Source organism: Ancylomarina subtilis, from assembly GCF_004217115.1.
Classification (GTDB): domain Bacteria; phylum Bacteroidota; class Bacteroidia; order Bacteroidales; family Marinifilaceae; genus Ancylomarina; species Ancylomarina subtilis.
On sequence record NZ_SHKN01000001.1, the window covers coordinates 1,999,238 to 2,056,908 of the forward strand.

General features: G+C 37.4%; 65 protein-coding genes (2 of these 65 running past the window's edge). 22 read left to right on the top strand and 43 right to left on the bottom strand.

Annotation, left to right across the window (positions count from 1 at the left end; all coding sequences use genetic code 11):
• From EV201_RS08060 to ettA, 6 genes are all read right to left on the bottom strand, one after another.
• Positions 1-1,835 carry the 5' portion of a TonB-dependent receptor gene (locus EV201_RS08060; protein ID WP_207224416.1) on the bottom strand. Its footprint begins 580 nt before the window's first position, so only the first 1,835 of its 2,415 coding nucleotides appear in the window; it begins with the start codon at positions 1,833-1,835; its stop codon lies beyond the left edge, outside the window.
• Positions 1,836-2,061: 226 nt separating this feature from the next.
• The gene (hutH, locus tag EV201_RS08065) at positions 2,062-3,567 is read right to left on the bottom strand and encodes a histidine ammonia-lyase (RefSeq protein WP_130307088.1); all 1,506 of its coding nucleotides are present in this window, start codon (positions 3,565-3,567) and stop codon (positions 2,062-2,064) included.
• A 264-nt stretch (positions 3,568-3,831) separates the two neighbouring features.
• On the bottom strand, positions 3,832-5,193 hold the full coding sequence (gene hisS, locus EV201_RS08070; RefSeq protein WP_130307089.1) for a histidine--tRNA ligase: 1,362 nt from the start codon (positions 5,191-5,193) through the stop codon (positions 3,832-3,834).
• Between the two features lie 248 nt (positions 5,194-5,441).
• Positions 5,442-5,777 carry a hypothetical protein gene (locus tag EV201_RS08075; protein ID WP_130307090.1) on the bottom strand — a complete coding sequence of 112 codons (336 nt, stop codon included), beginning with the start codon at positions 5,775-5,777 and terminating at the stop codon, positions 5,442-5,444.
• An 84-nt stretch (positions 5,778-5,861) separates the two neighbouring features.
• Positions 5,862-6,212, bottom strand: coding sequence for a DUF4870 domain-containing protein (locus EV201_RS08080; protein ID WP_130307091.1), 351 nt, complete (start codon positions 6,210-6,212; stop codon positions 5,862-5,864).
• Positions 6,213-6,307: 95 nt separating this feature from the next.
• Positions 6,308-7,996 carry an energy-dependent translational throttle protein EttA gene (gene ettA / locus EV201_RS08085; RefSeq protein WP_130307092.1) on the bottom strand — a complete coding sequence of 563 codons (1,689 nt, stop codon included), beginning with the start codon at positions 7,994-7,996 and terminating at the stop codon, positions 6,308-6,310.
• A gap of 300 nt (positions 7,997-8,296) precedes the next feature.
• On the opposite strand from ettA, the gene EV201_RS08090 reads away from it, so the two are divergent.
• Complete coding sequence (locus tag EV201_RS08090; RefSeq protein ID WP_130307093.1) at positions 8,297-8,755, top strand: response regulator; 459 nt, start codon at positions 8,297-8,299, stop codon at positions 8,753-8,755.
• 73 nt (positions 8,756-8,828) lie between these two features.
• Here the strand turns inward: EV201_RS08090 and eno are convergent, their stop codons facing one another.
• From eno to rpsL, 34 genes are all read right to left on the bottom strand, one after another.
• On the bottom strand, positions 8,829-10,112 hold the full coding sequence (eno, locus tag EV201_RS08095; protein ID WP_130307094.1) for a phosphopyruvate hydratase: 1,284 nt from the start codon (positions 10,110-10,112) through the stop codon (positions 8,829-8,831).
• 201 nt (positions 10,113-10,313) lie between these two features.
• Positions 10,314-10,799, bottom strand: coding sequence for a 50S ribosomal protein L17 (gene rplQ / locus EV201_RS08100; protein WP_130307095.1), 486 nt, complete (start codon positions 10,797-10,799; stop codon positions 10,314-10,316).
• A 6-nt stretch (positions 10,800-10,805) separates the two neighbouring features.
• A complete protein-coding gene (locus tag EV201_RS08105; protein ID WP_130307096.1) occupies positions 10,806-11,798 on the bottom strand; it encodes a DNA-directed RNA polymerase subunit alpha in 993 nt (330 codons plus the stop codon).
• Positions 11,799-11,818: 20 nt separating this feature from the next.
• Entirely contained in the window at positions 11,819-12,427 is a 609-nt protein-coding gene (gene rpsD, locus EV201_RS08110; RefSeq protein ID WP_129252929.1) for a 30S ribosomal protein S4, read from the bottom strand.
• Positions 12,428-12,550: 123 nt separating this feature from the next.
• Entirely contained in the window at positions 12,551-12,940 is a 390-nt protein-coding gene (rpsK, locus tag EV201_RS08115; protein ID WP_129252927.1) for a 30S ribosomal protein S11, read from the bottom strand.
• A 10-nt stretch (positions 12,941-12,950) separates the two neighbouring features.
• Positions 12,951-13,328: a 30S ribosomal protein S13 gene (gene rpsM / locus EV201_RS08120; RefSeq protein WP_129252925.1), complete on the bottom strand. Its 378-nt coding sequence runs from the start codon at positions 13,326-13,328 to the stop codon at positions 12,951-12,953.
• 33 nt (positions 13,329-13,361) lie between these two features.
• Positions 13,362-13,478 carry a type B 50S ribosomal protein L36 gene (gene ykgO / locus EV201_RS08125; RefSeq protein WP_054714088.1) on the bottom strand — a complete coding sequence of 39 codons (117 nt, stop codon included), beginning with the start codon at positions 13,476-13,478 and terminating at the stop codon, positions 13,362-13,364.
• A gap of 11 nt (positions 13,479-13,489) precedes the next feature.
• Entirely contained in the window at positions 13,490-13,711 is a 222-nt protein-coding gene (gene infA, locus EV201_RS08130; RefSeq protein WP_054714084.1) for a translation initiation factor IF-1, read from the bottom strand.
• A 26-nt stretch (positions 13,712-13,737) separates the two neighbouring features.
• On the bottom strand, positions 13,738-14,499 hold the full coding sequence (map, locus tag EV201_RS08135; RefSeq protein ID WP_130307097.1) for a type I methionyl aminopeptidase: 762 nt from the start codon (positions 14,497-14,499) through the stop codon (positions 13,738-13,740).
• A 23-nt stretch (positions 14,500-14,522) separates the two neighbouring features.
• The gene (gene secY, locus EV201_RS08140) at positions 14,523-15,866 is read right to left on the bottom strand and encodes a preprotein translocase subunit SecY (protein ID WP_130307098.1); all 1,344 of its coding nucleotides are present in this window, start codon (positions 15,864-15,866) and stop codon (positions 14,523-14,525) included.
• A 9-nt stretch (positions 15,867-15,875) separates the two neighbouring features.
• Positions 15,876-16,322, bottom strand: a complete 447-nt coding sequence (gene rplO, locus EV201_RS08145) for a 50S ribosomal protein L15 (RefSeq protein ID WP_130307099.1) — start codon at positions 16,320-16,322, stop codon at positions 15,876-15,878.
• 25 nt (positions 16,323-16,347) lie between these two features.
• Entirely contained in the window at positions 16,348-16,524 is a 177-nt protein-coding gene (gene rpmD / locus EV201_RS08150) for a 50S ribosomal protein L30 (RefSeq protein ID WP_130307100.1), read from the bottom strand.
• A 10-nt stretch (positions 16,525-16,534) separates the two neighbouring features.
• Positions 16,535-17,044 carry a 30S ribosomal protein S5 gene (gene rpsE / locus EV201_RS08155; protein ID WP_130307101.1) on the bottom strand — a complete coding sequence of 170 codons (510 nt, stop codon included), beginning with the start codon at positions 17,042-17,044 and terminating at the stop codon, positions 16,535-16,537.
• A gap of 5 nt (positions 17,045-17,049) precedes the next feature.
• On the bottom strand, positions 17,050-17,406 hold the full coding sequence (rplR, locus tag EV201_RS08160; RefSeq protein WP_130307102.1) for a 50S ribosomal protein L18: 357 nt from the start codon (positions 17,404-17,406) through the stop codon (positions 17,050-17,052).
• Positions 17,407-17,424: 18 nt separating this feature from the next.
• Positions 17,425-17,979 (bottom strand): 50S ribosomal protein L6, encoded by a 555-nt coding sequence (rplF, locus tag EV201_RS08165; protein ID WP_130307103.1) that lies wholly within the window; start codon positions 17,977-17,979, stop codon positions 17,425-17,427.
• A 17-nt stretch (positions 17,980-17,996) separates the two neighbouring features.
• Positions 17,997-18,392: a 30S ribosomal protein S8 gene (rpsH, locus tag EV201_RS08170; RefSeq protein ID WP_125030248.1), complete on the bottom strand. Its 396-nt coding sequence runs from the start codon at positions 18,390-18,392 to the stop codon at positions 17,997-17,999.
• A 74-nt stretch (positions 18,393-18,466) separates the two neighbouring features.
• Complete coding sequence (gene rpsN, locus EV201_RS08175) at positions 18,467-18,736, bottom strand: 30S ribosomal protein S14 (RefSeq protein WP_130307104.1); 270 nt, start codon at positions 18,734-18,736, stop codon at positions 18,467-18,469.
• A 4-nt stretch (positions 18,737-18,740) separates the two neighbouring features.
• Complete coding sequence (rplE, locus tag EV201_RS08180; protein ID WP_129252906.1) at positions 18,741-19,295, bottom strand: 50S ribosomal protein L5; 555 nt, start codon at positions 19,293-19,295, stop codon at positions 18,741-18,743.
• Positions 19,295-19,618 (bottom strand): 50S ribosomal protein L24, encoded by a 324-nt coding sequence (gene rplX / locus EV201_RS08185; RefSeq protein WP_129252904.1) that lies wholly within the window; start codon positions 19,616-19,618, stop codon positions 19,295-19,297. Before rplX ends, rplE begins: the two co-directional genes overlap by 1 nt.
• Positions 19,619-19,636: 18 nt before the next feature.
• Positions 19,637-20,002: a 50S ribosomal protein L14 gene (gene rplN, locus EV201_RS08190; RefSeq protein WP_130307105.1), complete on the bottom strand. Its 366-nt coding sequence runs from the start codon at positions 20,000-20,002 to the stop codon at positions 19,637-19,639.
• A 2-nt stretch (positions 20,003-20,004) separates the two neighbouring features.
• Positions 20,005-20,259: a 30S ribosomal protein S17 gene (gene rpsQ, locus EV201_RS08195; protein ID WP_129252900.1), complete on the bottom strand. Its 255-nt coding sequence runs from the start codon at positions 20,257-20,259 to the stop codon at positions 20,005-20,007.
• Positions 20,260-20,266: 7 nt separating this feature from the next.
• The gene (gene rpmC / locus EV201_RS08200; RefSeq protein WP_130307106.1) at positions 20,267-20,464 is read right to left on the bottom strand and encodes a 50S ribosomal protein L29; all 198 of its coding nucleotides are present in this window, start codon (positions 20,462-20,464) and stop codon (positions 20,267-20,269) included.
• 2 nt (positions 20,465-20,466) lie between these two features.
• Positions 20,467-20,898, bottom strand: coding sequence for a 50S ribosomal protein L16 (gene rplP / locus EV201_RS08205; protein WP_130307107.1), 432 nt, complete (start codon positions 20,896-20,898; stop codon positions 20,467-20,469).
• A 26-nt stretch (positions 20,899-20,924) separates the two neighbouring features.
• Positions 20,925-21,638 carry a 30S ribosomal protein S3 gene (rpsC, locus tag EV201_RS08210; RefSeq protein ID WP_130307108.1) on the bottom strand — a complete coding sequence of 238 codons (714 nt, stop codon included), beginning with the start codon at positions 21,636-21,638 and terminating at the stop codon, positions 20,925-20,927.
• Between the two features lie 5 nt (positions 21,639-21,643).
• Positions 21,644-22,060 (bottom strand): 50S ribosomal protein L22, encoded by a 417-nt coding sequence (gene rplV / locus EV201_RS08215; protein WP_130307109.1) that lies wholly within the window; start codon positions 22,058-22,060, stop codon positions 21,644-21,646.
• A gap of 40 nt (positions 22,061-22,100) precedes the next feature.
• Positions 22,101-22,370, bottom strand: a complete 270-nt coding sequence (gene rpsS, locus EV201_RS08220; protein WP_130307110.1) for a 30S ribosomal protein S19 — start codon at positions 22,368-22,370, stop codon at positions 22,101-22,103.
• A gap of 19 nt (positions 22,371-22,389) precedes the next feature.
• A complete protein-coding gene (rplB, locus tag EV201_RS08225; RefSeq protein WP_130307111.1) occupies positions 22,390-23,214 on the bottom strand; it encodes a 50S ribosomal protein L2 in 825 nt (274 codons plus the stop codon).
• 7 nt (positions 23,215-23,221) lie between these two features.
• Positions 23,222-23,512 carry a 50S ribosomal protein L23 gene (rplW, locus tag EV201_RS08230; RefSeq protein ID WP_130307112.1) on the bottom strand — a complete coding sequence of 97 codons (291 nt, stop codon included), beginning with the start codon at positions 23,510-23,512 and terminating at the stop codon, positions 23,222-23,224.
• A gap of 10 nt (positions 23,513-23,522) precedes the next feature.
• Positions 23,523-24,155, bottom strand: coding sequence for a 50S ribosomal protein L4 (gene rplD / locus EV201_RS08235; RefSeq protein ID WP_130307113.1), 633 nt, complete (start codon positions 24,153-24,155; stop codon positions 23,523-23,525).
• Complete coding sequence (gene rplC / locus EV201_RS08240; protein ID WP_130307114.1) at positions 24,155-24,772, bottom strand: 50S ribosomal protein L3; 618 nt, start codon at positions 24,770-24,772, stop codon at positions 24,155-24,157. The genes rplD and rplC overlap by 1 nt, the downstream gene beginning before the upstream one ends.
• Before the next feature lie 41 nt (positions 24,773-24,813).
• A complete protein-coding gene (rpsJ, locus tag EV201_RS08245; RefSeq protein ID WP_129252881.1) occupies positions 24,814-25,119 on the bottom strand; it encodes a 30S ribosomal protein S10 in 306 nt (101 codons plus the stop codon).
• A gap of 25 nt (positions 25,120-25,144) precedes the next feature.
• Positions 25,145-27,259, bottom strand: a complete 2,115-nt coding sequence (gene fusA / locus EV201_RS08250) for an elongation factor G (RefSeq protein WP_130307115.1) — start codon at positions 27,257-27,259, stop codon at positions 25,145-25,147.
• A 20-nt stretch (positions 27,260-27,279) separates the two neighbouring features.
• Positions 27,280-27,756, bottom strand: a complete 477-nt coding sequence (rpsG, locus tag EV201_RS08255; RefSeq protein WP_130307116.1) for a 30S ribosomal protein S7 — start codon at positions 27,754-27,756, stop codon at positions 27,280-27,282.
• 130 nt (positions 27,757-27,886) lie between these two features.
• Positions 27,887-28,267 carry a 30S ribosomal protein S12 gene (gene rpsL, locus EV201_RS08260; RefSeq protein WP_129252875.1) on the bottom strand — a complete coding sequence of 127 codons (381 nt, stop codon included), beginning with the start codon at positions 28,265-28,267 and terminating at the stop codon, positions 27,887-27,889.
• Between the two features lie 1,145 nt (positions 28,268-29,412).
• Between rpsL and EV201_RS08265 the strand changes: the two genes are divergently transcribed.
• The 12 genes from EV201_RS08265 to EV201_RS08320 all read left to right on the top strand — a co-directional run bounded on the left by EV201_RS08265 (position 29,413) and on the right by EV201_RS08320 (position 42,779).
• The gene (locus EV201_RS08265) at positions 29,413-29,619 is read left to right on the top strand and encodes an HTH domain-containing protein (protein WP_129252873.1); all 207 of its coding nucleotides are present in this window, start codon (positions 29,413-29,415) and stop codon (positions 29,617-29,619) included.
• Positions 29,620-30,007: 388 nt separating this feature from the next.
• A complete protein-coding gene (locus tag EV201_RS08270) occupies positions 30,008-30,976 on the top strand; it encodes a TOMM precursor leader peptide-binding protein (RefSeq protein WP_130307117.1) in 969 nt (322 codons plus the stop codon).
• Positions 30,977-30,983: 7 nt separating this feature from the next.
• Complete coding sequence (locus EV201_RS08275; protein WP_130307118.1) at positions 30,984-32,273, top strand: YcaO-like family protein; 1,290 nt, start codon at positions 30,984-30,986, stop codon at positions 32,271-32,273.
• 52 nt (positions 32,274-32,325) lie between these two features.
• The gene (locus tag EV201_RS08280; protein ID WP_130307119.1) at positions 32,326-33,183 is read left to right on the top strand and encodes a SagB family peptide dehydrogenase; all 858 of its coding nucleotides are present in this window, start codon (positions 32,326-32,328) and stop codon (positions 33,181-33,183) included.
• Between the two features lie 84 nt (positions 33,184-33,267).
• A complete protein-coding gene (locus EV201_RS08285) occupies positions 33,268-34,131 on the top strand; it encodes an ABC transporter ATP-binding protein (RefSeq protein ID WP_130307120.1) in 864 nt (287 codons plus the stop codon).
• Positions 34,124-34,837 (top strand): ABC transporter permease, encoded by a 714-nt coding sequence (locus EV201_RS08290; protein WP_130307121.1) that lies wholly within the window; start codon positions 34,124-34,126, stop codon positions 34,835-34,837. Before EV201_RS08285 ends, EV201_RS08290 begins: the two co-directional genes overlap by 8 nt.
• Positions 34,834-35,319, top strand: coding sequence for a hypothetical protein (locus EV201_RS08295; RefSeq protein WP_130307122.1), 486 nt, complete (start codon positions 34,834-34,836; stop codon positions 35,317-35,319). Before EV201_RS08290 ends, EV201_RS08295 begins: the two co-directional genes overlap by 4 nt.
• 19 nt (positions 35,320-35,338) lie before the next feature.
• Positions 35,339-36,139: a tetratricopeptide repeat protein gene (locus EV201_RS08300; RefSeq protein ID WP_130307123.1), complete on the top strand. Its 801-nt coding sequence runs from the start codon at positions 35,339-35,341 to the stop codon at positions 36,137-36,139.
• Positions 36,140-36,142: 3 nt separating this feature from the next.
• A complete protein-coding gene (locus EV201_RS08305) occupies positions 36,143-38,299 on the top strand; it encodes a TonB-dependent receptor (RefSeq protein ID WP_130307124.1) in 2,157 nt (718 codons plus the stop codon).
• A gap of 74 nt (positions 38,300-38,373) precedes the next feature.
• A complete protein-coding gene (locus EV201_RS08310) occupies positions 38,374-39,870 on the top strand; it encodes a S8 family peptidase (RefSeq protein ID WP_130307125.1) in 1,497 nt (498 codons plus the stop codon).
• A 159-nt stretch (positions 39,871-40,029) separates the two neighbouring features.
• Positions 40,030-40,395, top strand: coding sequence for a hypothetical protein (locus tag EV201_RS08315; protein ID WP_130307126.1), 366 nt, complete (start codon positions 40,030-40,032; stop codon positions 40,393-40,395).
• A 227-nt stretch (positions 40,396-40,622) separates the two neighbouring features.
• On the top strand, positions 40,623-42,779 hold the full coding sequence (locus tag EV201_RS08320; RefSeq protein WP_130307127.1) for an elongation factor G: 2,157 nt from the start codon (positions 40,623-40,625) through the stop codon (positions 42,777-42,779).
• A 76-nt stretch (positions 42,780-42,855) separates the two neighbouring features.
• On the opposite strand, the gene EV201_RS08325 is transcribed toward EV201_RS08320, so the two are convergent.
• Positions 42,856-44,205, bottom strand: coding sequence for a T9SS type B sorting domain-containing protein (locus tag EV201_RS08325; RefSeq protein WP_130307128.1), 1,350 nt, complete (start codon positions 44,203-44,205; stop codon positions 42,856-42,858).
• Between the two features lie 186 nt (positions 44,206-44,391).
• Here EV201_RS08325 and EV201_RS08330 point away from each other — a divergent pair, with 186 nt between their 5' ends.
• From EV201_RS08330 to EV201_RS08370, 9 genes are all read left to right on the top strand, one after another.
• Positions 44,392-46,707 (top strand): ATP-dependent helicase, encoded by a 2,316-nt coding sequence (locus EV201_RS08330; RefSeq protein WP_130307129.1) that lies wholly within the window; start codon positions 44,392-44,394, stop codon positions 46,705-46,707.
• A 362-nt stretch (positions 46,708-47,069) separates the two neighbouring features.
• A complete protein-coding gene (locus tag EV201_RS08335; RefSeq protein ID WP_130307130.1) occupies positions 47,070-47,687 on the top strand; it encodes a DUF4290 domain-containing protein in 618 nt (205 codons plus the stop codon).
• 238 nt (positions 47,688-47,925) lie between these two features.
• The gene (murA, locus tag EV201_RS08340) at positions 47,926-49,236 is read left to right on the top strand and encodes a UDP-N-acetylglucosamine 1-carboxyvinyltransferase (RefSeq protein WP_130307131.1); all 1,311 of its coding nucleotides are present in this window, start codon (positions 47,926-47,928) and stop codon (positions 49,234-49,236) included.
• 107 nt (positions 49,237-49,343) lie between these two features.
• A complete protein-coding gene (locus tag EV201_RS08345; RefSeq protein ID WP_130307132.1) occupies positions 49,344-49,880 on the top strand; it encodes a TlpA family protein disulfide reductase in 537 nt (178 codons plus the stop codon).
• 333 nt (positions 49,881-50,213) lie between these two features.
• Complete coding sequence (locus EV201_RS08350) at positions 50,214-50,798, top strand: nucleotide exchange factor GrpE (protein ID WP_130307133.1); 585 nt, start codon at positions 50,214-50,216, stop codon at positions 50,796-50,798.
• Positions 50,799-50,824: 26 nt separating this feature from the next.
• Entirely contained in the window at positions 50,825-51,973 is a 1,149-nt protein-coding gene (dnaJ, locus tag EV201_RS08355) for a molecular chaperone DnaJ (RefSeq protein ID WP_130307134.1), read from the top strand.
• Between the two features lie 205 nt (positions 51,974-52,178).
• Entirely contained in the window at positions 52,179-53,114 is a 936-nt protein-coding gene (locus EV201_RS08360; protein WP_130307135.1) for an ABC transporter ATP-binding protein, read from the top strand.
• A gap of 68 nt (positions 53,115-53,182) precedes the next feature.
• Positions 53,183-54,523 (top strand): ABC transporter permease, encoded by a 1,341-nt coding sequence (locus tag EV201_RS08365; RefSeq protein WP_130307136.1) that lies wholly within the window; start codon positions 53,183-53,185, stop codon positions 54,521-54,523.
• Between the two features lie 157 nt (positions 54,524-54,680).
• A complete protein-coding gene (locus EV201_RS08370; protein ID WP_130307137.1) occupies positions 54,681-55,559 on the top strand; it encodes a radical SAM protein in 879 nt (292 codons plus the stop codon).
• A 76-nt stretch (positions 55,560-55,635) separates the two neighbouring features.
• On the opposite strand, the gene EV201_RS08375 is transcribed toward EV201_RS08370, so the two are convergent.
• Positions 55,636-56,460: a phosphatidate cytidylyltransferase gene (locus tag EV201_RS08375; RefSeq protein WP_165389622.1), complete on the bottom strand. Its 825-nt coding sequence runs from the start codon at positions 56,458-56,460 to the stop codon at positions 55,636-55,638.
• Between the two features lie 112 nt (positions 56,461-56,572).
• Positions 56,573-57,671: the 3' portion of an ATP-dependent zinc metalloprotease FtsH gene (ftsH, locus tag EV201_RS08380; protein ID WP_130307139.1), read on the bottom strand. Its footprint extends 950 nt past the window's final position; the window shows 1,099 of its 2,049 coding nt (coding positions 951-2,049); the start codon falls outside the window, past its right edge; the stop codon is at positions 56,573-56,575.

A 57,671-nucleotide genomic window follows, 5' to 3' on the forward strand; every position in this document is an offset into this window, starting at 1 on the left:
AGCCCATAAGCTCTGCCCTGTGCATCGAGCAATTCGGTTTCGATAGTATTGTTCAGCAACAAATGAGCCCCATATTTGTATTCCACCAAATCGTAAAATTTCTTGTAATACGCTTCAATCGACGTTTCGAACATATTATTTCCAAGATTGTGGAAATAGCCCAATGCGATCTGATCAACCTTAGCAGGTTTGATATGCTTGCCTGTAGGCACCCAAATATCAAGCGGTGTCGGTGCGGTTGTATTTGAGATTCGGTGCAAATATTGGCAGGTTCTGTTATAACTTGCTTTTACCGAATTCACATCGCTAAGTGCATACTTAATTGCCAAACGAGGTTCGAAATTGAAGTAATTCTGAATGATCTCATTCTTACCATACATCTTCGCCCCCGTTACGCTAGCTTTCTCCTTTGGAACACCGCTTTTGTAAGTAAAAACCGTTTGGTCTCCAAGACTTGAAAAATTGGATAGCCTTAAACCATATTGCAGAGTCAGGCTGCTGCCTATATTTTGTTCCACCGCAGCATAGGCTGACGATTCGAGACCGTACCCTTTCTCAAGTTTATTGAACTCGATGATGGATCCCTTTACCGGGTTCAACTCTCCGGGATTAAAGATGTAATAGGTACTCCCAAAACCAAATTTATATTTCAGGTCAGGATTGGGGAAGTAAGAAAAATCAGCCTTTAAATTCATATTCTTAATGCTGGAAATCCACTCAAAGCCCAAACTTCCCTCGGGCACACTAATCGAATAATCAAAATTACTATAAATGGCCGTAAAATTTGAAAAGAGTTTTTTGTTGAAAAGATGATTCCAACGAATGGTCCCTGTTGTATTTCCCCAATGAGAATCGAATTCCTTACCAAACTTAAACACATCGTTTCCAAAATAACCTGAGATAAAAAGACGATTGTTATCGTTGAATTTATGATTGATCTTGGCATTCAGATCATAGAAATAAACCGTATTATCTTTCATATCAGGATTCATGCGAAGCAAAACATCGGCATAAGATCGTCTGCCCGCCAGCATAAAAGAGGTTTTATCTTTTTTAATGGGGCCTTCAAGCGTCAATCGACTGCTGACAATACCAATTCCTCCACTTCCTGAAAAACGTTTACTGTTGCCCTCTTTCTGGCGCACATCCAATACCGAAGACAAGCGGCCGCCATACTGTGCAGGGATACCACCCTTGTACAATTGAAAATCCTTTACGGCATCGCCATTAAATACTGAGAAAAAACCAAACAGGTGGGCCGAGTTAAAAACCGGTGCTTCATCCAAAAGAATCAGGTTCTGATCGGTACCTCCACCCCTTACGTTAAAACCGGTACTACCTTCACCAACCGATGTTACACCGGGTAACAGTTGCAAGGTCTTGATAATATCAACCTCACCCAGAAAATGAGGCAATTTTTTAACGATACTCACTGGTAGACGCTCAACACTCATCTGCACCGAAGACACATTTTGATCTTTTTTAGCAGCCGTAACCGTCACATCTTTCAGTTCTATGCCATCGGCATTCAGTTCAATATTTACAGTGGTATTCCGAGTCAAATCAATTTCCCTGAGAATAGGTGAATAACCAATAAAACTAAACAAAACCTTATATTTACCGGGAGCCAGTGATAAAGAGAAAAAACCATACTCGTTGGTTGCTGTCCCCACCATAAGATCCTGAATACTTATTGTAGCACCAATAAGAGCTTCTCCATTTGAGCCGTCTTTGATATAACCACTCAGGGTTTGTTTTTCCTGCGCCCGTATCTCACTACCAACAAATCCTGAAAAAAGGAAAAGGAGCAGCATTAAACCAATAGTCTTCTTCATAAAACCAATAATAGATAACATTTTAATATTCTAAATGTAATGACATCTGACAAATAACGAACACGTATTAGAAAAGAAGAAAAACTTACTGAGTTTTCACTTCTATTTTCAAAACTTTAAGTCTTGATCCTTTTGTCACCTGATAGTCAATAAAAAAGGCCATCCATAAGGACGGCCTTCAATTTTATATCGATTTAATGAGATTTTATTCTCACTCTTATCAAATCTAGTTTTCAGCACCTTCGAATTTTCCTGCTGCAAGAAATTCAATTGCTGCTTCGATATCCTTATACATCACTCTATCCTTGTCGTTGAAAGTAACGGCAGATCTGAATTCTTCAAGGAATGATTCCAAAAATGGAGATGATTTGCCCGGACGACGTAAATCAACTGCCTGAGCTGCGTTCATCAACTCGATAGCAAAAATACGCTCTACATTATCAGCCACCAATAAAGATTTAGTTGCTGCGTTACTACCCATACTCACGTGATCTTCCTGCTCGTTTGAAGAAGGAATTGAATCAACTGAACATGGTGTACACAATTGCTTATTCTGACTAACGATAGAAGCCGCTGCATACTGAGGAATCATAAATCCGGAATTCAATCCTGAATCAGAAATCAAGAACTCAGGAAGGTCTCTGTCACCAGAAATCAAACGGTAAGTTCTACGCTCCGAAATACTACCAAGCTCCGCCAAAGCAATACAAAGGAAGTCAAGAACCAAAGCCAATGGCTGTCCGTGGAAGTTACCACCAGACAAGATCATATCCTCTTCGATAAAGATTGTTGGGTTATCGGTTACTGAATTGATTTCAGTTTCTACAACGCTGGCAACATAGTTAATGGCATCTTTAGAAGCACCATGAACCTGAGGCATACAACGGAATGAATAAGGGTCCTGAACATTCTTCTTCTCCTTAGCGATAAACTCACTGCCTTCAAGAAGTGTGCGGATGTTACGAGCGGTTTCAATTTGTCCGTTGTGAGGACGCGCTTCGTGAATTGGAGCTAAGAAAGGATCGATTCGTCCATCGTAACCTTCCAATGAAATCGCACCAATAATATCAGAATACTTCACCAATTTGAAAGCCTTAAGCAAAGCGTAAACAGCATGCGAACTCATAAACTGAGTACCATTCAATAAAGCCAAACCTTCTTTAGCACCCAATTTGATAGGCTCCCATCCAAACATCTTAAGAATTTCAGCAGAAGGACGGATTTCATCTTCATAAATCACTTCACCTTCACCAAATAATGGCAAGAATAAGTTAGCCAAAGGAGCCAAATCACCTGATGCACCCAATGATCCTAAATGACGAACCACAGGAAGCACATCGCTATTGTACATATCGATGATACGCTGAACGGTTTCAAGCTGAACACCTGATTTACCCATAGAAAGTGCGTGAGCCTTTAATAAAAGCATCAAACGAATCACATCCTCAGGAATAACATTACCCAAGCTACAAGCGTGAGACATCACCAGGTTAGATTGAAGCTGACTTAAATCCTCTTCAGGAATAGAGATCTTACAAAGCGATCCAAAACCCGTTGTAATACCATAAATTGGCTTCTCAGCATTTGCAATGGTGTTATCAAGATAAGCTTTACAGTCAAGAATCAACTTCTTTGATTCTTCGGATAATTCAAGCTTGTATCCGTTTTCAAGAATTTCTTCAATTTTAGAGAACGTTAGTCTCTCCGGGCTAATAAAATGTGTGTTAGACATGTTGTGTATTTTTATTTAGTATTTTTTGTTTTAAATGTATTTCAAAAGCGATAAACGGATACAAGATATCCATCCATCAACATATCAATAATGAGAATATCTCATCATTAAAACTTAGACAGGCAAAACTCAGGGGCAACGAATGTCGCCTCCGATACTTTCAGCTGCTCTCTCTTGTAATACTTTAAATATCATTCAATTCTAAATATTTTATTCACACCTCAAAGGCATGTCTTTTTAATCAATCATCGTTAGACGCGCAAGCTAAGCCAATTTTTTAACTAAGTCGTCAACACTTAGCTTTATTTGCTCACCTGTTTCCATATCTTTCAAACTTAGCAGGCCTTCTTCCATCTCACTTTCGCCAACCATAATCACAAACGAAATATGCTTATCGTTGGCATAGTTCATTTGCTTTTTCATTTTTGCAGACTCAGGGAAAATTTCAGCTTTTACACCATTGGCTCTCAATTTTGCTAAGATAGGCAAGCAATATTTTTCTTCCTTCTCGCCAAAATTAACAAACATAGCTTTGGTTGTATTAACGGTTTCAGCCGGGAAACGATCCATTTGTTCCAACACATCGTAAATACGATCGGCACCAAACGAAATACCCACACCCGAAACATCCTTCAATCCAAAAATACCCGTTAAGTCGTCGTAACGACCACCTCCTGTAATACTTCCGAATTCCATATCTTTCGATTTTACTTCGAAAATGGCACCGGTATAATAATTCAAACCACGAGCAAGTGTCAAGTCCAACTCAACCTCAGTGGTCACATCCAAATCATTCAAATAATTGAAAACCGTTTCCAGTTCTTCAATACCTTTCATCCCCACTTCTGATGCCGATAGAATTTCCTTAAGCTTGTTCAACTTGTCGGCATTGCTTCCTGATAAAAGAATAATGGGTTGAAGCGTATCAATGGCTGCTTGAGGAATACCCTTTTCAAACATCTCCTTGTTCACATTGTCCAGTCCAATTTTATCCAGCTTGTCAATGGCAACCGTAATGTCAATAATTCTTTCAGCCTCGCCAATAATCTCGGCAATACCTGCCAAAACCTTGCGGTTGTTCAGTTTCACAAGCACATTAAGATTCAATTTCTTGTAAACCTGATCAACAATCTGAATTAACTCCACTTCATTCAAAAGAGAATTGCTACCCACCACATCAACGTCGCACTGATAGAATTCGCGATAACGTCCCTTTTGCGGACGATCGGCTCTCCAAACAGGCTGAATTTGGTAACGCTTAAAAGGGAAAGAAATATCGTTGCGATGCTGCACAACGTAACGCGCAAATGGCACGGTTAAATCGTAACGCAGCCCTTTATCGCTAATCTTAGTCGTTAATTTAGTTGAGTTTCGAGCTTCCAGAACTTCAGGTCTTACCTTTGATATATAATCACCTGAGTTTAGAACCTTAAACAACAACTTATCGCCTTCTTCGCCATATTTTCCCATAAGGGTCGATAAATTTTCCATCGATGGCGTTTCGATAGGCATAAAACCATACAGTTGAAACACCTCTTTAATGGTATCGAATATGTAGTTTCGTTTCACCATTTCAACAGGTGAGAAATCTCTCGTTCCCTTAGGAATTGACGGTTTTTGAGCCATTTCTTTACTTTTATTTGGTTAATGTTCTCTTTTAATATGAATTCAAACCTCAATCCTCCTCTTTAGCTTAAGCAAAAAAACGAAGACCTCCGCCTGATGCTTTAAATATGAGTCTTAATCAGGTATTCATATTGTGCTACAAAAATATCAATTATTTTCAGAGTTCCCAGCCTTTGTATAAAAGCTCTCTTACCAGACTTTAAAGCAAAAAAAAAGTATCAGCAAACTGATACTTGTATAAAGCTGAATTAAGATCGATTTACTCGCCGAAATATATTGGCAAAGAAATCGAGCAGCATTCCAAGTATTAAGGGATAATACCATACTTTCGATTCGAACCCCATAAGCAGAACAACCGAACCGATGAATAAAACATTAACCGTTGTTTTGGTATATTCAAACACTCCCCAGCTACTGAAACCTTGCTTTATTAATAAGAAAAGCTGTACAAAAGCATAGGTTAGTAAGCCTGCCGATATAATGATATTCCCATACGAAAGGTGATTGTATAAACGATAACCACCAATAAAGATTAAAGCCAATCCGATAAAATAGATCAGTTTTAAAGTTGAAAAAGAAGACATAAAAATGATGTGATGATGTGTTAATTTGATAATGTACTCGTTATGAGCCAAGTTTAAACATATTTGCTAAGTCGAATCGAAGCGCTATTGAATAAACTTAATCGTCATTGGGTATTCAAACTCTTCGTCGTTTAGGGTTTTAACAACAGCCATAATAACAAAAATCAGTTGCAATAAGCCCAATATTATTAAAGCAAAAATGCCAATTATAACAAAAATCAGAATACCTGCTGCAAACATGTAGAGTGTGAACGAAATCTGGAAATTCAAAGCCTTTTTACCTTCGCGGTCAACCAGGGCCGAACTGTCCTTGCGCATGCTCCATAAAATAAGAGGAACGATGATATGTCCCAGCGGGATGAAATAAGCCAAACCACCTAAATGGCAAAACATCGCCCAATTTCTCTCTTCGTGTGGCGTTCTAAAATAGTTCATGCTTTTCTGTTTTAAATTACTTATGTCAAAAATACAAAAACAAAGGGAAGAAAACCAATCTGGCTTCTTCCCTCAATCTTTAAAACAAGCTAAAATTAATCAGCCAGTAATTTTTTGTATCGAATACGCTTAGGCCCTTCATCGCCCAGTCGTTTCTTTTTATTAATCTCGTAATCGCTGTACCCCCCTTCGAAGAAATGCACATGCGAGTCGCCTTCAAAAGCCAGAATATGGGTTGCAATTCGATCGAGAAACCAACGGTCGTGAGAAATAACCACGGCACAACCTGCAAAGCTTTCCAAACCTTCTTCAAGAGCACGAAGCGTGTTTACATCAATATCATTGGTTGGCTCATCCAGTAGCAGCACGTTGGCTTCTTCTTTTAGCGTTAAAGCCAGGTGCAAGCGATTACGCTCACCACCGGAAAGCACACCACATTTCTTTTCCTGATCGGCTCCGGTAAAGTTAAAGCGGCCCACATAAGCACGGGCGTTGATGGTTCGTCCGCCAACATTAATTAAATCGCCACCACCTGAAATCACTTCGTAAACCGATTTCTCAGGATCGATCTCGGCATGTTGCTGATCAACGTAACCCACTTTCACGGTTTCACCCACCTCGAAAGTTCCCTTATCAGGTTGCTCAAGTCCCATAATCATTCTGAACAGAGTGGTTTTACCTGCCCCATTAGGACCAATCACACCCACAATACCTGCTGGTGGCAATTCGAACTCCAAATCTTCGTATAAAAGTTTTGAATCGAAACCTTTTGATACACCCTGCACCTGAATCACCTTGTTCCCCAAACGAGGACCATTAGGAATGAAGATCTCCAGCTTTTCTTCCTTTTGCTTTAAATCTTCGTTCATCATATTATCGTAGGCATTCAAACGCGCCTTGTTTTTTGCCTGGCGTGCTTTAGGTGCCATACGCACCCACTCCAACTCGCGTTCAAGTGTTTTACGGCGCTTACTAGCCGTTTTCTCTTCCATGGCCATACGTTGGGTCTTCTGATCCAACCACGAACTGTAATTCCCTTTCCATGGAATTCCTTCCCCACGGTCAAGTTCAAGAATCCATCCCGCAACATTATCCAGGAAGTAACGGTCGTGAGTGATACTGATAACGGTTCCTTTATACTGCGCCAGGTGTTGCTCCAGCCATTCTACGGATTCAGCATCCAGGTGGTTAGTGGGCTCATCAAGCAATAGGATATCCGGCTCCTGTAACAACAAACGACAAAGGGCAACACGTCGTCGCTCTCCTCCTGACAAATGCTTAACCAAAGCATCTCCTTCAGGGCAACGCAAAGCATCCATGGCGCGCTCCAGCTTGGTATCCAGATTCCAGGCATCGAAATGATCAATCTTCTCTTGTAGATCAGCTTGTTCATCCATGACAGCTTGCATCTTGTCCGGATCTTCCAATACATCAGGATCAGCAAACTTCAGATTAACCGCTTCATAAGCTGCCAGGCAATCAACAATTTCCTGAACCCCTTCTTCAACAATTTCTCTTACGGTTTTAGCATCGTCCAATTCGGGTTCCTGAGCCAGGTAACCAATGTTGTGATCTTTCGACCAAACCACATGCCCATCAAACGAAGGTTCGATACCCGCTATAATTTTTAGCAAAGTAGATTTACCTGAACCATTTAAACCGATGATACCAATCTTTGCTCCGTAAAAGAAAGAAAGGTTGATATTATTCAATACTTTTTTCTGAGATGAAAAGGTTTTGCTCACCCGATCCATCGAAAAGATAATCTTCTTATCGTCTGCCATTTATTTATTATTTATCACTATTTCAAGATTTAAATCAATTGATAATGAAAATCAAACCCTATCGTTGGCAATTCATTAATCAATCTCACACAAAAATAAAAAAACAAATGAAGCGATCAATTCCCAAAGGCTGATAGAAATCGTAAATTAGAAGAATATTTAGTCAAAGGGAACGAAAGCGTTTGAAATAATATTATGAAAATATTTTAGTGAATAAGATTTTAAATTATCATATAAATTCCTAATTTTAGTCTGTAATCAGTCTAAAACTAATTTCTAACTCGGCTATTTAAAATATATATGGAAAAAATCGAACGTGTTTGTTGGGAAGAAAATATCGATTCTTGTACTGTCGTTAAAACGGAGCTAGAAAAAAGAAATATTCCAATGAAGGAAGCTAAAATCTTGTTAGTAGAAGATAAGATTAGCAATAGAAAGACGATTGAAATTTATTTAAGATCGAGAGTCGGAAAAGTCGAAGTCGCAGAAAATGGCAAAGAAGCCGTTGAGATGTTTACCGAGAACAAATACGATATGATCCTAATGGATATACAAATGCCAATTATGGGAGGTATTGAAGCAGCTCAACACATTAGAGAAATAGAAGCTGACAGGGATTACCGTGTGCCTATCATTGCATTTAGTGCCAACTACTTTTCATCGGACAAGGAAACATCTATTGAAGTAGGTATGGATGCATATATTTCTAAGCCATTTCAATCGAAAACACTTTTTAATTTGATGGAAGAATATATCTAAGATATTTCTACACTATAACGCAAAAAAAAGGAGCCTTAAGGCTCCTTTTTTTATATATTCAGTGTGCTACAAATTAGCATCCGAAAATTGCATTCTCACCCAATTCTTCTTCGATACGAAGCAATTGGTTGTACTTAGCCATACGATCAGAACGACTCAAAGAACCCGTCTTAATCTGTCCAGCGTTAGTTGCAACAGAAATGTCAGCGATAGTCGCATCTTCAGTTTCACCTGAACGGTGAGAAGTTACTGAAGTGTAACCTGCACGGTGAGCCATTTCAATAGCGTTTAAGGTCTCAGTTAAAGTACCAATTTGGTTTACTTTAATCAAGATAGAATTAGCCGCTTTAAGCTCGATACCTTTAGCCAAATAATCTGTGTTAGTAACGAATAAATCGTCACCTACCAACTGACACTTGTCACCGATAAACGCATTAAGAGCAACCCAACCATCCCAGTCACCTTCGTCCATACCGTCTTCGATTGAATCGATAGGATACTTAGCGATCAATTCAGCTAGGTAAGCAGCTTGCTCTTCAGAGTTTCTTTTAACACCATTAGGTTCGAAAATGCTGTAATCATATACACCATCCTTGTAAAACTCAGAAGAAGCACAGTCCATAGCGATAGAAACATCACCACCATCTTCTTTACGACCTGGCTTGTAACCTGCATTTTTAATAGCAGTTAGAATACAGTCAATTGCCTCTTCAGTACCAGCTAACATTGGAGCGAAACCACCTTCGTCACCAACTGCAGTAGAAAGACCTTTACCTTTAAGAACTTTAGCAAGAGCGTGAAATACTTCAGCACCCATTCTTAAAGCCTCACGGAATGAAGGCGCACCAATAGGACGGATCATGAACTCCTGGAATGCGATAGTCGCATCAGAGTGAGATCCACCATTGATGATATTCATCATTGGAACTGGAAGTACATTAGCATTAGTACCACCAATGTAACGATACAATGGCATACCTGAATATAAAGCAGCAGCTTTAGCAGTAGCCAAAGAAACACCTAACATAGCATTTGCACCCAAGTTAGATTTAGTCTTTGTTCCGTCAAGTGCAATCATGGCTTTATCAATAGCAACCTGATCTGTTGCATCCATACCAATCAAAGCCTTTGCAATAACGTTATTTACGTTATCAACAGCTTTTAACACACCTTTACCTAAATAACGAGACTTATCGCCGTCACGAAGCTCTAAGGCTTCATTTTCACCAGTTGAAGCTCCTGAAGGAACACCGGCACGACCCATAAAACCACTAGCAAGAGTTACTTCAACTTCGATAGTAGGATTTCCACGTGAATCAAGAATTTCACGACCGTGAATGTTTACAATTTCTGACATAACTTACGGTATTAAAAATTATAATAGTAATGATAGTATCTTATTTATTATCAATCCTAAAGTTCACCAATTTAAACCACTTATGCATAAAATATTGATAAAAATTATCGTGGAATCTATGCAAACGTTAGCAAAATCTTTAGGGCACTAAAAAAGGGATAAAGCTTAACTTTATCCCTCTTGTTATATGAAAAGCTTAGATTACTCTTCGCCTTTTTCTTCTGTAGCTTCTGGAGCTTCAACTTCAGCAGGAGCATCAGCTTTCTTAGTGCTTTTTCTTCTACGAGTTGTTTTCTTAGCTTCAGCTTTTTTCTCAGATACATAAGTCTCGTTGTAATCTACTAGCTCAATAATACACATTTCTGCGTTATCGCCTAAACGATTACCAGTTTTAAGAATACGAGTATAACCTCCGTTACGAGTCGCAACCTTAACTGAAACTTCTCTGAATAACTCAGTAACGGCTTCTTTTTGCTTTAAGTAGCTAAAAACAACACGTCTTGAGTGAGTAGTATCTTCCTTACTCTTAGTAATCAATGGCTCTACATACATTTTTAAAGCCTTAGCTTTAGCAGTAGTTGTACTGATTCTTTTGTGTAAGATTAAAGAAGACGCCATATTTGAAAGCATAGCCTTTCTGTGGGCAGCTTTTCTTCCTAGGTGATTGAATCTTTTTCTATGTCTCATTTTACCTTATTCCTTATCTAATTTATACTTAGAAATATCCATACCGAAAGTAAGATTCAATGACTCTAATAGGTCATCTAACTCGGTTAAGGATTTCTTACCAAAGTTTCTAAATTTCAATAGGTCGTTTCTGTTGAATTGAACAAGTTCTCCTAATGTATCTACATCAGCAGCTTTCAAGCAATTCAATGCTCTAACAGAAAGATCCATATCTACCAATTTAGTTTTAAGAAGTTGGCGCATATGCAATACTTCTTCATCAAACTCTTCGTTTGCAAACTTCTCATCAGTGTCAAGAGTAATCTTTTCATCTGAGAATAGCATGAAGTGATAAATCAGAATTTTAGCCGCTTCTTTCAACGCTTCTTTTGGATGAATAGAACCATCAGTTGTAATTTCAAAAACTAATTTTTCGTAATCAGTTTTTTGCTCTACACGGTAATTCTCAACATCAAACTTAACGTTCTTAATTGGTGTGTGAATAGCATCAATTGGAATGACTCCAAACTCAGCATCTACGGGTTTATTCTCTACAGAAGGAATATAACCACGACCTTTATTGATAGTTAAATCCAATTGTAATTTGGCAGAGCTATCCATTCTGCAAATCACAAGTTCTGGATTCAACACTTCGAAACCGGTTAGGAACTTGTTAATATCGCCTGCTGTAAAAGTTTCTTGATCCGAAATGGTAACAGTTACCAACTCGCTGTCAACTTCTTCAACTTTTTGTTTAAACCGAACTTGTTTTAAGTTCAGGATCATTTCGGTTACATCCTCAATAATACCTGGTACTGTAGAGAACTCATGATCAACACCCTGAATTTTGATAGTAGTAATTGCATACCCCTCAAGAGAAGAAAGTAAAATTCTTCTTAAGGCGTTACCAATTGTAATACCATATCCAGGCTCTAATGGACGAAATTCGAATTTTCCGAATCTATCGTCTGCGTCGAGCATAATAACTTTGTCCGGTTTTTGGAAAGCTAATATTGCCATAAAATATTGATTAACTATTTTTATTTAGAATACAATTCAACGATTAACTGCTCCTTGATGTTCTCAGGAATTTCAGTTCTTTCTGGAATGTTTAAAAACTTACCGCTTAGTGAAGTTTGATCCCATTCCAACCAAGATGCTTGGTTGTATCTTGCAGTAGATAAAGAATCGGTAATAGCAATTAAAGACTTCGATTTTTCACGAACTCCTACGATATCCCCGGCTTTTACTGAAAATGAAGCGATATTACAAACCTGACCGTTCACAGTAATGTGTTTATGGCTAACCAACTGACGTGCAGCTGATCTTGTTGGAGCAACACCTAATCTGTAAACAACGTTGTCTAAACGACACTCTAGGAGTTGTAACAATACCTCACCAGTAATACCCTTACTTCTTGCGGCCTTTTTAAATAAGTTAGAGAATTGCTTTTCCAATACACCGTAAGTGTATTTTACTTTTTGCTTCTCTTTCAACTGAACCCCGTATTCAGACATCTTAGATCTTCTACGGCTATTACCGTGCTGTCCTGGAGGGTAGTTTTTATTTTCAAATGCCTTGTCAGGTCCAAAAATTGGCTCTCCAAATTTTCTAGCAATTTTACTCTTTGGTCCTATATATCTAGCCATCTCTTATTAAATTTAATTTTTACGTTAAGTGACTTAAAAAGTTATCGGTTTTAAAAAGTGCCGCTGTTCTTGAGAGGATATCAAAAGAAAAAAAAACCGAACAAAATTTAAGTTGAATTTTAATTATACTCTACGTCTTTTTGGAGGTCTACAACCATTATGTGGTAGTGGAGTAACATCGATGATTTCTGCGATATCAATTCCGCAAGCATTTACTGCACGGATAGCAGATTCACGTCCGTTACCTGGACCTTTAACGTATACTTTAACTTTTCTCAAACCTAGGTCATGAGCTACTTTAGCACAATCGGTTGCCGCTTGTTGAGCAGCATATGGAGTGTTCTTCTTAGAACCTCTAAATCCCATTTTACCGGCCGATGACCAAGAAATAACCTGACCACTGTTATTGGTCATTGAGATAATAATGTTGTTGAATGATGAGTGGATGTGCACTTGTCCTAGTGCTTCAACCTTCACAACTTTCTTTCTAACTGATACAGACTTCTTTGCCATAACTTAACAATTATTTAGTCGCTTTCTTTTTGTTTGCAACTGTTTTTCTCTTACCCTTTCTAGTACGGGAGTTGTTTTTAGTTCTCTGTCCACGTAAAGGTAAACCAACACGATGACGAATACCACGATAGCAACCAATGTCCATCAAACGCTTAATGTTCAATTGATTTAGAGAACGTAATTCACCCTCTACCTTGAAGTTAGCATTAATAGCTTGACGAATTCTTCCTGCTTCATCATCTGTCCAGTCCTTAACTTTAGTATCGTAGCTAACACCAGCTTCATCAAGGATTTGTTTAGCGGCGCTTCTACCAATTCCAAAGATGTAAGTTAAACTAATAACTCCTCTTTTGTTTTGAGGCAAATCGACTCCAACAATTCTAGCCATAAAATTTATTTATTTATTTACAAGTTAACTTAATTATCCTTGACGTTGTTTAAACTTAGGATTCTTTTTATTAATCACATACAAACGTCCTTTTCTTCTAACGATCTTACAATCTTCAGAACGTTTCTTTACAGATGCTCTTACCTTCATTTTATCGAAATTTAATTTTTGTATCTAAAAGTAATGCGCCCTTTAGTAAGATCGTATGGCGACATTTCCACTTTAACCTTATCCCCAGGCAAGATCTTAATATAGTGCATTCTCATTTTCCCGGAGATATGAGCTGTAATCACATGTCCGTTCTCAAGTTCTACACGAAACATTGCATTTGATAATGCTTCGGTAATGGTACCGTCTTGTTCTATTGAAGGCTGTTTAGCCATAAGTAATAATTGTATTATATGTTATTTTATTCCTCAATAAATTCAAAACTGGACAGGATTTGAGCTTGTCCATTTCGTACCACCACAGTATGTTCGAAATGTGCAGAGGGTTGCCCGTCTGCTGTTACAATTGCCCAACCATCTTCATCCTGGTAGACTTCTTTTTTACCGAGATTTACCATTGGTTCAATCGCTATTACTAAGCCATTTCTCAATTTCAATCCCCGGTGTTGTTTACCAAAATTTGGAACCTGTGGATCTTCGTGCAAATCCTTACCAATTCCGTGTCCTACCATTTCTCTTACGACAGAAAAACCATGTTTTTCTGCATGTTTCTGAATGGCATAGCCGATGTCTCCCAAATGGTTTCCTTCGACTGCATTAGTTATGCCTTTATAAAGAGCTTCCTTAGTTACTTTTAGTAACGATTTAATTTCAGGTTTTACCTCCCCTACGCTGAAAGTGTATGCTGAATCGCCATAAAAACCATTTAACAACACACCACAATCGCAAGATAAAATATCCCCTTCTTTCAACTCATAGAAAGACGGAATACCATGCACAACTTGCTTGCCAACTGACATGCAAAGAGTGTTTGGAAATCCATCGTAACCAAGAAATCCTGGCTGTCCGCCATTATCTCTTATATATTCTTCTGCAATTTGATCTAACTTTAGAGTCGATATGCCGGGGCATATTCTCTTTGAGATTTCCCCAAGAGTCTTGGCCACCAGCATGTTACTCTCTTTAAGTAACGCTATCTCCTCCTCAGTCTTGTAAAAAATCATTTTGCAAAGAAAGCAAAAATATTTTAATAAGCAGCAGCTCCCGCCGGAGATTTGCCTTTTATTCTTCCAGACTTCATCAAACCGTCATAGTGACGCATCAATAAATGACTCTCGATTTGTTGCAGAGTATCTAAAACAACACCTACTAAAATCAATAATGAAGTCCCTCCGAAGAATTGAGCAAAACCACTATTTATACCACCCAACATTGCAAAGGCAGGCATAATTGCAACCCAACCTAAGAATAGAGATCCCGGTAAAGTGATACGAGACATTACAGTATCTAAGAAATCAATGGTTTTCTTTCCTGGTTTAATACCTGGAATAAAACCACCATTCTTTTTCATATCCTCAGCCATTTGCGTTGGATTAACTGTAATTGCAGTATAAAAATAAGTAAACAACACAATCATTACAAAGAACAAAGCATTGTAATAAAATCCTGTATAGTTACTCAAAGCAGCAGCTACTCCTGATAATGAATCAGAACTCGCGTAGTTCACAAATGCCATTGGCAAGAACATAATAGCCTGAGCAAAGATGATTGGCATTACACCAGCTGCATTCACTTTTAAAGGAATGTACTGACGAACACCACCATACTGTTTGTTACCAACAATACGCTTAGCATATTGTACTGGAATCTTTCTTGTTCCTTGTACTAACAAAATTGTCAGTGCAAATACAACAAACAAAATCACAATTTCAAGTACAAGTAGAATTAATCCACCACCTTGTCCTTCTAATCTTGATCCAAGTTCAGCGAAAAAGTTAAAAGGCAAACGCGCAATAATACCAATCATGATGATGATAGAAATACCGTTACCAATTCCCTTATCAGTAATCTTTTCACCCAACCACATGATAAACATGGATCCGGCTGCAAGAATAGCTACTGAAGATGCTGTAAAGAACCAGCCTTTCAAAATGAAAGCCGTCTCAGGCAATTGCGAATGTAGGTTTAATAAATATCCTGGTGCTTGAAGAACAAGGATGACAACAGTTAAATAACGTGTAATCTGATTGACTTTACGTTGACCACTCTCACCTTCTTTTTGTAAACGTTGAAAGTAAGGAACAGCTATTCCCATCAACTGAATAACGATGGATGCAGAAATGTATGGCATGATACCAAGGGCAAAAATTGAGGCATTCGAGAATGCACCCCCTGAAAACATATCCAACAAACCTAAAACACCGTCTTTAGTTTGAGATTTTAACGCGCCTAAGTGAGCTGGGTCTATCCCCGGCAACACGATCATGGTTCCTAAACGGTAAACCAATAGAAGAGCTAAAGTTGTTAAGATTCTTGATCTTAAATCTTCAATCTTCCAGATGTTCTTCAATGTATCTATTAAACCTTTCATTATCTAATCTTACAATTTAACAACAGTTCCTTCTACTGCTTCAATCGCTGATTGAGCAGATTTCGAGAACGCATGAGCTTTAACTTCAAGCTTAGCAGATAAAACACCATTACCTAAAACTTTGATTTTGTCATTTTTGCCACACATTCCTGCGTTAACTAAAACTTCAACATCAATAGTAGTAAGGTTGTTTTTCTCAGCTAAAACTTGCAATACTTCAACATTAATAGCTTTGTACTCAACTCTATTAATGTTCTTAAATCCAAACTTAGGTACTCTTCGTTGTAAAGGCATTTGACCACCTTCGAAACCAACTTTTTTAGAGTATCCAGATCTTGACTTTGCACCTTTATGTCCTCTGGTTGAGGTACCACCTCTACCAGATCCTTGTCCGCGACCTATTCTTTTAGTTGTCTTAACAGAACCAGCTGCGGGTTTTAAGTTACTTAAGTCCATAATATATATATGCTATTAACAATTATTATTCTTCAACGGTAACTAGGTGACTTACCTTTGCAACCATTCCTTTAATTTGAGGTGTAGCCTCATGCTCAACAGTACCATTGATCTTTTTCAATCCCAATGCTTCTAAGGTTTTCTTTTGGCGAGCACTACTCCCAATTTTACTCTTAACTTGGGTAATTTTAATCTTAGCCATTTCCTTTAGTTTAACCGTTAAACACTTTATCTAATGAAACACCTCTATGATCAGCTACAGTATGTGCATCTCTCAATTCAGCAAGAGCTGCAATAGTAGCTTTCACAAGGTTGTGAGGGTTAGATGATCCTTTTGACTTTGCAAGTACATCAGTTACACCAACACTCTCAAGTACGGCACGCATTGCACCACCAGCTTTTACCCCGGTACCATGAGAAGCAGGCTTAATGAAAACCTCTGCTCCACCAAAACGTGCAAGTTGCTCGTGAGGAATAGTTCCTTTAAGGACTGGTACCTTAATAAGATTTTTCTTGGCAGCGTCAATACCTTTTGAAATTGCAGTAGTAACCTCGTTAGCTTTTCCAAGCCCCCAACCTACTAATCCATTCTCGTTTCCAACAACAACAATTGCTGAAAAGCTAAAAGTACGTCCACCTTTTGTTACTTTAGTAACACGGTTAATAGCAACCAGTTTATCCTTAAGTTCTGCGTCGCTAGTCTTAATATTCTTCTCTGCCATAATTCTTAAAATTTAAGGCCACCTTTACGAGCAGCGTCCGCTAAAGATTTAATTCTACCATGGTATAAGTAACCATTTCTATCAAATACTACTTCAGAAATACCTGCAGTTGCAGCTTTCTCAGCAATTGCTTGCCCTACGAATTCTGCTTGCTCTGTTTTAGAACCATTCTTCTCAGTAATTTCTTTTACTAGAGATGAAGTTGATACTAAAGTCTTTCCAGTAATATCATCTATAATCTGTACTGAAATCTGCTTATTTGAACGAAAAACTGACATTCTTGGTCTTTCGGCAGTTCCAGAAATTGACTTACGAACTCTTCTTTTAATTCTAAGTCTTCTTTCGCGCTTAGTTAAAGCCATAATTTACTGTTTTAGAAATTATTTACCCGCAGATTTACCAGCTTTTCTTCTTAGCTGCTCTCCAACAAATTTAACACCTTTTCCTTTATACGGCTCAGGTTTTCTGAAAGAACGAATCTTTGCAGCAACCTGTCCAATCAATTGCTTATCGCAACTCTCAAGAGTAATAATTGGATTTGCACGTTTGTCGGTAACAGCTTCCACTTTTACCTCTGGTGCAATTTCCATATGAATCAAGTGAGAGTAACCTAAAGCCAACTCCAAGATCTGTCCGTTAGAAGTCGCACGATAACCAACACCTACAAGCTCTTGCTTAGTTGTATATCCTTCAGAAACACCAACAACCATGTTGTTGATTAATGAACGATAAAGACCATGCATTGCTTTATGAGGTTTTTGATCAGTTGGACGCTCTAGAACGATAGAGTTATCTTCAACAGTTACTTTGATTTCAGGATTAACCTGTTGGGTTAATTCACCTTTAGGCCCTTTAACCACTACTGAATTATCTTTATTTACCTTTACTTCAACTCCGGCAGGCAAAACGATAGGTGATTTTCCAATTCTTGACATCTTTTTTCCTCCCTTTATTAGTAAACGAAACACAATACTTCACCACCAACATGCTTTTGGCGAGCTTCCTTGTCTGTCATTACTCCCTGAGAAGTAGAAAGGATAGCAATACCTAAGCCGTTAAGTACGCGAGGTAGTTCAGTAGCTCCACAATATTTTCTTAAACCTGGCTTTGACACACGCTTAAGATCCTTAATTGCTGGAATCTTAGACTCTGGATGATATTTCAAAGCAATTTTAATCTTGCCTTGCAAACCATCATCCTCAAATTTGTAATTAAGGATATATCCTTTATCCTTAAGAATTTTTGTCATTTCTTTTTTCACGTTTGATGCAGGAATTTCAACCACTTTGTGGTTAGCCATAATTGCATTTCTTAAACGTGTAAGAAAATCTGCTATTGGATCTGTCATTTTTATAAAAAATTAAATTGATCCCGATTGCTCGGGACAATATTTAACAATTGTTCTTTTACAAACGTTGTTGGTTACCAACTTGCCTTTCTAACACCTGGGATCAAACCAGCTGAAGCCATTTCACGGAAAGTGATACGACTTAAACCGAATTGTCTCATGTATCCCTTAGGACGACCAGTTAACTTACATCTGTTATGCAATCTAACAGGTGAAGAATTTTTAGGTAAACGACTAAGACCGATATAGTCACCTTCCTCTTTTAATTTAGCTCTTTTGGCAGCGTATTTTTCTACTAATTTCTGACGCTTAACTTCACGAGCTTTCATTGATTCTTTAGCCATCGTATTACTTTTTAATGTTTTTAAATGGTAATCCAAATTCTTTCAAAAGAGCATAGGCTTCTTCGTCGGTATTTGCTGAAGTAACAAAGGTAATATTCATACCCATAATCTTATTCACTTCATCAAGAATGATTTCAGGGAAAATGATTTGCTCTTCAATACCTAAAGTATAGTTTCCACGTCCATCAAGTTTACTATTAATACCTTTGAAGTCACGGATACGTGGTAAAGCAACACGAATTAATTTCTCAAGAAATTCGTACATACGCTCACGACGTAAGGTTACAGTAGTACCAATTGGCATACCTTTACGTAACTTAAAGTTAGAAATATCTTTAGACGATAGAGTTGATACTGCTTTCTGTCCAGTGATAGAAGTTAATTCGTTCAATGAGAACTCAAGAACTTTCTTGTCAGCAATTGCTTGTCCAACACCTTGATTAAGTACTATCTTCGTTAATCTAGGAACTTGCATTACAGATTTGTAGTTGAATTCCTTCATTAAAGCTGGAACAACTTCCTCTGTATACTGTTTTCTAAGAGATGGTGTATAACTCATTACTTAATCTCCTCCCCTGACTTTTTAGCGTATCTAACTAATTTGTTATTGTCATTCAATTTTCTACCAATACGGGAAGCTTTCCCGGTAGAAGGATCCTTCACATTCAAATTTGAAATGTGAATTGGAGCCTCTTGCTTAATAATACCGCCTTGAGGGTTAGCTGCGTTAGGCTTAGTGTGTTTAGAAATCATGTTAACACCTTCAACGATCGCGCGTTGTTTGTCAACAAGAACTTCTAATACTTTACCTTCCTGGCCTCTAGATTCCCCTGCGTTTACAATTACGGTATCACCCTTTTTAATATGTAACTTTTTTCGCATTGTTCTAAGTTTACAAGATTATAATACTTCTGGTGCTAGAGAAACGATCTTCATGTTAGTTTCACGTAGTTCTCTTGCAACAGGTCCAAAAATACGGGTTCCTCTCATTTCTTCAGCTGTATTCAACAACACACAAGCGTTATCGTCAAAGCGAATATAAGACCCATCATTTCTTCTAATCTCTTTTTTTACACGAACAACAACGGCTTTGGTTACTGTTCCTTTTTTCATGTCCGAACCTGGGATTGAGTTCTTAACGGTAACCACAATCTTATCGCCAATTGATGCATAGCGCTTTTTGGTTCCGCCTAACACACGGATACAAAGAACTTCTTTGGCTCCGCTGTTATCAGCTACTAATAGTCTACTTTCTGTTTGTATCATGATTACTTAGCTCTTTCAATAAGTTCAACTAATCTCCAAGTCTTATTTTTACTTAAAGGTCGGGTTTCCATGATTTTTACGGTATCACCTTCATTACAGGTGTTCTCTTCGTCGTGAGCAGTATACTTTTTAGTTTTGTTCACAAACTTACCGTAAATAGGGTGTTTTTCTTTAGTGTGAACAGCAACTGTGATGGTTTTATCCATTTTGTTGCTTACCACTACCCCGATACGTTCTTTTCTAAGGTTTCTTTCCATCACTTTTTTACTTTTCAGTTAATTGCCTCTGACGTAACTCCGTCATTAATTTTGCAATATTACGTCTGGTTTCCTTAATTTGTAAAGGATTTTCCAAAGGTGAAATAGCGTGATTTAGGTTGAATCGAGTTAATGCTGTTCTTTCAGCGTCCAACTTTTCTACTATTTCCTGTGTTGTTAACTCTTTAATTTCTGAATTCTTCATGATTAATCATTTGAATTTTCAACATAATCACGTCTTACGACAAACTTTGTAGTAACAGGTAATTTTTGAGCAGCAAGACGTAAAGCCTCTTTAGCTACTTCAAAAGGTACACCTTCACACTCAAATAACATTCTTCCTGGTGAAACAGGAGCAACGAATCCTTCTGGTGAACCCTTACCTTTACCCATACGTACCTCTGCAGGCTTCTTAGTGATAGGTTTATCTGGGAAAATTCTGATCCACAGTTGACCTTGTCTTTGCATATATCGGGTTACTGCAACACGAGCAGCTTCAATTTGGCGACCAGTAATCCACTTTGTCTCAAGTGATTTGATTCCAAAAGATCCAAATGCTAATTCAGTTCCGCGTTGAGCGTTACCTTTCATTCTTCCCTTTTGTTGTCTCCTAAATTTAGTCCTTTTTGGTTGTAACATCGTACTAATACATTAAAATTTAAAGACTACTTCTTTTTTCTTCTATTAAAACCTGATTTTCCACCTTTAGGAGCGCGAGCATCGCGTAATCCTGCGTTTGGAGTTAAATCTGGTTTTCCATAAATCTCACCTTTACAGATCCAAACTTTGATACCTAATAAACCGTAAGTTGTTAAAGCTTCAGCTAAATGGTAATCAATATTGGCTCTTAAAGTGTGAAGAGGAGTACGTCCTTCTTTATACATTTCAGAACGTGCCATCTCTGCTCCATTTAAACGGCCTGAGATTTGAATTTTAATTCCTTCAGCACCCATTCTCATTGTAGAAGCAATGGCCATCTTAGTTGCTCTTCTGTAGGCGATACGTCCTTCAATTTGACGAGCAATGTTATTAGCGACGATTACGGCATCCAACTCAGGACGCTTAATTTCAAAGATGTTAATTTGTACTTCTTTGTCAGTAATCTTCTTTAACTCCTCTTTTAGCTTATCTACTTCCTGTCCACCTTTACCGATAATAATACCCGGACGTGCAGTGTTGATAGTAATAGTGATAAGTTTTAGAGTTCTTTCAATTATGATTTTAGAAATACTTGCTTTTGCTAAACGAGCATTTAGATACTTACGAAGTTTTGTATCCTCAACAAGCTTCTCACCGTAGTTTTTTCCACCAAACCAGTTAGAATCCCATCCTCTGATGATTCCTAGTCGATTCCCTATTGGATTTACTTTTTGTCCCATTCTAACTATTCTTTTGTATCACTTTCGGCAGTTTTGCTACCAAGTAATATAGTTACATGATTTGATCTCTTTTTAATTCTATGTGCTCTCCCCTGAGGAGCAGGTCTTAAACGCTTAAGAATACGTGCTGAATCTACTGAAATTTCTTTCACGTAAAGTGCACTTTCCTCAAGTCTCTGCCCTTCATTTTTAGCTTGCCAGTTAGCAATAGCTGAAAGCAATAGTTTTTCTACGCGAGTTGATGCTTCTTTTGGACTGAAACGAAGTACATCTAAAGCTCGGTTCACCTCCATACCTCTTACCATATCGGCAACAAGGCGCATTTTGCGGGGCGAAGTAGGAACATTCCTTAAGCTCGCAAATGCTTTGCTTAAATTCTGCTCCTTTATTTGGTTTGCTTTTATTCTTTTTCTAGCTCCCATTTCTATGAATTCAAAATGTTAATTAAAACCAACGTCACGCTTAACGTTTTTTCTTATCAGCGTGACCTCTAAAGGTACGAGTTGGTGCAAATTCCCCTAATTTGTGTCCTACCATATTTTCGGTAACATACACTGGGATGAATTTATTTCCGTTGTGAACGGCAATCGTGTGGCCTACGAAATCTGGAGAGATCATAGAACGACGTGACCAGGTTTTAATCACAGATTTTTTACCTGACTCGTTTTGCTCTACTACTCTTTTATCCAATTTGAAATCGATAAAAGGGCCTTTTTTTAATGAACGACTCATAACAACTTAGTTAATCAAATTATTTTTTCCTTCTTTCAACGATATACTTATTAGAAGCATTCTTCTTAGCTCTGGTTTTGAAACCTTTTGCCAAGACACCTGTTCTAGAGCGTGGATGTCCACCTGAAGATTTACCTTCACCACCACCCATTGGGTGATCAACTGGATTCATCACTACACCACGAACACGAGGTCTTCTACCTAACCAGCGAGTACGACCAGCTTTACCACTTCTTTCTAGAGCGTGATCGCTATTAGAAACAGTACCGATTGTAGCTTTACAGGTAACAAGAATCATTCTAACTTCTCCCGAAGGCAATTTGATCATTGCATATTTGCCATCTCGTGAAACGAGTTGAGCATATGCACCAGCACTACGAGCCATCACAGCACCTTGAGAGGGTCTTAATTCAATATTATGAATTATTGTACCTAATGGGATATCTGATAATGGCATTGCATTTCCGATCTCTGGAGCAACGTTTCCACCAGAAACAAGAGTTTGTCCAACTTCCAATCCGTTAGGAGCAATAATGTAACGTTTCTCACCATCTGCATACACAAGCAAAGCAATGCGCGCAGTACGGTTTGGATCGTACTCTATTGAAACAACTTTGGCAGGGATAGTATCCTTGTCTCTTTTGAAATCGATTACTCGATATCTTCTTTTGTGACCACCACCTATATATCTCATTGTCATTTTACCGGTGTTATTTCTACCACCGGTTTTTTTCATTGGTCTTAACAATGATTTCTCAGGTTTGTCTGTAGTTACCTGTTCAAAGGTATTTAAGATCTTATTTCTTTGACCAGGAGTTACAGGTTTTAATTTACGTACAGCCATTTTCTAATTAAATATTGCTATAAAAATCTATGTTATCTCCTTCAACTAAAGTTATAATCGCTTTCTTAAAAGAAGCAGTTCTTCCTTCAATTGCACCAGCTTTAGTAAAACGGCTTTTTTTCTTACCCTGATAATTCATGGTATTCACTGCCGCAACTTTCACGTTGTACATTTTCTCAACTGCTTTTTTAATATCGATCTTTGTTGCTCTACGATCAACAACAAAACCTACGCGATTTAGCTTTTCGCTTAGGTCAGTCATTTTCTCAGTAACGAGGGGCTTTAATAAAATTTCCATTTTTTTAAACTTAGTTTAGTTTAAACATTTCATCGAGCCCTTTAATCGAACTCTCAACGAATAACAAAGTTGAAGCTTTCATAATGTCATAAGTTGCTAAGTCAGAAACACGCACAACTTCAACATTCTTCAAATTACGAGACGACAAATATATGTTTTTATTCTCTTCGTTTAAAACCAAAAGTACTTTTTTATCAGCCACTTTCAGATTATTTTGAAGATCAACAAACAATTTTGTCTTTACTGCTTCAAAATTGAAATCTTCTACAACCACTAAAGCATTGTTTTGCGCCTTAACTGCTAGTGCAGATTTACGTGCCAATTGCTTAAGTTTTTTGTTCAATTTAAAGCTGTAGTTTCTTGGACGTGGTCCGAAACAACGTCCTCCACCACGAAACAAAGGAGACTTAATACTACCCGCACGAGCTGTACCAGTACCTTTTTGCTTTTTAATTTTAGCTGTACTACCAGAAATCTCAGCTCTCTCTTTCGATTTGTGAGTTCCCTGACGTTGGTTAGCCAAAAATTGTTTTACATCTAAGTAAATAGCGTGCTCATTTGGTTCGATGCCGAAAACTGAATCTTGCAACTCAATTTTTCTTCCTGTATCTTCTCCAGCTGTGTTTAAAATAGTTAATTCCATTACTTTTCAATAATTACGTATGAACCTTTAGACCCTGGAAGAGATCCTTTAACTAATAATAAGTTGTTCTCAGGAATTACCTTAAGAACCTGAAGGTTTTGAACCTTCACAGTGTCCCCACCAGTACGTCCGGCCATTCTCATGCCCTTAAATACTCTTGCTGGGTAAGATGCAGCACCAATAGAACCTGGCGCACGTAAACGGTTATGTTGACCGTGTGTCGCGCCACCTACTCCGCCAAAACCATGACGTTTTACAACACCTTGGAAACCTTTACCCTTTGATACCCCTGCAACATCCACAAATGGAGTTTCTGCAAAAATATCAACAGTAATAGCATCACCTAACTTATATTCATTCTCAAAATCTGAAAATTCAACAAGTTTTTTCTTTGGTGTAGTGTTTGCCTTTTTAAAGTGCCCATCTAGCGCCTTAGTTGTTCGCTTTTCTTTCTTTTCATCAAAAGCCAACTGAAGTGCTTCGTAACCGTCAGACTCAATAGTCTTAACTTGTGTTACAACACATGGACCTGCCTCAATGACAGTGCATGGAATACATTTTCCCTCGGCACTGTAAACGGAAGTCATTCCGATTTTTTTTCCAATTAATCCTGGCATTTCTCTTTTTGTTTTAATATAAAACTAACAATTACTGTCTATCAAACTTTGATCTCAACTTCAACTCCACTAGGCAACTCAAGTTTCATCAAAGCATCAATTGTACTTGCAGAAGAACTGTAAATATCAATTAAACGCTTAAATGAAGAAAGCTGAAATTGTTCTCTTGATTTCTTGTTCACGAAAGTTGAACGAAGAACAGTAAATATTCTTTTGTGAGTAGGAAGTGGAACTGGTCCACTTACAACTGCACCTGTAGCCTTAACTGTTTTTACAATCTTATCAGCTGACTTGTCAACTAAATTGTGATCGTAAGATTTCAGTTTAATTCTAATTTTCTGGCTCATATTATTAAATCTATTACGATATTAATTACAATAATTCTACTTTACCCTTAGCGGCTTCTACAACCTCTTTAGCAATTCCTTTAGGCACATCTTCGAAATGTGAGAATTCCATAGAAGAGTTTGCACGACCAGAAGAAAGAGTTCTCAATACAGTTACATAACCGAATTGTTCTGCCAAAGGTACTTTAGCGTTCACAACTCGCGCACCATGTTTAGACTCCATACCTTCAATCTGACCACGACGCTTATTCAAGTCACCGATGATATCACCCATATATTCTTCTGGAGTAACAACTTCAACTTTCATAATAGGCTCAAGAAGGATTGGTCCTGCCTTAGCACATGCTTCTTTGAAACCTTGCTTAGCAGCCAATTCAAATGATAATTGATCCGAGTCAACTGGGTGGAAAGATCCATCAAACAATACAACTTTTAATGTATCAACAGTATAACCTGCTAACACACCATTAGCCATTGCATCCTGGAAACCTTTCTGTACAGATGGAACAAATTCCTTAGGAATGTTACCACCCTTGATTTGGTCAACAAACTGTAATCCTTCTCCTTCGAAATCTGCATCAACTGGAGATAAACGGAATTGGATATCAGCAAATTTACCACGTCCACCAGACTGCTTCTTGAATACCTGACGGTGCTCAACTTCGCGAGTAATAGCTTCCTTATATGCAACCTGAGGTGCACCTTGATTACACTCAACCTTGAATTCACGCTTCAAACGGTCGATAATAATATCAAGATGAAGTTCACCCATACCAGAGATTACTGTCTGTCCTGAATCATCATCTGTTTTAACCTGGAAGGTTGGATCCTCTTCAGCTAGTTTAGCTAAAGCCATACCCATTTTATCCACATCTTTCTGAGTCAAAGGCTCAACAGCAATACCAATTACTGGATCTGGGAAATCCATAGATTCTAATTCGATTGGTGTTTCTTTTTGACAAAGGGTATCACCAGTACGAATATCTTTAAAACCTACACAAGCACAAATATCACCAGCCTCAACACGGTCGATAGCATTTTGCTTGTTTGAATGCATTTGGTATAAACGAGAAATACGCTCTTTGTTACCTGTTCTTACGTTATAAACATATGAACCGGCATCAATAGAACCTGAATATACACGAGTAAATGCCAAACGACCTACGAATGGGTCAGTAGCAATTTTAAATGCAAGAGCTGCTAAAGGCTCATCAACAGATGGTTGTCTTGACTCAACCTCATCTGTTCCTGGTATAGTACCTTCAATAGCATCAATATCTAATGGATGTGGCAAGTAAGCAATCATAGCATCCAATAGTCTTTGAACACCTTTATTCTTAAATGCAGAACCACATAACATTGGAACAATCTCCATGCTAATAGTAGCCTTACGGATAACCGCATACATCTCATCTTCAGTAATAGAATCTGGATCTTCGAAGAAACGCTCCATCAACTCTTCATCCTGCTCAGCTACTGCCTCTACAAGATTAGCTCTCCACTCGTTAGCCTCTTCTACTAGATCAGCTGGAATTTCTTCCATTCTATAGTTTGTTCCATTCTCATCCTCGAACCAGATACAAGCTTGCATTGTAATCAAATCAACTACACCACAAAACTTTTCTTCTGTTCCGATTGGAATCTGAATAGGTACAGGATTAGCACCAAGCTTTTCCTTAACCTCACGTACAGCTTTGAAAAAGTCAGCACCAGAACGGTCCATCTTGTTCACAAAACCCATACGAGGAACTTTATATTTATTAGCTTGTCTCCAAACTGTCTCAGACTGAGCCTCAACACCACCTACAGCACAAAAACATGCTACAGCACCATCAAGAACACGTAATGAACGCTCTACCTCTACGGTAAAGTCAACGTGACCCGGGGTATCAATAATGTTGATCTGGAATTTCTCATTATTGTAGTTCCAATAACAAGTTGTAGCCGCAGAAGTAATGGTAATACCACGCTCTTGCTCTTGCTCCATCCAGTCCATGGTAGCAGCTCCATCATGCACCTCACCAATTTTGTGAGAAACACCAGTATAATACAAAATACGTTCTGTAGTTGTAGTTTTACCAGCATCGATGTGAGCCATGATACCAACATTTCTGGTATATTTTAAATCTCTTTTTGCCATGATCTTATAACTTGCGATGATTAAAATCTAAAATGCGCAAAAGCACGGTTAGCTTCAGCCATTCTATGCGTATCTTCCTTCTTCTTATAAGCTCCACCCTCTTCGTTGAATCCAGCAATAATTTCAGCTGCCAACTTATCGGCCATAGACTTACCTGATCTCTTACGAGCAAAAAGAATCATGTTCTTAATAGAGATAGCAACTTTTCTTTCTGGACGAATTTCCATAGGTACTTGGAAAGTAGCACCACCAACACGACGAGACTTAACCTCTACTGCAGGTGTAATATTCTCCAAAGATTTTTTCCAAACCTCAATTGGAGACTTTCCAGTTTTTTCAGTTTTTTCCTTAACGATTTCTAACGCCGCATAAAAAATCTTAAATGATAGATTTTTCTTCCCGTCAACCATTAAGTCATTTACAAATCGTGTTACCAACACATCATTAAATTTTGGATCTGGTAACAAGATTCTCTTTTTTGGTCTTGATTTTCTCATTCTTTTCTTAGTTTACGAGTTATCCGTTGTAGCTGCCTTTTTCAGTCTTCAAAAATCTCACGATCATTTACTCAACTTAATAGAGAACAACACATAAACATTAACCCACAGTTTTGAAAACTAGAATTAATTACTTTTTAGCTTTTGGTCTCTTAGTACCATACTTAGAACGACGCTGCATACGACCTTCTACTCCTGAAGCATCTAGTGCACCACGAACAAGGTGATATCTTACCCCTGGAAGGTCTTTTACACGACCACCACGAATCAATACGATCGAGTGCTCTTGCAAATTATGTCCTTCTCCTGGAATGTAAGCATTCACTTCTTTTCCGTTTGTCAATCTAACACGAGCTACCTTACGCATAGCTGAGTTAGGCTTCTTAGGTGTAGTAGTGTAAACACGAACACAAACTCCTCTTCTCTGAGGACAAGAATCCAAGGCTGGAGCCTTACTTTTCTCTACAAGTTTGGTGCGTCCTTTTCTAACTAACTGTTGAATTGTAGGCATATTAACAATTACTTTGTGATTAAATATATTTTAACAAATTGGTTGCAAAGGTATTAATTATTTTCAAATAACAATAGGCGACCCTAGTTATTTTCACAAAAAACCCTTTAAATCAGCGTACAAAGTTAGCTAATTGTTTTTATAGATTTTTCATCTTTATCAACTGAAATGAAACTTAGGTCAATTCTTAACAAAACGCCCCTTTTTCCCAATTTTAACAAAATTTTAAAATAGAAACCCAACTTAGGGCTCTCCATAAATCTGTCAACCACTCGATAAATTCAATCAACCCAATCATATATACAAATTTTAATTCCTAATACCCCATAATAAAAAACATTTACACCTCTTTAAAAATAACATTCAGCATATAAAAGTGAATACGATCCTTTGAAGAACACATTCTTAAATTAAGTGCCCACAAAATATCTCTCTCGTAATATCACCAGTGTCAACTCTCAGACAACATCAATTGCATCAGATATTTCCGAAGTCAATATTTTTGAATCATTCAAAGAGTCAACATGCTCCTATATATCACGACCAGAAGCCCCTCATAAAAAACTGACATATCGACTCAAGATAAAACACTAACAATCAACATTTTAATTTTCAACAAGAAAAAAAAATCAATAAACCCGGGTTACTTTTTAACAAAAAAGAGAATTAAGGGTTAAGCGAGTACGACGTGTTTCTTTTTAAGAAACAGAACGAATCAATACAGGAAACAACTACCCCATAAGTGTTTCCACAATTGAAAACAAAAGAAAACGCTCAGAATCGGCAACAAACTAAATTGTTTTTATTTGATAACACCTTATTAAAACAAGACAGCTTTCCATTTCTTCTGAGACAATCTAGCCATTAAGTAAATCAGCTGAATCATCAATCGTGATTGCATGTACTCGCGTACATCTATGTTATGCATTGATGTCAGAAACTTTCATACAATCACTTATAACTTAAAATTATTTAGTTACCTGATTCGGGCATAAAGAATCTACGCACAAAAATGATTCTCCCACAGAAAGTCTACAATAAAAAAATCCTAACCTGCCAGTCAAGCATCAATACAATAAGGCATAAAAGAAACTAAAACACAACATGTTTTAATAATCAAACTCAACAATAAAATTTTAATTTATATGGACTATGTTACCTATTCAGAGAAGCTTCAATACATCAAGAGTCTTGCAAAGAGAGGAGCCACAGGATCCTGTAAAGAATTAGCTGAAAAACTGAATGTTTCAGAAAGTACTGTTAAAAGAATGATTCGATGTCTTAGAATACTAGGTGTTAATATTAAGTTTTGTAATTACAGACGATCGTATAAAATTATCTCTGAAGATTGATTTTGACGAAAGGTCATTTTTTGACCTTGTACTAACATATATTTGCCACGGAGATGCTTTACTTGCAAGTTAATCTATTCTCAAAATCAATTATTATTAACTTCAAAACCTTTTGTTATGAAAATTACAAAACTATCAAAGAAATCAATGGGTACGAATATGCTTGCTGCTGCAGGATGCTGCTGTAGTTGTTGTTGTAGCTGTTGCGTTAGTGTTACTACATCATAGTAATACTCACCAATTTTATTTCTCAGGAACAAAATTGTTCCTGAGAAATTCCACTCTACCAATTAACCCATTTCTTTAAAAAGACCTAAGGCTTTTGTATAAGTGATTTTTACCATCACAACTATTTATAACAAACCAGCCTTGACCCAATATAAAATTCATGATAGATAAGTTTGATGTTTTTAAAGATGAAGCAAACAATTGCTTTCAGTTAAGAACAAAATCCAATGCTTATGCCTTGGAATTTGATGATATAGAGAAAGAGGCAATCTTCTTAAAAATAGTTAAGTCTATTCAGGGAAACCCCTCTATCAGCTTAAAACAAATAAGGGGATTATTTGAAAAAAATACAGATCCCAAAGTTACAGAAGTTCTAAACACCTTAAATGATTATGGTTTTTTACCTATACCAACTTCAATGGAACTGGTTGGAAAAAACAATAATGAACAAACGACCAATAGCAGCTATAATGCCCTTGAAAAAATTGATATTGGAATAATCGGCGAGGGACCATTGTTTGAAATACTGTCAAAGCGCGCCAACTCAATTCACTTTAGCAAAATAGAAAAGAAAAATTACAGCGAATTAAAAAATACTGAAGATATTGAGAAGCTGATTCACAGTGTTGATTTTATAATTGTTGACGCCAATCAATGGAGTCCCTTTCATTTAGAACTGATAAATAAAATCGCTCTTAAAAATGAGAAGCCCTGGTTATACGTCGGTGGATTAGAAGAAATATCTTTAAAAATAGGTCCTCTTTTTTATGGGAAAGAGACAGGTTGTTACAATTGTCTCATTAGTCGTTTGAAAAGCAATCACGAATATCCTGAAATGCTAACAGCCTATGAAGGTTACCTACATGAACGCAAAATTGCATCTAAGCCAGATTTGTTTCCAAGTCTCGAAATTATATATGGTCTGATTAGTAATCTCGTTTTTCTGGAAGTTGCAAAATTTTATGAATCGTGGAGCTTACCCCTGACTTGGCGTACCGTGTTATCATTTGATATTATGAATTATCAGATGACTCAACACAGCCTTTTAAAAAAACCTTTCTGTGAAATTTGTAAGCCTGAACTGGAATACAATCCTTCTCCATGGCTTGAAGCCATCACTTTAAAATAGAAACCTTATGTCTGAAAGTACTTTAGTGAATGGTTTGAAAACCATATCAAACGAACTGGGCCTCTTATACCATATCGTTAAAATGCCCCGACTAAATGGTGACCCAAAAATGATAAGCTATGGTATTTGGCCTGCTGACACCAAATATCTTGGAGGAGAAAAATTTGGAGGAAGAAGCAGTGGCTGTGGCTATGTTTGGGACGATGCCATATTAGGAACCATAGGTGAAACAGTGGAACGATATGCCCCTGCCTTTCATAATATTGAAGAAGGCATAAAATCAACTTACCGTAATTTGGATAAAAAAGCAATTCATCCGGATGAATTTGCTCTATTCCATGAAAAACAATACGAAGACCCAAGATTAAACGTACAGCCATTTACCGAGGACATCCCACTAACCTGGTTTCCCATGAAAGATTTAACCAATGGAGAAACATGTTACGTTCCCGGGCAATTTATTTATATGCCATTCACCCGTGACGAAAATTGGGTATCTATAAATACGTCTACCGGTCTGGCAGCACATTCCAACTATTATAAAGCCATACTAAATGGTCTGTACGAGGTCATCGAACGCGATAGTTTTGTGATTACCTGGATGCAGAAACTAATCCCAAAAAAAATTAAAATCACACGTGAAATTCAGAATTACCTGGATGCATATTATCCTCCGCATTTCGAATGGCATTTTTTTGATGTAACCTACGATATAAAAGTGCCAACCATACTGGGTTTTTGTATTGGAGAAACTGAGTATGGCAAATTTATAGCATTTGGCTCTTCAACTCGTATCAGCTACGGCGCATCTCTAAAAAAGGTCATTCAGGAAATCGGACAAACCATACCTTATTTCAGATTCCTTTTGGGTGAAAGAAAAGATTGGAACCCGGATGATGACTATTCAAAACTCATGGATTTCGAAGAGCATTCAATTTTCTATGTAAAACGACAGGATTTGTGGCATATTTTTGACAAATGGAAAGACACAGAACCAAGTAAAGTAATTGATCTTCATGAACCACAAGTGCTATCTGATCAGGAAACAATCAGACATATTGTTGGTCTGCTCAAAGAAAAAAATTACAACGTTCTGTTTAAAGATCTCACAACTCCGGATATCAGACAAATCGGTTTTTACAGCATCAAGGTATTTGTACCTCAACTGATTCCATTATCGGGAGCATACCCGTTGTATTACAATGGAGGGAAACGACTGTATTCTGTCCCTGAAAAAATGGGCTTTACAGCACATGACTACGATAATTTAAATAAATATCCTCACCCTTTCCCTTAATAGAATAGAACCTAAGAATAAAATTCATACCCCATAAATAAAGAAACCAAGCGTGAAATTAACCAACATAAAAGATAAGTATGACGATAAGGATGGCACCCTCTATGGTAAAAAAAACATAGACGAATCCTTAGCCTTACTCTTCCATGAGAATTCAAAATTTACTACACATTCCATGCGAAAGCAAGGTGAACGTATAAGTGCTTTCAGTAACCCCTACGTGGCAGAACGAAGCAGTCAACCCTTTAAAACATATCCAGGCACCGAACAAATCGATCTGTCAGTTTATGAACAAATACCACACAAAGGCGACCTTTTTGAAACAATCAAAAAACGCAGAAGCATAAGGGATTATAAGGCAGATTCAACAATTTCCTTAAATGAACTCTATGTCTTACTTCAATATTCATATGGGGTAAACCTCCGACAGAAGATGGAAGGCTTTGGAGTCGATGGGCATATTGGTCTTCGTAATGTTCCTTCAGGAGGAGGCTTGTTTCCTCTGGAGCTTTATATCGTCATATTCAAAGCCCATATCCCCTCAGGTTTGTATCATTTTAGATCCGACTCCATGTGTCTCGAAAAAATAAAAGAAGGGGAATTCATGGATGAATTAATCAAGATCATCCAGGCTGAGCCATACGTAAATATGAGAAGTTCTTCGGCCTTATTTATCACGACGGGCATCCTCGAAAGACAAATGATTAAATATGGCGATCGCGCTTATCGTTTCATGCTACAGGAATCTGGTTTTGTAAGCATGATGATGAGTCTTTTAGCCGAATCTCTCAACCTGGGCAGTTGTATGCTAGGGGGGTACAACGACGATAAGGTAAATGAATTTCTGGGAATTGATGGTGTTTTTGAAAGCGTAAACAACCTCCTTGTTGTTGGTAGTAAGAAAGACTAAATACAATGGCTATCATACTGACTACTCTACAATTATTTTTAATCGTCTATAAAAAAGCTAATCCCAATATAAACTTACAATTCTATGAACAAAATCCTTATAACGAACATTTCCTATTCCGTAAAGGGTAAACAAATTCTCAACGATTTAAGTTTTGAAGTAAAACAGAATGAGGTATTTGCTCTAATAGGCAAAAATGGAAGTGGAAAATCAAGCTTGATAGATATCATCCTTCAGGATTTAAAACCTGACAGTGGAGAAGTAAAACTGTTTGGGAAAGAAAAATGTAACTACAAAAACGTGGGCATTTTATACGATCACTTACCTCTAATTACTTTGCTCCGGGTTGAAGAAATTATCAAATATTACTGTACCGTTCACAAACTAAAGTATGCTACAATAGCTCAACACTTTTTTGAAGATTTTGAGATCAAACCCATAGAAAAATCATTCATCAGAACCCTCTCTTTAGGTGAGAAGAAAAGAGTCTCAATATTATTGGCAGTCATGCACAATCCAGACTTACTTATTCTGGACGAGCCCTTTGCCAATGTGGATCCGACTATAACAAACCGAATATGGAACGTTTTAAAGAGAGACGGCCGAACCATTTTTTTCACAACTCATAATTGGGCTGATGCCGAAAAGCGTGCAGACAAGGTGGCATTTCTTGGAAATGGAAAACTCATTGCAAAACCTCTCAAACCGGCAGAAGCTATCAAAAATTTACCCGCACAAAAAAAGTTAATCTTTACCTCAACACAGGAAGTCGAGCGCCTTTTAACTAAAGAGACATACTATAAACACGATGGAAATATCGTTTGTTTTTCACAACCTGGCTCTTCACTATTCCGCGTTATCGCCCAGTACACAAGCAATTTCTCCATTCAGGATGTAGATTTAACCGACGTTTATTTGTTTCATTTAAAAGCAGAATCACATGTTTAAAATTTTATGTCATTCAATCTATTTTCACTTGATTAATTATCTACGCATTAAGCAAGCCGTATTCTTCTCACTGGCCTTCCCCATCTTCCTTTTTATCGTATTTGGAAATATCTGGGGACTCAATCAGCATGACTATGTCGTCTCACTTTTCACCGGTGTTTTAGGAATGACAATAGCCAGCGATGGTTTGTTCGCTATAGGGCCTGTCGTTAGAGAATATTATGCCTCGGGATTAATAAAATATCTGAGAAAATTACCCATGAATATTTTAACCTATTTCATCGGATTAATAATAAGCCGAATTATTTCCTTACTCGTAGTCTTGGGATTACTCACACTTGTTTCAAAACTGATGTTTAATTTCACCCCATCACCCGAGCAAATTATAAACCTCATAGCTGGTATTGTTATTGGCTTATTCCTATTTGCTTTTTTAGGGCTGACCATATCCTTCTCTGGAATTAAATACGGATCTGAGAAAGGACTCATCAACTTTGTTTTTTTTGGTATTTTATTCACCAGTAATTCCTTCTACCCGGTTGGTCAATTCAACAGTATCGTCGGAGCAATTGGTGATGCGCTTCCACTTAACCCAATTCTACACGTCCTTAGAGATGAATCAAGTGGGTTCATTATCCTATTATGGCTAATTATCCCCATTGTTTTGTTCTCAGTATTATTTCGTCGAATCAAATTCGTTAGATGATGATTATACTACACAGTCTACTCTTTTTTCTATTATTCATGTTGATTCATGAAGGAGGACATATTATTGCAGCCAAAACAATGGCTATACCGATACAAAAAATAGGAGCCAGTTTAAAACCCTACCCTCACTTTTATGTATCAGTCACTTGGCCTCGTTCCATAGTGCAAAAATACTCCTATCTATTCGCAGGCATGGCGCTCACCTGGCTCATTTTTTCAATTGTACAAATCAATGATTACTGGGGTATCAAAAGTCTCTATTATGGTTTGATCATTCAACTAATTGTAGAAATGAATCCATTCCATTCAGATATTATTATCGCCATTGTAACCAACCGAAAAAGCTTCAAAAAAGCAGGTTTTAACGACTTTGAATCCATATATAAAACAGAATTAGATGCCTATCATTTCAGTGCGCTTTGGTATCTGCACTTTAGTCTGTGGATGGTTGTTATTGTTTTACTCCTTAAAATGTCCTAAACAATTAAATAACAAAACTATGAAACACCTTATATTTATTTTATTTCTCGCGTGCTTCAACCTATCTACCCCCTGTAAAGCACTTATTAACACAAACAGTCGACTGATTACTGTACAAAAAAATAAACCTGATTCGACGAACTTTCTGAATGGGATTCAAGGCAAAATCGATCAAACCTTTCTGCTTGCTTTAAAAACAAAACAAGCAGAGCACTTACTCCTTTTAGAACAAAAACTGAATAAACTTGATGCCAAAAATTCAAACCCAATCATCACGTATTGGCAATCCTATGCAAGTTATTATTTATCGATTTGTTACCTGCAGCTAAAGAATAAAAAAGCCTCGGAAAAATCCATCAATAAGGCTATTGAGCTCATTGAAAATCTGGAAAATAAGAATTCTGAAGACTACTCCCTTTTAGCCTATGAACAAAGCTTCTCCTGCCAATTTAAACCAGGCATTATTATTCCCTTTATATCAAAAAAACTAAAAAGAAATTGCGAAACTGCAATACAAATCGATTCGCTGAATATGAGAGCCTACTTTGTTTTAGGCAGCAACGACTTTTATACCCCGGAGATGTTTGGTGGTGGAAAATCTGTCGAAAAAATGCTGCTCAAAGCCATAGATATGCCCGAACAAAAAATAACAAATCCCTTTCTGCCGTCATGGGGAAAAATGGATGCCTATGAATTGTTAATACGCTGGTATATACGAAAGGAAAAATGGAATCTTGCACACAAATACTATCAGGAAGGGCTAAAAAAATACCCAACCAGTTTTCTTATTCAAGAGCTAGCTTCAAAAATAAAAGAATAGATAATGAGACTAACCTGGCTTCTTATTTTCTTATTTACAAGCGCAAGTCTTTGGGGACAAAAACAGCTTACGGGAATAGTGATAGATCAAAACCAAAAACCTGTCTTCGCAGCCAATGTCTATTGGAAACAGCACCCTCAACTGGGTGTTGTTACCGATTTTGACGGTAAATTTAGCATCCTCTTGCCCACACAACAAAATCCCAAACAACTTCTAGTCTCTTTTATTGGTTTTAAAACCCAGGTTATTACCTGGAATGAAATCAAACAACAGGAAAAAATCGTCATTCAATTAAAAGAAGAAAATCGTCAACTCAAAACCATTAATGTTACTGCAAAAGATCCTATTTCTCAAAAATTCTCTGTAATAAGGATGGAAAAAATAGATGTGTATCTTAGTCCTGTAGCCAGTGGAGACCCGCTAAAGGCCATCACATTTTTGCCCTCATCAACAAACACTGATGAAATGGCTAACCCTGCCTTAAGAGGAAGCAGTTCGGATAAGAGTCGAGTAATCTTAAATGGTGTACCCATCTTAAAACCTGTACGCAACAGTCAGATCAATGGGATGGGTAATTTTAGTTTGTTTAACACTGAAATTATACACAAACAATACGTATATGCCAGTAACCCGCCACTAAACTATGGCAATACCAGTGCCGGATTGGTTGAGATAGAAACGGTACAAAAACTTGATCAAAATTCATCTCAAATATCCACATCACTTGCAAGTCTGGGATTTTTCATATCAAAAAAACTGAAAAAAGAATCTCTTATTCAACTGTATGGTAATTGGCAATTCGACGATGCTTTTCTGAATGTTAACAAGCACAGTTTAGATTTATTGAAAGATTTTAAAAGTAAGGATGCAGGTCTGAATTTGAGACTGAAACTACATGACAATTTATGTCTGAATTCATTCAATTACCTTATTGATGAGCAATTTAATGTTTTGGATTATATGTATGGTTATCAGGGTAAATCTATCGCTGATAATCTTAGATTAATCTCCATAACGAATTTACATTACACAACAAACAATGGCTTATTAAGCCTCAATTTAGGATTGGATGCAGCAAAAAACAAATATCATTTTGCTAATCTATTTTCAAGGGGACTAAACAAAACAATTTATATTTCTGCCAATTATAAATGGTCAACAAAAAACAGACATAAATTTCAGTTTGGTCTTAGTGAAGAATACAAATACGATAGATTTCATGACAGTATCCCACTTAACTATTATAATGTAAAAACCGAAGCACCCAACTATTATCAAAAAACAAACCTGAACAATCACAACACTGAAGGCTATATCTATTGGAATTACGAACTAGCATCGAATTTCAGTTTAAGTACAGCTGCACGAATCAACCTTCCCACCAGCAAACAAAATTTCTATTGGAGCGGACAAATTTCCATGCGATACAATTTGAATAAAGATCAATCTTTTTTACTGAGTGGCGGACAATACCACAATTACAATACACCAAATTACTATCAGCGAGATTATGCCCTAAACCGAAGCTATCAAGTGGCTATCGATTACGACTATAAGCTTGAACGCAGCAATTACCATTTGGCTCTTTACTGTAAAAAAGAACATGGGGATTGGAAAGATGAAAACTACCACAATTTTAAAGATGTCAGGATAGCTGGTCTGGAATTTAGCACGAATCACTTCTTTGGGCCTTACCTGAATTTCTCATTATCAAACACGCTGCTAAAACAAGATATTCAGAATGCAAACCAATGGTATCCTGGCAGTCAGAGTCTTGATTATTTCACAAAAATATCTCTGAGTTTTAACCACCCCGGATTATTAAATCTAAGTGCCACCTGGATTGCCAGACCCGGCCTGCGCTACACTCCATTAAAGGAAGTCTTGCATAATCCAGCAACTGATACATGGCAACCTGTACTCAGCGAAGATATTAATAACAAACGTTACGCAAGCTACAATAATCTGAGTGTCAATACGAGCCGCATTTTACAACTGGGGAAAGTATCACTCATAGCCTTTGCGTCAATCACAAATTTACTCAACAAGAAGAACCAGAATACCAAACAATACAATACGGATTATTCATCTTCAGAATTTAATTACTACGAAAAACGGATCTATTATTTTGGCCTAATATGGCAATTAAAAGGCAGATAAGACAGAAACCAATTCCCCCTTGATACAACCATTTGCAATTATAAATACCCATTATTTTATCAAAAAAAACAATTATGAAAAAACTAAATTTCTTATTACTCTTAGGCTTTGCCATATTGATATGCTCGTGCACAAAAGAGGAAATAAACGATATTAAAACAGATCAAAAGAAACAAACGCCTTTAAGTAAATCTAAAATTGATAATGAGATCAGTCGTATCCTTAAAGAAAAAGGAAGTTTTAATTGGTCAGAAGTAAGTGATCTGATGTTGTGGAGTGCGGTACTAAACAGCGATAGCATTGTTAGCATCGGTTATGGCAATAAAGCTTTTGATATCAGTCCTGAAGACAAGACGCATCTATCCAAAGCAGATATCATTACACAGATATCAAACTCGGCAGAATACACCCGAAGATTAAAAAAAGGGCAAAAGACCCTTATCCTCGAAAATAAAACCCTCAATGTAATAGATGTAAAAACATCAAGTTTGGAGATGATAAGCAGCTTAAGAAATAAACCTGATGTGAGGTATATTGAACCAGCAGGTTATAGTTACTTTCCTGAGAATAAAATGAAAAGTTCTAGTGGTTGCGGACAAACCGGAGAAACCATTAACCCCGATGACTACCAACTTATCGCGCCCAACTGTTATGTATCATGGGCTTATAGTATTAATAATATTCCAGCGGCTTGGGAAACCAGTACCGGCAAAGGAGTAACAGTTGCAGTCATTGACACAGGCGTTTCAGAGAATCAACCCTTATTGGGCAACAGTTTCAATAACGGTTATTCTTCGGGCAGAACCATTGAGAAATTCGGGACCTATATTGATTCCTGGAATATCTGGTCTAACAATTACGATGGTGTAAACGATAAATGCAGCCATGGCACATCCATGTCAGCCAATATTGCCAGCCCCAGAAATGATCAGGGTATGCCAGTGGGTGTCGCCTATAATTGCAACCTGATTGTCTACCGAGCAACCTCTGATGTTTTCCTCGATGATTACCACGAACAAGCTGGCGTCGCCGAAGCACTCATAGCACTAGCCAACCGACCCGATGTTAAAATCATTTCAATGTCTATTGGGCACTATTTTACAATTGGAAAAATTGAGGATGCAATTAAATATGCTTATTCAAAAGATAAATTGATTTTTGCAGCAGCAGGCACCTCTTTGGAATATACAACCTGGGCAGGAGTTATTTTCCCTGCAAACATGAATGAAACGGTTGCTATTACTGGTGTGACCGATGCATCGAACTATCAACATGGTGCTTTCAACCATTATGGGGCAGAAGTCGATTTTACTGTCATCATGGAACGATATGATGACAAAACAAGAACATCACCAACAACAGGTTTCAACAAAGGCGAGATTCAATATATTGGAGGTTCGTCAATTGCAACATCTATGACAGCTGGTATTGCAGCTTTGGTATGGGAGAAATACCCCAACTATACAAGAGCACAAATCCTGGAAAAACTTAAGCAGGCTGCCGAGCTTTATCCCAATAGAGATGCAAACTATGGCTACGGTAATATCGATGCTTACAAAGCTGTCAATTAAATAAATTTTAATTACAATTAAAACCATCGGATCTAAAAAGGGGTGAAAATCAATAAATTTGATTTTTGCCCTTTTTAATTTGAAACAAGAAGCCACATGATATTTTCAGAATCATTAAAATAAATCTACTTTTAAGATTTACAAAATTCAGATCAATATATGATACAAAACAAAGATTACATTCTTCAACTGATCGAAGCAGCAGGAAAAGCGGTTGCTAAAATGATCGGTTTTAAAGAAGACGGTGAATATTCACAGGCTTTGGAGACATTGAATGAATGTTACACAGAACACTTTGACTCAATACATATTGAAAGTGAAACCAATGCCATAAAACTTGATCTGTATGGCAATCTACTGAAAGAAGAAGCTGAAATAAATCTAGAACTAGGCTATACTGATGTTGCACGAAACTTATTTCAAAAAGCATTAGAAACTCTAAATCGAGCAGAAATCGAAAGTAAAACCTTCGACCTAAAAAGAAACGATCTAATCGAGGAAATACGATCCGCTCTGAAAAAATAACTTAGAATAAAAACAAATTACAAATCCTATTTTGATTGGAATCATTCGTGACAAGACGAAGCTTAGATCTCTTCGAGCAACAATCAAAAGACAAACTAAACATCTCATCATCAGCTATTGGAATTAAAAGAAATGTTCGCTAAATTGGTAGACCCATAAGTTCAGAAAGGCAAATTAACCCTAGTTTGCTGATCGAAATATTTTTTAACCCAATAAAAATTTCGAGTATGAAAGTTTATCAATCTAATGAAATTAAAAACATCGCTCTCATTGGCAATGCCGGCTCGGGCAAGACAACCCTTGCCGAAGCAATGTTATTCGAAGGCGGTGTTATTAGTAGACGCGGAAACGTGGATGACAATAACACCGTTTCTGATTATAATCCCGTAGAGCATGAACATGGAAGTTCTGTTTTTTCTACCATCTTATACACAGAATGGTTAGGAAAGAAAATCAATTTCATCGACACGCCGGGTGCCGACGATTTTTCAGGAGGTGTTATATCTGCCTTAAATGTTGTTGATACGGGTTTGATGCTTATCAATGCGCAACATGGTGTTGAAGTTGGAACTGAAATCCTTGGTCGTAGAGCTACAAAGCGAAATACACCTTTAATTTTTGTCGTAAACCATCTTGATCACGAGAAAGCTAATTTTGATCAATGTATTGAATCGGCAAAAGTTAGCTTTGGAAACAAAGTCGCTATTGTTCAGTACCCCGTAAATGCAGGTCTTGGTTTCGATGCAGTGGTTGATGTATTGAAAATGAAAATGTATCAATGGGGCCCTGATGGTGGGAAACCTGAAATTTTGGACATTCCTGATTCGGAGATTGATAAAGCCAACGAACTACATAACGAATTGGTTGAAGCAGCTGCTGAAAACGACGAGGCATTAATGGAGCTTTATTTCGAAAAAGGGAGTTTGACTGAGGACGAGATGAGAGAAGGAATGAAAAAAGGAATGATTGCCTGCGATCTTTATCCTGTTTTCTGTGTTTCTGCTAAAAAGGATATGGGCGTTAGACGTCTAATGGAATTCATCGGCAATATTGTGCCATATGTGACTGAGATGCCTGCTATACCAACCGTAAGCGGACGTGAAGCAAAATGCGATTCCAATGCTCCAACGTCTTTATTTGTGTTTAAAACATCCATTGAACCTCATATTGGCGAGGTCAACTATTTTAAAGTTATTTCCGGAAAGATTAAAGAGGGCGATGACCTAACAAATATTAACAACGGCACTAAAGAACGCCTTTCACAACTATATGTTGTAGCTGGTCGAAATCGCGAAAAAGTAAATGAATTGGTTGCTGGTGATATTGGTGCTACAGTAAAGTTAAAGAATACCAAAAACAACCATACCTTAAATTGTAAGGATTGCGACTTTGTATATAAGGATATTGAATTTCCTGAACCCAAATACAGAACAGCTGTCAACGCATTGGATGAATCTGACGATGAGCGTTTGGGTGAATTGCTTCATCGCATGCACGAAGAAGATCCAACCATATTGATTGAATACTCGAAAGAACTAAAACAAATCATACTTCATGGTCAGGGCGAATTCCATTTAAATACATTAAAATGGAGATTGAAACATAACGATAAAATGGAAATCGAATTTAAATCGCCTAAAATCCCCTATCGCGAAACCATAACCAAACAAGCTGCCGCAGATTATCGTCATAAGAAACAATCTGGAGGCTCCGGTCAGTTTGGAGAGGTTCATATGATTATAGAACCCTACTACGAAGGCATTCCTGACCCAACTTCGTTTAAAGTTGATGGAAAAGAATTTAAAGTCAATTTAAGAGGTACAGAAATCGTAGACCTTCCATGGGGAGGTAAGTTGGTTTTCTGTAACTGTATCGTTGGTGGTGTCATCGACACGCGTTTCCTTCCTGCTATCATGAAAGGAATTATGGAAAAGATGGATGAAGGCCCATTGACAGGTTCCTATGCCCGTGATATTCGGGTATCTGTTTACGATGGTAAAATGCATGCGGTGGATTCGAATGAAATTTCGTTCCGACTTGCAGGGCGCCATGCCTTTAGTCAAGCCTTTAAAAATGCAGCGCCAAAAATTCTTGAACCCATTTATAATATCGAGATTTTGGTTCCAGAGGATAGAATGGGTGATGTCATGAGTGACCTACAAACTCGCCGAGCTATGATTATGGGAATGGAAGCTGAAAAAGGATTCCAGAAAATTATAGCTAAGGTTCCACTTAAAGAAATGGACCGTTATTCAACATCCTTAAGTTCTCTTACTGGTGGACGAGCTCAATTCTCAATGAAATTTGCTGAGTACGAAAAAGTACCTAATGATGTTCAACAAGAACTATTAGCTGCTTACGAAGAAGAGGTCGCCGAAGCCTAATCAAATAACTAAGAAAGCCGATAGATTCAAATGAGTCTATCGGCTTTAATTATGCCTTCAAACGTTAATCGGTTTGCTATTTATCGTGTAATAGGGTCAAAGCTCCTCTTTTGGTATAATGCTTGCCGTTCTCTTCACGACCTTCTGCTTCTATCACATAAAAGTAAGTCCCTGGTGTAGCCAACTTCCCATTAATCTTCCCATTCCATCCTTTACTACTTAATCTATTCGTTAAACCAGGTGAAACATCTGATTCTTGAAATTCATAAACAAGTCGCCCCCATCTGTTAAATATCTTGGCTGAATAAGATTTCACGGAATACAACCTCAAACGAAATACTTCATTGGCCCCATCACCATTAGGAGTAAAAACATTAGGAACCTCGAAAATAGACCCCTCAACAACAATATTGCTTGACGTAAACACATCCACACAATTCATTGAATCATCATTATTCCTTGCAATCAATTTCACAAAATATTCTCCCGGATGAAGATAGGTGTAAGTTTCACTTATTCCCGTTTTGATATCTGTCAACAAACTATCCTGAGTAGGTACTGGACCATCGATTCGGGTTGTATCCTGATAGTAGTACCATTCATATTCTGCCCTATCATTTAAATTTTTGATCTCGAAATTCACATTTAATGGTGCTTCACCCAAAGCTGGTGTAAATGTAAAATTAGCATCAACCGCATAGGTTTTTGACTTAATTGCCGATGAAGTATACTCAAAACCACATTCATCAATCACGGTCATTGTAAAATCGTCTTCACCCTCAAAAGCACTATCATCAATAAAACTTTTAGTCGTTCCATCGTAAATTGCAAAAGTAGGACGTTGAATCTCGATTCCATTTCGTTGAAACGAAAAAACCAATTTCGTTGAAAGATCAAGTGGATTCGAAGATGGAAAATCTGAATATTGATATTTTGTTGCTGAATAGGATGATGAAAAATGAACGCCAACACAATCCATATCCGTTTTTGTGAAATTGGGTTGATTGGTGCCTTTCAAATGATTAATGACCCAAGCCTGATATTCTCTCACAACAGCATCTTTTTCAATCGTCACATGATACAAACCATCTTCCAAATCATTCACCTGCGATTCAGAAACACCATTTTCAATATGAAATGGAGCCTCGAAAGATGTACTTGCACTATTCCATTTAGTCCAGGTAAAATCCCAACCAGAAATTCCATCTGGCGAAACAGCCTTCAACTCACCCACACTTGAAGCAAATTCATCACTAAACACAAAAATATCATCTTGTGTACCACTGGTATATTCGGTTGTTGAACTATAACTCGCACTTGGTGACGAAATCTGAGCCAATAAATCGGTAGAACATAAAATCAATCCGCATAATAGTCCAAATAACAATCGGTATTTCAATGAATTCGAGAAACCTTTAGTTTGCATATCTTTTTATTTATTTTTGATAAAGCTTGATTTACAATATTAAAAAAATAATGTCGCATTTATAATACTTATAAGCGGATTTATAAATTGAAAAGAGATATTTGCTCAAATATTTGTGTGACTCAATTTGCAATTTGTACTTTTGGGCTAGTATTTTTAGAATCGAAAATTAGAGTAAAAGAGCATATGGATTATTTAAATGACCTAAACCCGGTACAACGTGAAGCGGTTGAAAAAACGGAAGGCCCATCGCTGGTTATTGCGGGTGCTGGTTCAGGAAAAACTCGTGTATTAACCTACCGAATTGCTCACCTTTTGAATAAGGGCGTGCGCCCGTATACCATATTGGCTCTGACCTTTACCAACAAAGCCGCTCGGGAAATGAAAGAGCGTATTGGACATATTGTTGGATCTGAACAAGCACAAAGTCTTTGGATGGGGACATTCCACTCCACCTTTGCGAAAATACTTCGTTACGAAGCTGAGTATTTGGGGTTCGATTCGAACTTCACTATTTACGATACACAAGACTCCAAAAACCTACTTCGTAGTATCATTAAAGAAATGAAACTGGATGATAAGGTTTACAAGGCCAATGATGTTTTAAACCGAATTTCGTCGGCAAAAAACAATCTGGTTACAGCAATGGCCTATGCACAAAATTCTGCCGCACAGGAAATCGATGCCGCAAATCGCAGACCATTAACGGCTGAAATATATAAGCGATACAGTCACCGTTGCCGTCAGGCCAATGCCATGGATTTTGATGACTTGCTTTTGCAAACCAACATCCTATTTAAAAATTCACCAGATGTGTTGGCAAAATATCAGGCAAAATTTAAATACATCTTAGTTGATGAGTATCAGGATACCAACTATTCACAATATCTAATTGTAAAAAGATTGGCTGAACAACATAAAAACGTCAGTGTGGTTGGAGATGATGCCCAAAGTATTTATTCTTTTCGGGGTGCTAAAATCGAGAATATCCTTAATTTCAGAAACGATTATCCCAGTTATCAGCTCTTCAAGCTTGAACAAAACTATCGTTCAACAAAGGTTATTGTAAATGCGGCCAATTCTGTCATCAAAAAAAATAAGGGACAAATCCAGAAAGAATCCTTTTCTGAAAAAGAGGGCGGTGAAAATATAAAAGTTATCAAGGCGATGACTGACCACGAGGAAGGTTATATGATTGCCAATGATATTTTTGAAACAAAGATGCGAAATCGCCTGAAGTTTGAAGATTTTGCCATTCTGTACAGAACCAATGCCCAATCCAGAATTTTTGAGGAGTCGCTGAGAAAGATGAATATGCCTTACAAAATTTATGGTGGCCTGTCTTTTTATCAACGCAAAGAAATTAAAGACTTACTCTCGTATTTCAGGATGGCGGTGAATCCGAATGACGAAGAGGCGATTAAACGTGTGATTAATTATCCTAAAAGAGGTATTGGAGCAACAACCATTGGAAAACTTCAGGAAGCCGCGGCCAGCACTGGACAAAGTATGTGGAATATCATTTGTGGTTTAAATGAACGCCCTTATGGTTTAAATGCCGGAACAATCAGTAAGCTGATGAAATTCGCGAACTTGATTAATGGCTTTGCTATGAAGATTGAACACGAGACAGCTTTTGAATTGGCAAGCCGGGTTTCTTCCGAAACCGGAATTATTAAAGAACTCTATAACGACAGATCACCTGAAGGCGTTTCCCGTCATGAAAATATTCAGGAACTACTCAATGCAATTCAGGATTTCACACAAATTGCTTTGGAAGAAGATCGCGAAAATAAACTGGCTAATTATTTAGAAGATGTAGCCTTACTGACCGATCATGACAATGAAAAAGATGAAGATCGAAATAAAGTAACTATGATGACCATTCACTCATCAAAGGGTCTTGAGTTTCCTTATCTGTACGTGGTAGGAATGGAAGAAGAATTATTCCCTTCAAAATTATCAACAACCTCACCTCATGAATTGGAAGAAGAAAGACGTTTGTTTTATGTGGCTCTAACCCGAGCTCAAGACAGGGTATCTTTGTCTTTTGCCAAAGCTCGCTACAAATGGGGAGATATGAGTTACCCTCGTCCAAGTCGTTTTATAAAAGAGATTGATCCGCAGTATGTCGATTTTGCTTACGAACAAGAACCTGAATTTTCAGGATTCGGTACAAGAATATCCGAAAGCGATAGCAGTCACGAGCGGATGGAGAACAGAACGCGCTTTCAACAAAAGAAAAAGCCCGAAATGCGACCTAAACTATCACAAACGGCACCAAGAATCAGAACAGCCAACCATACTGAATCCAATGGTAAGTTTGAAGCATCAGATGCCAGTACAATTCAAGCTGGTATGCAAATAGAGCATCAACGCTTTGGCAAGGGGAAAGTACTCCATTTAGAAGGTGAATCTCCCAATATTAAGGCAACCGTATTCTTCCAAAATGTGGGGCAGAAACAATTGCTATTAAAGTTTGCCAAATTAAAAATCGTTTAATTTAAGTCCGGAAATACCTAAATAGATGTTCTAACGCACGTTCCATTTGCTTTGAAAGAAGAAATGCTGTACATTTGCATTGAGTTCTAAGTAATTCCGTGAATAAACTCACCATAGCGGTTACCATTTCATTATCGACAATAACTTCAACTTAAGATAATAATGACTCAGAACTCAAATATTAACTGATCTTTTCGTTTTTTTTAGTAATATTGTGTACTTCAAAACACGTCTGGAAATCGATAATATTTCAAGGTGATTATTAAAGTTTAGACTTGTTGAAAAAACATCAACAAGTTTTCCCACAAAATAAGTGATAACTGAATACAACACATCACAGTTAAAACACAACAAGAGATTAAATGGATTATAATTCGAATAGGGAAAAATTATTACTCCCTGAATATGGCAGAAACGTTCAGATGATGGTGGACTTTGCCATGAAAATTGAGGATAGAGACGAAAGAAATAAGGCTGCAAAAACGATCATTTCTATCATGGGTAACATGTACCCTCACCTTAGAGATGTTAGTGATTTCAGACACAAACTTTGGGATCATCTCGCAATCATGACTGATTTCAAATTCGACATCGATTCGCCCTACGAATTACCTACAAAAGAAAAATTGGCCGAAAAGCCTGAAGTCCTTCCATACAATAATCATAGAATCAGATTCCGCCACTATGGTAAGATCATTGAATCTATGGTGAAAAAAGCGATCGAAATTGAAGATGAGAAAGAGCAAAATGCTTTAATTATGATGATTGCCAATCATATGAAAAAATCATATGCAAATTGGAATAAGGAAGGTGTCAATGATGAGAAAATCTTTAAAGACATCGTTGATTTGTCAAAAGGAAAACTTACAATTCCTGAAAATCTTAAATTGAGAGAAACTCACGATAAAGATTTCCAAACCAAGAATAAAAAGAAAAGTTATCACAAAAATGATAATCGAAAATTCACTAAGAAGAAATAATTCTTAATGATATAGACTGCATATTAAAAACCGGATGATTTCCGGTTTTTTTGTGTCAAAATTTGAAACGCATCTTTTCTGAATTTACAGTTTTTTAACTTCACTATTAAAGGTCCTTTTCATTATCTTTAAGCGAGTATTTAGAATACAATAGATCTGTTAATGAATTGTTCTATATCAAATTTACAATCTGAATACTGACCCAATCATTCCGTTATAAAACCTAATGATCAATTAAATGAGCACATTCGAAATAACTGGTGGCACAACACTAAAGGGGGAATTACACCCACAAGGAGCAAAAAATGAGGCTTTACAAATTCTATGCGCCACTCTCCTAACATCTGAAAAAATCAGAATTCATAATATCCCAAACATACTTGATGTTAACCGACTCATTGAGCTGTTGGCTTCACTGGGAGTCAGTGTAACTCAGGAGACAAAAAACACCTATTGTTTCGAAGCTAAGAATATCGATCTTGAATATTTGAATTCAGATGAGTTTGCAAAAAAGGGCTCTTCTCTTCGAGGTTCAATCATGATAATTGGCCCGCTACTGGCTCGTTTCGGCAAAGCCTATATTCCTAAGCCTGGAGGAGATAAAATCGGGCGTCGTCGATTAGATACACACTTTATCGGCTTTCAAAAACTAGGAGCCGATTTTAAATACAAACAAGGCGATAAATTCTATCGTCTTGAAGCGCCCAAATTAAAAGGGACATACATGCTGCTTGATGAAGCATCAGTAACTGGTACAGCCAACATCATCATGGCTGCTGTGCTTGCCGAAGGAACAACAACAATTTATAATGCTGCCTGTGAACCTTACATTCAGCAACTATGTAAGATGCTGAATTCTATGGGAGCAAAAATCACAGGTATCGGCTCCAACCTGCTTTATGTCGAAGGCGTTAAATCCCTTTCGGGTTGTGAGCATCGTATCCTTCCTGATATGATTGAGATTGGTAGTTTCATCGGCCTGGCTGCGATGACAAAATCAGAAATTACCATCAAAAATGTGGCCTATAAAGAACTGGGTGTTATCCCCGATACATTTAAGAAACTGGGTATCAAACTCGAAATTATTGGCGATGACATCTACATTCCCAAACAAGAAAGTTATACCATCGAAAATTTTATGGATGGTTCTATTTTAACCATTGCTGATGCTCCTTGGCCTGGATTGACACCTGACCTTTTAAGCATTATTCTTGTCGTGGCAACACAAGCCAAAGGAAGTGTTCTTATTCATCAGAAAATGTTTGAATCCCGTCTTTTCTTTACCGATAAACTGATTGATATGGGAGCACAAATTATTCTTTGCGATCCGCACAGAGCAACCGTTATTGGTTTGAATCAGGAAAACAGACTCAGAGCAACCAAAATGGTTTCCCCCGATATACGTGCGGGAGTTTCCCTGTTAATTGCTGCACTTTCAGCTGAAGGAACAAGTACCATTCAAAATATCGATCAGATAGACAGAGGCTACGAAAACATTGACCTTAGACTAAATGCGATAGGGGCTAAAATTAAACGAATTGACAATTAACTATTTATTAACAGTCTAAATAAAGTTTATTAACTAGTTTTAAATTCATACACAAATTATGAAGAACTTGAACAGATAAAATCTTCATAAACAAAAAACAGATTATTATGAAAAAATTAAATCTAGGTATACTCATAACATTACTGGTTATTTCTTTTTCAACACTTGCTGGTGAAAAGGGGAAAGACGTTAAAGAAGGTTTAAATATTGGGGATAAAATCCCTGAAATATCAGCTAAATCTCCGGATGGCAAAGTCATCAATCTAAGTGATCTTAAAGGTAAACTGGTACTTGTTGATTTTTGGGCATCGTGGTGTGGCCCTTGTCGTGACGAAAACCCTTGGGTGGTATCCGTATACAACAAATTTAGAGACCAGGAATTTAAAAATGGAACCGGGTTTACCGTTTTTAGTTTTTCTTTAGATAAAAAGATCACTAGCTGGAAAAACGCCATTAAAAAAGATGAATTGATCTGGGAAAATCACGCCAGTGAACTAAAAGGATGGTATTCACCAACGGCACAAAAATTTCAAATTAACTCTATTCCTTCAAACTTCTTAATCGACGAAAATGGCACTATCGTGGCTAAAGATTTAAGAGGCGAAAAACTAGAATTGGTTTTGCAACATTACTTAAAAAAATAGATTGCAAATTCTTTAAAATACAGAAGGAGTTGTTCTAAAAAGAACAGCTCCTTTTTTTTGTATTGCAAAAACGCTATGTCCTGACATCAATCTGATTAAACAGATCTTGTCATGAAAAATTGCCATTAATTTCTTCAAAAATCTGTAAACTTAACCGACAAGTTTTATCTTTGTGCCAATTTGTCGGAAACGAGGGCATTGGCAAACTATTTGTAAACTGTTGCCTGTAATTTTAACAACAGTCCAAAACGGAGTCATCCGTATGAAAGACTAAATGCAAATTAGGAATCACAAATCCAGAGCCAACTGGTAATTCATTAGAAAAACACAGAAATGACAAAAGATAAAAGCAAGTTAGACAAGGAAGATTTGGAAGTAAAAGATACAGTTACTCCTGAAACTGAAGAGAAAGTCGCTGAAAAAGAAGAAAAGACTGATAAAAAGAAGTCTAAAAAAGAGACGAAAGCTGACGAGATTGAGGAACTTGGAACAAAACTTCAAGAAATTACGGATAAATACATGAGATTATCGGCAGAATTCGATAATTACCGTAAACGTACTTTGAAGGAGAAAATGGAACTTACCAAATCAGCTGGTGAAAAGATTTTATTAAATGTTCTTCCTGTAATGGATAACTTCGAACGTGCCCTTAAATCGGTAGATGAATCAAACGATATTGATGGCATCAAAGAAGGAATTCACCTAATATACACCAACTTCAAAGATTTCATGACCCAACAAGGGGTGAAAGAGATTGAAGCAAATAATCTTGATTTCGATACAGATGTGCACGAGGCTATTACTAAAATCCCTGCTCCTAGTGAGGATTTAAAAGGTAAGGTTGTTGATTGTATTGAAAAAGGATATTTCCTTAACGATAAGGTGATACGCTTTTCGAAAGTAGTCGTTGGAGAATAATTTTAAACAAACAAATCTGAATTAAGATGTCGAAAAGAGATTACTACGAAGTACTAGGTGTATCAAAAGATGCTACAGGTCCAGAGTTAAAGAAAGCTTACCGTAAAAAAGCAATACAATACCACCCAGATAAAAACCCTGATAATAAAGAAGCTGAAGAAAAATTTAAGGAAGCTGCTGAGGCTTATGAGGTTTTGAGTAATGATCAAAAACGACAACGTTACGATCAGTTTGGACACGCTGGTATGAGCGGTGCTGCTGGAGGTGGCTTCGGCGGTGGCGGCATGAATATGGAAGATATCTTTTCTCATTTTGGTGATATTTTCGGCGGCGGCTCTTTCTTTGGTGGATTCGGTGGTGGCGGACGCAGCTCGCAACGAGTCAACCGTGGAAGCAACTTAAGAGTAAAAGTCAAACTAACTCTTCAAGAAATCGCTAACGGTGTTGAAAAGAAAATCAAGGTTAAGAAACATGTTGAGTGTAAGGATTGTAACGGATCCGGAGCTGAAGGAGGTTCTTCACACTCTACTTGTACACAATGTAATGGTAGCGGACAAGTCACTCGTATTCAAAATACCATCTTGGGACAAATGCAAACCAGTGCGGTTTGTCCATCCTGTAATGGCGAAGGTAAAATCATTACGCACAAATGTAAATCATGTGCAGGTGAAGGAATCGTAAAGGACGACGAAGTAATCACAATTAATATCCCGGCAGGTGTTGCCGAAGGCATGCAACTATCCGTAAGTGGTCGTGGTAATGCTGCGCGTCGCGGGGGTGTGAATGGTGATTTGTTAATTCTGGTTCACGAAGAAGAACATCCGGAGCTTATCCGCGATGAAAATGATCTGTTATATAACCTTTTCATCAGTGTTCCGGATTCAATTTTAGGAACAGCCGTTGAAATTCCAACGATAGAAAATAAAGTCAAAGTAAAAATTGATGGTGGCACACAACCTGGCAAAATTCTTCGCCTACGCGGAAAAGGTTTACCCGATATCAATGGTTACGGTCGTGGCGATTTATTGGTTAAAATAAATGTTTGGGTTCCTAACAAAGTAAGTAAAGACGAACAAAAGCTACTGGAAAAACTTCAAGCTTCAGAATCGTTCAAACCCAATCCAAGTTCACAAGAAAAAAGCTTCTTCAAAAAAGTGAGAAACTTCTTTGAATAGACAATATATCTAAGTGTGAATCCTCCAGAACAATCTGGGGGATTTTTTTTGTCTTGATTTTTAAAGACATCATCCATTTCATTTGCCTTTATATCGATTTTCTAGTAAACAGTTGTAACTTTTCGGTATTTTGTACACTAATTAATAAACAGAGAAATAATTACTAACTATCAATAATAAAAACCCCCATTAATTTATATTTAACATGGCGTTTTTCGAAGCAAAAAACATAATAAAACAGTATGCCGGACACACCGCTTTAAGTGGCGTGAGCATATCTGTTCCTGAAGGAAGCATCTTTGGCCTATTGGGCCCTAATGGTGCGGGTAAAACAACCCTCATTCGAATTATCAATCAAATTACGGGTCCTGATTCTGGCGAGGTTTTCTTTAATGGTGAGCCCCTAAAACCGGAGCATGTGCACCACATCGGTTATCTGCCCGAAGAACGTGGCTTATATAAAAAGATGAAAGTTGGCGAGCAATCTATCTATTTGGCTCAACTTAAAGGCATGAGCAAACAAGATGCCACAACCAAACTTCAGGCTTGGTTCAAAAAATTCGATATCCTCGAATGGTGGGACAAAAAAGTTGAAGAACTTTCTAAAGGGATGGCTCAAAAAATTCAGTTCATTACAACCATCCTTCACGAACCCAAACTATTAATTTTCGATGAGCCCTTTAGTGGTTTCGACCCCATCAATGCCAATCTTCTGAAAAAAGAAATTCTGGAACTTCGCGATAAGGGATGTACCATTATTTTTTCAACCCATAATATGGGTTCAGTAGAAGAAATTTGCGACTATATTGCCTTAATCCATAAATCAGAAAAAATACTGGATGGATCATTTGAGGATATCAAAAAGCAATACCGTACACACACCTACAACATTTCATTTAAGGGTGAACTCGAAGAATTAAAGACAAACCTAACGAGTGATATTGAGATTTTGGAACATCAATCAGGAAAAGAATTTCAATCCTTAAAATTGAAACTGAATAATGGAACAAGTTCGAATGATCTCCTTTCACAAATCCTCCCACATGTTGAGCTTGTTTCATTCAACGAAATAATTCCAAGTATGAATGATATTTTTATTCGCGTTGTGAATGAAAAAAATCTGAGCCTCGACATGGAATAATTCCATTCCCTTATATAGATAAAATAATTCATTTCATTCCGATCATATCGGACATACAGATAAATACAATGAACAAGATATTAATCATTATTCAACGTGAATATTTATCACGAGTTAAAAAGAAATCCTTCCTTCTACTAACCTTCCTTACGCCCATTTTAATTGCAGGTATTTATGCTTTCATGATCTGGATGATGATGAAGGACGATACCGAAAAAAGAACCATTGGTGTTATTAATGAATCAGAATTAGTCAACCCGGTGGAATCTAAAGATTACACCACTTTCGAATATCTAAACAATATAAGCTTCGAAGAAGCTAAAAAGATGCTCGATACGAAAGGATACTACGCGATTCTGAAGGTTCCGCAAGATGTTTTGGAGTCACAAACAGCAGAACTATTTTCATTCAAGCAAGTAACCATCGAGGTCAAATCCGAGGTTGGATCTCAGATTCGCAATCACATCGAAACAATAAAACGCTCGAAGATAATTGCCGAAGCGAATATGCCAGACTTGGAGCAAAAGTTAGCGGCAACGAAAACACCTATATCGGTAAAAACCATCAAATTTGGTGAAGATGGCGAGATAAAACAAAGCTCCACGGAAATTGCAATGGGACTTGGTTTTGCCATGAGCTTCATCATTTACATGTTTATTTTCATGTATGGCGTACAGGTGATGCGTGGTGTGATTGAAGAAAAAAGTAATCGTATTGTCGAGGTGATTATCTCATCGGTAAAACCTTTTCAATTGATGATGGGAAAAATTGTGGGCGTTGCCATGGTTGGCTTAACTCAGTTCTTAATGTGGGTAATACTAACGGGAGCTATTATTACTATTGGTAGTGCTGTATTCCTACCTGGCATTGATGCTGCAAGCATTCAGCAAGCTTCTTCATTAAGTGAATTACCAGCTGCCGGACAAAGCATCAATCAGGCGCAACTCAACATGATGCAAGATGTGCTTGGCACATTCGATTTTGGATATATCATGAGTATTCTTGGAGGTTTTATTTTCTTCTTTCTAGCTGGTTATTTATTGTACTCAGCCCTATTTGCTGCCATTGGTTCAGCAGTTGATAACGAAACAGAAACCCAACAATTTATGCTCCCTATAACATTACCACTGATCCTTGCTTTGTACATTGGTATGGCAGCTGCCAAAAATCCCGAAGGTGCAATTGCTTTCTGGGGATCTATCATTCCATTGACATCACCAATTGTCATGCTGGTACGTATTCCTTTTGGCGTTCCATTGTGGGAGTTGCTCTTATCAATGACTCTATTGGTTGCAAGCTTTATTTTTGTAACCTGGGTGGCTGCAAAAATCTACCGCACCGGTATTCTTATGTATGGCAAAAAGGTTTCCTACAAAGAAATATGGAAATGGTTACGCTATCACAGATAATGTGTGATATGAGGATTTGCTGATGTGATGATTTAGAGTTTAAATACTTATCCAATTATCATCAATAAAATCTTCAACTCATAGATTTTAATCAATGCCTCGTTTTAAACGAGGCATTTTTTATGAATCACTATTCAAAATTTGATATTTTTGCAAGATGATTAACTATGATGAACCCTTATTTCGCCCACCAAGTGAGGCATATTCACTAATACTACAAGTCAGTCTGGGCTGTGCCTGGAACAAATGTGCTTTTTGTGAAATGTACAGTAGCAAACAATTTCGGGTTCGACCTGAAACGGACGTATTTACCGAGATTGAATCGCTTTCACCATACTCCGATCAGATTCGAAAAGTCTTTTTAGCCGATGGAAATGCCATGGTTTTATCCTTCGATAAATTAAGTCGTTTGTTAGATAAACTAAATGCTTGCTTTCCAAAACTCAATCGGGTTTCTGCTTATGCCTTGCCTCGTGATATTGAATCAAAAACAGATGAAGAATTGCAAATTCTAGCCTCCAAAGGTTTAAAATTACTTTATGTCGGCATTGAATCCGGCGACGATGAATTACTTCAAGTCATCAACAAGGGAGAAAGTTTTAAGAGTACAAGCCAAGCTTTACAAAAAGCGAGACAGGCAGGTATCAAGTTATCAGTTATGATATTAAATGGCTTGGGAGGGCAAAAATTCTCAGAACAACATGCGATCAACTCAGCCAAACTAGTCAATGAAATTCAACCTGAATTTTTATCAACATTAGTTTTAAGCTATCCCCACGGCGAAGAGCATTTCAAACAAAAATTCAACGATGAATTTATTCCTCTAAACACGATTGAGTTGATTGCCGAAATGAAAGTGTTTATAGAAACACTGAGTCTCGAAAACACCGTCTTTCGTAGCGATCATGCCTCGAATTATCTCATTCTAAAAGGTAACCTTAGCAGAGATAAAGATGAGCTCTTAAATCGGATAAACGGCGTACTAAATGATCCAAACAACGCAAAACTAAGACCCGAATGGATGCGTGGATTGTAACCTGAAGCAAAGACACAAAAAAAGCGATCAACTTATCAGTCGATCGCTTTTTTTTATATTTGATAATAAATCCAGTTTACTTACTGAATTCCTTTATAATTTCTAAGAAAACGAAAACTACTGGTGCCACTAACAAAATCGCATCAAAACGATCGAGAATCCCACCATGCCCAGGTAAAATTGTTCCCGAATCCTTAACATTGATACTCCTCTTAAACAGAGATTCTACCAAATCGCCTAAACCACCTATAACAGCAACGATAAGACCTACTGACAACCATATCAATAAGCTTAACTCCTGACTGAAATACGAGCAAGCCCAGGCTGCTAATAAAGTGGCAATACCACCACCAATACTTCCTTCCCAGGATTTTTTAGGAGAGATTCGTTCAAACAATCTGTGTTTCCCAAAATTAACACCAACCAAATAGGCACCCGTGTCATTGATCCAAATCATAACAAACAAACCCATTATAATATCAGGTCTGAATTGTTCAGCACCATTCTGAAAAGCAAGATAAATAAGCAATGCAAAAGGTAATGCCACGTATATAACGCCTAATAAAGTGTATGCTATATTTGCAAAAGGATTTTCCTTTTTACGATACAATTCAATAATAAAACTTAGGAATGTGAGGAGAATCAACAACTGGAACAGAACTGTTTTCCCACAATAAATATGCGACGCTACTGCACCAAACAATAATACAACGGCTATCAAACCTGTAACTAACTGAGGAGACGCATTGGCTTTTTTTACCAAACCATAAAATTCATAATTTGCTAAAAGAGCTATGCCCAAAAAGGTAGCAATTAAACCAATAGGATGAACGTATATCCCCACGATCAATACGATTACAAATAATACTGCTGTAAATACTCTTTTAAAAAAATCCCCCACAAGAATCATATTAGTGCAACACAAAAAATTAAGTCGCCAATTTAAACAAAAAAGAGCTAAGTTGTCAACTCTCATTGACACCTTAGCTTTAAAAAATATCTTATATCAGAAATTATACAGCCGTAGAGTTGTTCTCTTCTTCTGATGTTTCTTCGTTCTTTGTTTCTTCAGTTAGAAGTAACTTAGCCTCTCCAACTTGATTTAATCCAAACTTTCTTTTTCCAAAAATAGCTTCCAAATCTTCACTAAAGATCACTTCACGTTCCAATAACAACTGGCTCAATTTTTCATGACCTTCCCTGTTATCCATAAGAACTTGCTTGGCTCTCTTATAAGAATTTTCAATCAACAATTTAACTTCTGAATCAATAAGCTCAGCCGTTTTCTCGCTATAAGGCTTAGAGAATCCGTAATCAGCCTGTCCGGTTGAATCATAATAACTAACATTACCAACTTTCTCACTCATACCAAATATAGACACCATAGCTGTTGCCTGTTTGGTTACTTTCTCCAAGTCGTTTTGAGCCCCAGTTGATATTTTCCCGAAAGTTAATTCCTCAGCAGCACGACCTCCAAGAGCAGAACACATTTCATCAAGCAACTGTTCTTTTGTGGTAATACTTCTTTCCTCGGGTAAATACCAGGCAGCTCCAAGCGCTTTACCACGCGGAACTATAGTTACTTTAACCAATGGATGAGCATATTCCAATAACCAGGAAATAGTCGCATGACCCGCTTCATGATAAGCAATGGTCTTCTTCTCATTTACTGATATAATTTTATTCTTTTTTTCTAAACCTCCAATAATACGGTCAACCGCATCAAGGAAATCTTGCTTTTCAATCACATTCTTTTTCTTACGAGCCGCAATCAAGGCCGATTCATTACAAACATTGGCAATATCAGCTCCAGAGAAACCTGGTGTTTGTTTGGCCAAAAAATCACTCTTTACCGAATCATCCAATTTCAATGGTCTCAAGTGAACATTGAAAATTTCTTCACGCTCATTTAAGTCTGGCAATTCAACATGAATTTGACGATCGAATCGACCGGCACGCATCAATGCTCTGTCCAAAATATCAGCGCGGTTGGTTGCCGCAAGAATAATCACACCCGAGTTGGTATCAAAACCATCCATCTCAGTCAATAGTTGATTCAAAGTATTCTCGCGCTCATCGTTAGCACCCATATTAGGGTTCTTACCTCTGGCA

What these genes read in the sequence shown, in the direction of transcription:
- hutH (WP_130307088.1), bottom strand. Translation starts at nt 3,567, where the DNA reads ATGTCTAACACACATTTTATTAGCCCGGAGAGACTAACGTTCTCTAAA.
- hisS (WP_130307089.1), bottom strand. Translation starts at nt 5,193, where the DNA reads ATGGCTCAAAAACCGTCAATTCCTAAGGGAACGAGAGATTTCTCACCT.
- EV201_RS08075 (WP_130307090.1), bottom strand. Translation starts at nt 5,777, where the DNA reads ATGTCTTCTTTTTCAACTTTAAAACTGATCTATTTTATCGGATTGGCT.
- EV201_RS08080 (WP_130307091.1), bottom strand. Translation starts at nt 6,212, where the DNA reads ATGAACTATTTTAGAACGCCACACGAAGAGAGAAATTGGGCGATGTTT.
- ettA (WP_130307092.1), bottom strand. Translation starts at nt 7,996, where the DNA reads ATGGCAGACGATAAGAAGATTATCTTTTCGATGGATCGGGTGAGCAAA.
- EV201_RS08090 (WP_130307093.1), top strand. Translation starts at nt 8,297, where the DNA reads ATGGAAAAAATCGAACGTGTTTGTTGGGAAGAAAATATCGATTCTTGT.
- eno (WP_130307094.1), bottom strand. Translation starts at nt 10,112, where the DNA reads ATGTCAGAAATTGTAAACATTCACGGTCGTGAAATTCTTGATTCACGT.
- rplQ (WP_130307095.1), bottom strand. Translation starts at nt 10,799, where the DNA reads ATGAGACATAGAAAAAGATTCAATCACCTAGGAAGAAAAGCTGCCCAC.
- EV201_RS08105 (WP_130307096.1), bottom strand. Translation starts at nt 11,798, where the DNA reads ATGGCAATATTAGCTTTCCAAAAACCGGACAAAGTTATTATGCTCGAC.
- rpsD (WP_129252929.1), bottom strand. Translation starts at nt 12,427, where the DNA reads ATGGCTAGATATATAGGACCAAAGAGTAAAATTGCTAGAAAATTTGGA.
- rpsK (WP_129252927.1), bottom strand. Translation starts at nt 12,940, where the DNA reads ATGGCAAAGAAGTCTGTATCAGTTAGAAAGAAAGTTGTGAAGGTTGAA.
- rpsM (WP_129252925.1), bottom strand. Translation starts at nt 13,328, where the DNA reads ATGGCTAGAATTGTTGGAGTCGATTTGCCTCAAAACAAAAGAGGAGTT.
- ykgO (WP_054714088.1), bottom strand. Translation starts at nt 13,478, where the DNA reads ATGAAGGTAAGAGCATCTGTAAAGAAACGTTCTGAAGATTGTAAGATC.
- infA (WP_054714084.1), bottom strand. Translation starts at nt 13,711, where the DNA reads ATGGCTAAACAGCCTTCAATAGAACAAGACGGTACCATTACCGAAGCA.
- map (WP_130307097.1), bottom strand. Translation starts at nt 14,499, where the DNA reads ATGATTTTTTACAAGACTGAGGAGGAGATAGCGTTACTTAAAGAGAGT.
- secY (WP_130307098.1), bottom strand. Translation starts at nt 15,866, where the DNA reads ATGAAAGGTTTAATAGATACATTGAAGAACATCTGGAAGATTGAAGAT.
- rplO (WP_130307099.1), bottom strand. Translation starts at nt 16,322, where the DNA reads ATGGACTTAAGTAACTTAAAACCCGCAGCTGGTTCTGTTAAGACAACT.
- rpmD (WP_130307100.1), bottom strand. Translation starts at nt 16,524, where the DNA reads ATGGCTAAGATTAAAATTACCCAAGTTAAGAGTAAAATTGGGAGTAGT.
- rpsE (WP_130307101.1), bottom strand. Translation starts at nt 17,044, where the DNA reads ATGGCAGAGAAGAATATTAAGACTAGCGACGCAGAACTTAAGGATAAA.
- rplR (WP_130307102.1), bottom strand. Translation starts at nt 17,406, where the DNA reads ATGGCTTTAACTAAGCGCGAAAGAAGACTTAGAATTAAAAGAAGAGTT.
- rplF (WP_130307103.1), bottom strand. Translation starts at nt 17,979, where the DNA reads ATGTCAAGAATTGGAAAATCACCTATCGTTTTGCCTGCCGGAGTTGAA.
- rpsH (WP_125030248.1), bottom strand. Translation starts at nt 18,392, where the DNA reads ATGACAGATCCAATAGCAGATTTTCTTACACGTTTAAGAAATGCAATT.
- rpsN (WP_130307104.1), bottom strand. Translation starts at nt 18,736, where the DNA reads ATGGCTAAAGAATCAATGAAAGCTCGTGAAGTTAAGCGTCAGAAATTA.
- rplE (WP_129252906.1), bottom strand. Translation starts at nt 19,295, where the DNA reads ATGAGTTATACACCATCTCTTAGAAAACAGTATACAGAGGAAGTTGTT.
- rplX (WP_129252904.1), bottom strand. Translation starts at nt 19,618, where the DNA reads ATGCGAAAAAAGTTACATATTAAAAAGGGTGATACCGTAATTGTAAAC.
- rplN (WP_130307105.1), bottom strand. Translation starts at nt 20,002, where the DNA reads ATGATACAAACAGAAAGTAGACTATTAGTAGCTGATAACAGCGGAGCC.
- rpsQ (WP_129252900.1), bottom strand. Translation starts at nt 20,259, where the DNA reads ATGGAAAGAAACCTTAGAAAAGAACGTATCGGGGTAGTGGTAAGCAAC.
- rpmC (WP_130307106.1), bottom strand. Translation starts at nt 20,464, where the DNA reads ATGAAGAATTCAGAAATTAAAGAGTTAACAACACAGGAAATAGTAGAA.
- rplP (WP_130307107.1), bottom strand. Translation starts at nt 20,898, where the DNA reads ATGTTACAACCAAAAAGGACTAAATTTAGGAGACAACAAAAGGGAAGA.
- rpsC (WP_130307108.1), bottom strand. Translation starts at nt 21,638, where the DNA reads ATGGGACAAAAAGTAAATCCAATAGGGAATCGACTAGGAATCATCAGA.
- rplV (WP_130307109.1), bottom strand. Translation starts at nt 22,060, where the DNA reads ATGGGAGCTAGAAAAAGAATAAAAGCAAACCAAATAAAGGAGCAGAAT.
- rpsS (WP_130307110.1), bottom strand. Translation starts at nt 22,370, where the DNA reads ATGAGTCGTTCATTAAAAAAAGGCCCTTTTATCGATTTCAAATTGGAT.
- rplB (WP_130307111.1), bottom strand. Translation starts at nt 23,214, where the DNA reads ATGGCTGTACGTAAATTAAAACCTGTAACTCCTGGTCAAAGAAATAAG.
- rplW (WP_130307112.1), bottom strand. Translation starts at nt 23,512, where the DNA reads ATGGAAATTTTATTAAAGCCCCTCGTTACTGAGAAAATGACTGACCTA.
- rplD (WP_130307113.1), bottom strand. Translation starts at nt 24,155, where the DNA reads ATGGAATTAACTATTTTAAACACAGCTGGAGAAGATACAGGAAGAAAA.
- rplC (WP_130307114.1), bottom strand. Translation starts at nt 24,772, where the DNA reads ATGCCAGGATTAATTGGAAAAAAAATCGGAATGACTTCCGTTTACAGT.
- rpsJ (WP_129252881.1), bottom strand. Translation starts at nt 25,119, where the DNA reads ATGAGCCAGAAAATTAGAATTAAACTGAAATCTTACGATCACAATTTA.
- fusA (WP_130307115.1), bottom strand. Translation starts at nt 27,259, where the DNA reads ATGGCAAAAAGAGATTTAAAATATACCAGAAATGTTGGTATCATGGCT.
- rpsG (WP_130307116.1), bottom strand. Translation starts at nt 27,756, where the DNA reads ATGAGAAAATCAAGACCAAAAAAGAGAATCTTGTTACCAGATCCAAAA.
- rpsL (WP_129252875.1), bottom strand. Translation starts at nt 28,267, where the DNA reads ATGCCTACAATTCAACAGTTAGTTAGAAAAGGACGCACCAAACTTGTA.
- EV201_RS08265 (WP_129252873.1), top strand. Translation starts at nt 29,413, where the DNA reads ATGGACTATGTTACCTATTCAGAGAAGCTTCAATACATCAAGAGTCTT.
- EV201_RS08270 (WP_130307117.1), top strand. Translation starts at nt 30,008, where the DNA reads ATGATAGATAAGTTTGATGTTTTTAAAGATGAAGCAAACAATTGCTTT.
- EV201_RS08275 (WP_130307118.1), top strand. Translation starts at nt 30,984, where the DNA reads ATGTCTGAAAGTACTTTAGTGAATGGTTTGAAAACCATATCAAACGAA.
- EV201_RS08285 (WP_130307120.1), top strand. Translation starts at nt 33,268, where the DNA reads ATGAACAAAATCCTTATAACGAACATTTCCTATTCCGTAAAGGGTAAA.
- EV201_RS08290 (WP_130307121.1), top strand. Translation starts at nt 34,124, where the DNA reads ATGTTTAAAATTTTATGTCATTCAATCTATTTTCACTTGATTAATTAT.
- EV201_RS08295 (WP_130307122.1), top strand. Translation starts at nt 34,834, where the DNA reads ATGATGATTATACTACACAGTCTACTCTTTTTTCTATTATTCATGTTG.
- EV201_RS08300 (WP_130307123.1), top strand. Translation starts at nt 35,339, where the DNA reads ATGAAACACCTTATATTTATTTTATTTCTCGCGTGCTTCAACCTATCT.
- EV201_RS08305 (WP_130307124.1), top strand. Translation starts at nt 36,143, where the DNA reads ATGAGACTAACCTGGCTTCTTATTTTCTTATTTACAAGCGCAAGTCTT.
- EV201_RS08310 (WP_130307125.1), top strand. Translation starts at nt 38,374, where the DNA reads ATGAAAAAACTAAATTTCTTATTACTCTTAGGCTTTGCCATATTGATA.
- EV201_RS08315 (WP_130307126.1), top strand. Translation starts at nt 40,030, where the DNA reads ATGATACAAAACAAAGATTACATTCTTCAACTGATCGAAGCAGCAGGA.
- EV201_RS08320 (WP_130307127.1), top strand. Translation starts at nt 40,623, where the DNA reads ATGAAAGTTTATCAATCTAATGAAATTAAAAACATCGCTCTCATTGGC.
- EV201_RS08325 (WP_130307128.1), bottom strand. Translation starts at nt 44,205, where the DNA reads ATGCAAACTAAAGGTTTCTCGAATTCATTGAAATACCGATTGTTATTT.
- EV201_RS08330 (WP_130307129.1), top strand. Translation starts at nt 44,392, where the DNA reads ATGGATTATTTAAATGACCTAAACCCGGTACAACGTGAAGCGGTTGAA.
- EV201_RS08335 (WP_130307130.1), top strand. Translation starts at nt 47,070, where the DNA reads ATGGATTATAATTCGAATAGGGAAAAATTATTACTCCCTGAATATGGC.
- murA (WP_130307131.1), top strand. Translation starts at nt 47,926, where the DNA reads ATGAGCACATTCGAAATAACTGGTGGCACAACACTAAAGGGGGAATTA.
- EV201_RS08345 (WP_130307132.1), top strand. Translation starts at nt 49,344, where the DNA reads ATGAAAAAATTAAATCTAGGTATACTCATAACATTACTGGTTATTTCT.
- EV201_RS08350 (WP_130307133.1), top strand. Translation starts at nt 50,214, where the DNA reads ATGACAAAAGATAAAAGCAAGTTAGACAAGGAAGATTTGGAAGTAAAA.
- dnaJ (WP_130307134.1), top strand. Translation starts at nt 50,825, where the DNA reads ATGTCGAAAAGAGATTACTACGAAGTACTAGGTGTATCAAAAGATGCT.
- EV201_RS08360 (WP_130307135.1), top strand. Translation starts at nt 52,179, where the DNA reads ATGGCGTTTTTCGAAGCAAAAAACATAATAAAACAGTATGCCGGACAC.
- EV201_RS08365 (WP_130307136.1), top strand. Translation starts at nt 53,183, where the DNA reads ATGAACAAGATATTAATCATTATTCAACGTGAATATTTATCACGAGTT.
- EV201_RS08370 (WP_130307137.1), top strand. Translation starts at nt 54,681, where the DNA reads ATGATTAACTATGATGAACCCTTATTTCGCCCACCAAGTGAGGCATAT.